General features: G+C 64.6%; 52 protein-coding genes and 1 pseudogene (1 of these 53 running past the window's edge). 16 read left to right on the forward strand and 37 right to left on the reverse strand.

Going from position 1 to position 57,374, the window contains the following annotated elements; translation table 11 throughout:
- From ACZYZ4_RS12305 to ACZYZ4_RS12315, 3 genes and pseudogenes are all read left to right on the forward strand, one after another.
- Window positions 1–125, forward strand: a pseudogene (locus ACZYZ4_RS12305) (lipoyl synthase); the annotation flags it as partial.
- Between the two features lie 86 nt (window positions 126–211).
- The gene (locus tag ACZYZ4_RS12310; RefSeq protein ID WP_463861227.1) at window positions 212–964 is read left to right on the forward strand and encodes a DUF4191 domain-containing protein; all 753 of its coding nucleotides are present in this window, start codon (window positions 212–214) and stop codon (window positions 962–964) included.
- Between the two features lie 100 nt (window positions 965–1,064).
- On the forward strand, window positions 1,065–1,421 hold the full coding sequence (locus ACZYZ4_RS12315; protein WP_463861229.1) for a DUF3817 domain-containing protein: 357 nt from the start codon (window positions 1,065–1,067) through the stop codon (window positions 1,419–1,421).
- A 52-nt stretch (window positions 1,422–1,473) separates the two neighbouring features.
- Here ACZYZ4_RS12315 and ACZYZ4_RS12320 read toward each other — a convergent pair whose 3' ends face one another.
- Entirely contained in the window at window positions 1,474–1,911 is a 438-nt protein-coding gene (locus ACZYZ4_RS12320; protein WP_463861231.1) for an RDD family protein, read from the reverse strand.
- Window positions 1,912–2,195: 284 nt separating this feature from the next.
- Between ACZYZ4_RS12320 and glnA (ACZYZ4_RS12325) the strand changes: the two genes are divergently transcribed.
- A complete protein-coding gene (gene glnA, locus ACZYZ4_RS12325; RefSeq protein WP_111906942.1) occupies window positions 2,196–3,620 on the forward strand; it encodes a type I glutamate--ammonia ligase in 1,425 nt (474 codons plus the stop codon).
- A gap of 268 nt (window positions 3,621–3,888) precedes the next feature.
- Here the strand turns inward: glnA (ACZYZ4_RS12325) and ACZYZ4_RS12330 are convergent, their stop codons facing one another.
- From ACZYZ4_RS12330 to glnA (ACZYZ4_RS12345), 4 genes are all read right to left on the reverse strand, one after another.
- Entirely contained in the window at window positions 3,889–4,347 is a 459-nt protein-coding gene (locus ACZYZ4_RS12330; protein ID WP_463861233.1) for a GNAT family N-acetyltransferase, read from the reverse strand.
- Window positions 4,348–4,415: 68 nt separating this feature from the next.
- Window positions 4,416–4,859, reverse strand: coding sequence for a VOC family protein (locus ACZYZ4_RS12335; RefSeq protein ID WP_463861235.1), 444 nt, complete (start codon window positions 4,857–4,859; stop codon window positions 4,416–4,418).
- 66 nt (window positions 4,860–4,925) lie between these two features.
- Entirely contained in the window at window positions 4,926–7,937 is a 3,012-nt protein-coding gene (locus tag ACZYZ4_RS12340; RefSeq protein ID WP_463861237.1) for a bifunctional [glutamine synthetase] adenylyltransferase/[glutamine synthetase]-adenylyl-L-tyrosine phosphorylase, read from the reverse strand.
- Between the two features lie 6 nt (window positions 7,938–7,943).
- Window positions 7,944–9,284: a type I glutamate--ammonia ligase gene (gene glnA, locus ACZYZ4_RS12345; RefSeq protein WP_463861239.1), complete on the reverse strand. Its 1,341-nt coding sequence runs from the start codon at window positions 9,282–9,284 to the stop codon at window positions 7,944–7,946.
- A 265-nt stretch (window positions 9,285–9,549) separates the two neighbouring features.
- Between glnA (ACZYZ4_RS12345) and panB the strand changes: the two genes are divergently transcribed.
- The gene (panB, locus tag ACZYZ4_RS12350; RefSeq protein WP_463861241.1) at window positions 9,550–10,455 is read left to right on the forward strand and encodes a 3-methyl-2-oxobutanoate hydroxymethyltransferase; all 906 of its coding nucleotides are present in this window, start codon (window positions 9,550–9,552) and stop codon (window positions 10,453–10,455) included.
- Between the two features lie 31 nt (window positions 10,456–10,486).
- Here the strand turns inward: panB and ACZYZ4_RS12355 are convergent, their stop codons facing one another.
- On the reverse strand, window positions 10,487–10,651 hold the full coding sequence (locus tag ACZYZ4_RS12355) for an SPOR domain-containing protein (RefSeq protein WP_354251919.1): 165 nt from the start codon (window positions 10,649–10,651) through the stop codon (window positions 10,487–10,489).
- 119 nt (window positions 10,652–10,770) lie between these two features.
- Between ACZYZ4_RS12355 and map the strand changes: the two genes are divergently transcribed.
- Window positions 10,771–11,649, forward strand: coding sequence for a type I methionyl aminopeptidase (gene map / locus ACZYZ4_RS12360; protein WP_463861243.1), 879 nt, complete (start codon window positions 10,771–10,773; stop codon window positions 11,647–11,649).
- 56 nt (window positions 11,650–11,705) lie between these two features.
- A complete protein-coding gene (ppgK, locus tag ACZYZ4_RS12365; RefSeq protein ID WP_463861245.1) occupies window positions 11,706–12,509 on the forward strand; it encodes a polyphosphate--glucose phosphotransferase in 804 nt (267 codons plus the stop codon).
- A gap of 77 nt (window positions 12,510–12,586) precedes the next feature.
- On the opposite strand, the gene nrdR is transcribed toward ppgK, so the two are convergent.
- The 3 genes from nrdR to ACZYZ4_RS12380 form a co-directional block, all read right to left on the reverse strand.
- On the reverse strand, window positions 12,587–13,093 hold the full coding sequence (gene nrdR, locus ACZYZ4_RS12370) for a transcriptional regulator NrdR (protein WP_463861247.1): 507 nt from the start codon (window positions 13,091–13,093) through the stop codon (window positions 12,587–12,589).
- A gap of 151 nt (window positions 13,094–13,244) precedes the next feature.
- Window positions 13,245–14,621, reverse strand: a complete 1,377-nt coding sequence (gene hisD / locus ACZYZ4_RS12375) for a histidinol dehydrogenase (RefSeq protein ID WP_463861249.1) — start codon at window positions 14,619–14,621, stop codon at window positions 13,245–13,247.
- 9 nt (window positions 14,622–14,630) lie between these two features.
- Entirely contained in the window at window positions 14,631–15,164 is a 534-nt protein-coding gene (locus ACZYZ4_RS12380; RefSeq protein ID WP_463861251.1) for a hypothetical protein, read from the reverse strand.
- Window positions 15,165–15,325: 161 nt separating this feature from the next.
- Here ACZYZ4_RS12380 and ACZYZ4_RS12385 point away from each other — a divergent pair, with 161 nt between their 5' ends.
- Window positions 15,326–15,823 carry a flavin reductase family protein gene (locus ACZYZ4_RS12385; RefSeq protein WP_463861253.1) on the forward strand — a complete coding sequence of 166 codons (498 nt, stop codon included), beginning with the start codon at window positions 15,326–15,328 and terminating at the stop codon, window positions 15,821–15,823.
- Window positions 15,824–15,833: 10 nt separating this feature from the next.
- Here the strand turns inward: ACZYZ4_RS12385 and dnaE are convergent, their stop codons facing one another.
- The 23 genes from dnaE to dinB all read right to left on the reverse strand — a co-directional run bounded on the left by dnaE (window position 15,834) and on the right by dinB (window position 42,828).
- Window positions 15,834–19,391: a DNA polymerase III subunit alpha gene (gene dnaE / locus ACZYZ4_RS12390; RefSeq protein WP_463861255.1), complete on the reverse strand. Its 3,558-nt coding sequence runs from the start codon at window positions 19,389–19,391 to the stop codon at window positions 15,834–15,836.
- Window positions 19,392–19,441: 50 nt separating this feature from the next.
- Entirely contained in the window at window positions 19,442–20,368 is a 927-nt protein-coding gene (locus ACZYZ4_RS12395) for an RluA family pseudouridine synthase (RefSeq protein WP_463861257.1), read from the reverse strand.
- Window positions 20,361–20,951: a signal peptidase II gene (lspA, locus tag ACZYZ4_RS12400; protein WP_463861259.1), complete on the reverse strand. Its 591-nt coding sequence runs from the start codon at window positions 20,949–20,951 to the stop codon at window positions 20,361–20,363. The genes ACZYZ4_RS12395 and lspA overlap by 8 nt, the downstream gene beginning before the upstream one ends.
- Before the next feature lie 90 nt (window positions 20,952–21,041).
- Window positions 21,042–21,737, reverse strand: coding sequence for a DivIVA domain-containing protein (locus tag ACZYZ4_RS12405; protein ID WP_463861260.1), 696 nt, complete (start codon window positions 21,735–21,737; stop codon window positions 21,042–21,044).
- 177 nt (window positions 21,738–21,914) lie between these two features.
- On the reverse strand, window positions 21,915–22,202 hold the full coding sequence (locus ACZYZ4_RS12410) for a YggT family protein (protein ID WP_463861262.1): 288 nt from the start codon (window positions 22,200–22,202) through the stop codon (window positions 21,915–21,917).
- Window positions 22,203–22,322: 120 nt separating this feature from the next.
- On the reverse strand, window positions 22,323–22,853 hold the full coding sequence (locus ACZYZ4_RS12415) for a cell division protein SepF (protein WP_056342219.1): 531 nt from the start codon (window positions 22,851–22,853) through the stop codon (window positions 22,323–22,325).
- Between the two features lie 88 nt (window positions 22,854–22,941).
- On the reverse strand, window positions 22,942–23,682 hold the full coding sequence (locus ACZYZ4_RS12420; protein WP_463861264.1) for a YggS family pyridoxal phosphate-dependent enzyme: 741 nt from the start codon (window positions 23,680–23,682) through the stop codon (window positions 22,942–22,944).
- Entirely contained in the window at window positions 23,675–24,364 is a 690-nt protein-coding gene (locus ACZYZ4_RS12425) for a purine nucleoside phosphorylase YfiH/LACC1 family protein (RefSeq protein ID WP_463861266.1), read from the reverse strand. The genes ACZYZ4_RS12420 and ACZYZ4_RS12425 overlap by 8 nt, the downstream gene beginning before the upstream one ends.
- 8 nt (window positions 24,365–24,372) lie before the next feature.
- Window positions 24,373–25,605 carry a cell division protein FtsZ gene (ftsZ, locus tag ACZYZ4_RS12430; RefSeq protein WP_463861268.1) on the reverse strand — a complete coding sequence of 411 codons (1,233 nt, stop codon included), beginning with the start codon at window positions 25,603–25,605 and terminating at the stop codon, window positions 24,373–24,375.
- A 187-nt stretch (window positions 25,606–25,792) separates the two neighbouring features.
- Entirely contained in the window at window positions 25,793–26,722 is a 930-nt protein-coding gene (locus ACZYZ4_RS12435) for a cell division protein FtsQ/DivIB (RefSeq protein WP_463861270.1), read from the reverse strand.
- Window positions 26,715–28,091 carry a UDP-N-acetylmuramate--L-alanine ligase gene (murC, locus tag ACZYZ4_RS12440; protein WP_463861272.1) on the reverse strand — a complete coding sequence of 459 codons (1,377 nt, stop codon included), beginning with the start codon at window positions 28,089–28,091 and terminating at the stop codon, window positions 26,715–26,717. Before murC ends, ACZYZ4_RS12435 begins: the two co-directional genes overlap by 8 nt.
- On the reverse strand, window positions 28,088–29,188 hold the full coding sequence (murG, locus tag ACZYZ4_RS12445) for an undecaprenyldiphospho-muramoylpentapeptide beta-N-acetylglucosaminyltransferase (protein ID WP_463861274.1): 1,101 nt from the start codon (window positions 29,186–29,188) through the stop codon (window positions 28,088–28,090). Before murG ends, murC begins: the two co-directional genes overlap by 4 nt.
- Window positions 29,185–30,567, reverse strand: coding sequence for a putative lipid II flippase FtsW (ftsW, locus tag ACZYZ4_RS12450; RefSeq protein ID WP_463861275.1), 1,383 nt, complete (start codon window positions 30,565–30,567; stop codon window positions 29,185–29,187). Before ftsW ends, murG begins: the two co-directional genes overlap by 4 nt.
- Window positions 30,568–30,569: 2 nt before the next feature.
- Complete coding sequence (gene murD / locus ACZYZ4_RS12455) at window positions 30,570–32,147, reverse strand: UDP-N-acetylmuramoyl-L-alanine--D-glutamate ligase (protein WP_463861277.1); 1,578 nt, start codon at window positions 32,145–32,147, stop codon at window positions 30,570–30,572.
- Window positions 32,129–33,238 carry a phospho-N-acetylmuramoyl-pentapeptide-transferase gene (mraY, locus tag ACZYZ4_RS12460; RefSeq protein WP_463861279.1) on the reverse strand — a complete coding sequence of 370 codons (1,110 nt, stop codon included), beginning with the start codon at window positions 33,236–33,238 and terminating at the stop codon, window positions 32,129–32,131. The genes murD and mraY overlap by 19 nt, the downstream gene beginning before the upstream one ends.
- The gene (locus ACZYZ4_RS12465) at window positions 33,235–34,701 is read right to left on the reverse strand and encodes a UDP-N-acetylmuramoyl-tripeptide--D-alanyl-D-alanine ligase (protein ID WP_463861281.1); all 1,467 of its coding nucleotides are present in this window, start codon (window positions 34,699–34,701) and stop codon (window positions 33,235–33,237) included. Before ACZYZ4_RS12465 ends, mraY begins: the two co-directional genes overlap by 4 nt.
- Before the next feature lie 6 nt (window positions 34,702–34,707).
- Window positions 34,708–36,345 (reverse strand): UDP-N-acetylmuramoyl-L-alanyl-D-glutamate--2,6-diaminopimelate ligase, encoded by a 1,638-nt coding sequence (locus ACZYZ4_RS12470; RefSeq protein WP_463861283.1) that lies wholly within the window; start codon window positions 36,343–36,345, stop codon window positions 34,708–34,710.
- An 89-nt stretch (window positions 36,346–36,434) separates the two neighbouring features.
- Window positions 36,435–38,237 carry a peptidoglycan D,D-transpeptidase FtsI family protein gene (locus ACZYZ4_RS12475; protein WP_463861285.1) on the reverse strand — a complete coding sequence of 601 codons (1,803 nt, stop codon included), beginning with the start codon at window positions 38,235–38,237 and terminating at the stop codon, window positions 36,435–36,437.
- A gap of 68 nt (window positions 38,238–38,305) precedes the next feature.
- Entirely contained in the window at window positions 38,306–38,977 is a 672-nt protein-coding gene (gene ftsL / locus ACZYZ4_RS12480; RefSeq protein WP_463861287.1) for a cell division protein FtsL, read from the reverse strand.
- Window positions 38,974–39,966 carry a 16S rRNA (cytosine(1402)-N(4))-methyltransferase RsmH gene (rsmH, locus tag ACZYZ4_RS12485; RefSeq protein WP_463861289.1) on the reverse strand — a complete coding sequence of 331 codons (993 nt, stop codon included), beginning with the start codon at window positions 39,964–39,966 and terminating at the stop codon, window positions 38,974–38,976. Before rsmH ends, ftsL begins: the two co-directional genes overlap by 4 nt.
- A gap of 169 nt (window positions 39,967–40,135) precedes the next feature.
- Window positions 40,136–40,564, reverse strand: a complete 429-nt coding sequence (mraZ, locus tag ACZYZ4_RS12490) for a division/cell wall cluster transcriptional repressor MraZ (protein ID WP_108599862.1) — start codon at window positions 40,562–40,564, stop codon at window positions 40,136–40,138.
- Window positions 40,565–41,031: 467 nt separating this feature from the next.
- Window positions 41,032–41,406 carry an SCO2097 family morphological protein gene (locus tag ACZYZ4_RS12495; protein WP_463861291.1) on the reverse strand — a complete coding sequence of 125 codons (375 nt, stop codon included), beginning with the start codon at window positions 41,404–41,406 and terminating at the stop codon, window positions 41,032–41,034.
- Window positions 41,407–41,670: 264 nt separating this feature from the next.
- Entirely contained in the window at window positions 41,671–42,828 is a 1,158-nt protein-coding gene (gene dinB, locus ACZYZ4_RS12500; RefSeq protein WP_463861376.1) for a DNA polymerase IV, read from the reverse strand.
- A gap of 149 nt (window positions 42,829–42,977) precedes the next feature.
- Here dinB and ACZYZ4_RS12505 point away from each other — a divergent pair, with 149 nt between their 5' ends.
- Entirely contained in the window at window positions 42,978–43,496 is a 519-nt protein-coding gene (locus ACZYZ4_RS12505; RefSeq protein ID WP_463861293.1) for a hypothetical protein, read from the forward strand.
- A complete protein-coding gene (locus tag ACZYZ4_RS12510; RefSeq protein WP_463861295.1) occupies window positions 43,493–44,587 on the forward strand; it encodes a polyprenyl synthetase family protein in 1,095 nt (364 codons plus the stop codon). Before ACZYZ4_RS12505 ends, ACZYZ4_RS12510 begins: the two co-directional genes overlap by 4 nt.
- A 61-nt stretch (window positions 44,588–44,648) precedes the next feature.
- Here ACZYZ4_RS12510 and ACZYZ4_RS12515 read toward each other — a convergent pair whose 3' ends face one another.
- Window positions 44,649–45,002 carry an Rv2175c family DNA-binding protein gene (locus tag ACZYZ4_RS12515; protein WP_058929391.1) on the reverse strand — a complete coding sequence of 118 codons (354 nt, stop codon included), beginning with the start codon at window positions 45,000–45,002 and terminating at the stop codon, window positions 44,649–44,651.
- Between the two features lie 240 nt (window positions 45,003–45,242).
- Between ACZYZ4_RS12515 and ACZYZ4_RS12520 the strand changes: the two genes are divergently transcribed.
- Entirely contained in the window at window positions 45,243–46,616 is a 1,374-nt protein-coding gene (locus ACZYZ4_RS12520; protein ID WP_463861298.1) for a lytic transglycosylase, read from the forward strand.
- A gap of 112 nt (window positions 46,617–46,728) precedes the next feature.
- Window positions 46,729–48,819 carry a Stk1 family PASTA domain-containing Ser/Thr kinase gene (gene pknB, locus ACZYZ4_RS12525; protein WP_463861300.1) on the forward strand — a complete coding sequence of 697 codons (2,091 nt, stop codon included), beginning with the start codon at window positions 46,729–46,731 and terminating at the stop codon, window positions 48,817–48,819.
- Window positions 48,820–48,871: 52 nt separating this feature from the next.
- Here pknB and ACZYZ4_RS12530 read toward each other — a convergent pair whose 3' ends face one another.
- Window positions 48,872–50,263: a class II 3-deoxy-7-phosphoheptulonate synthase gene (locus tag ACZYZ4_RS12530; protein WP_463861301.1), complete on the reverse strand. Its 1,392-nt coding sequence runs from the start codon at window positions 50,261–50,263 to the stop codon at window positions 48,872–48,874.
- Window positions 50,264–50,334: 71 nt separating this feature from the next.
- The gene (locus ACZYZ4_RS12535; RefSeq protein ID WP_463861303.1) at window positions 50,335–51,114 is read right to left on the reverse strand and encodes a lysophospholipid acyltransferase family protein; all 780 of its coding nucleotides are present in this window, start codon (window positions 51,112–51,114) and stop codon (window positions 50,335–50,337) included.
- 111 nt (window positions 51,115–51,225) lie between these two features.
- Here ACZYZ4_RS12535 and ACZYZ4_RS12540 point away from each other — a divergent pair, with 111 nt between their 5' ends.
- The 3 genes from ACZYZ4_RS12540 to ACZYZ4_RS12550 are packed head-to-tail and all read left to right on the forward strand — an operon-like array spanning window position 51,226 to window position 53,523.
- A complete protein-coding gene (locus tag ACZYZ4_RS12540) occupies window positions 51,226–52,047 on the forward strand; it encodes an alpha/beta hydrolase (protein ID WP_463861305.1) in 822 nt (273 codons plus the stop codon).
- Window positions 52,044–52,838, forward strand: coding sequence for an alpha/beta hydrolase (locus ACZYZ4_RS12545; protein ID WP_463861307.1), 795 nt, complete (start codon window positions 52,044–52,046; stop codon window positions 52,836–52,838). The genes ACZYZ4_RS12540 and ACZYZ4_RS12545 overlap by 4 nt, the downstream gene beginning before the upstream one ends.
- The gene (locus tag ACZYZ4_RS12550; RefSeq protein ID WP_463861308.1) at window positions 52,831–53,523 is read left to right on the forward strand and encodes a hypothetical protein; all 693 of its coding nucleotides are present in this window, start codon (window positions 52,831–52,833) and stop codon (window positions 53,521–53,523) included. The genes ACZYZ4_RS12545 and ACZYZ4_RS12550 overlap by 8 nt, the downstream gene beginning before the upstream one ends.
- A gap of 10 nt (window positions 53,524–53,533) precedes the next feature.
- Here ACZYZ4_RS12550 and ACZYZ4_RS12555 read toward each other — a convergent pair whose 3' ends face one another.
- On the reverse strand, window positions 53,534–54,622 hold the full coding sequence (locus ACZYZ4_RS12555; RefSeq protein WP_463861310.1) for an ROK family glucokinase: 1,089 nt from the start codon (window positions 54,620–54,622) through the stop codon (window positions 53,534–53,536).
- Between the two features lie 178 nt (window positions 54,623–54,800).
- On the opposite strand from ACZYZ4_RS12555, the gene ACZYZ4_RS12560 reads away from it, so the two are divergent.
- A complete protein-coding gene (locus ACZYZ4_RS12560) occupies window positions 54,801–56,609 on the forward strand; it encodes an AMP-dependent synthetase/ligase (RefSeq protein ID WP_463861312.1) in 1,809 nt (602 codons plus the stop codon).
- A gap of 81 nt (window positions 56,610–56,690) precedes the next feature.
- Here the strand turns inward: ACZYZ4_RS12560 and ACZYZ4_RS12565 are convergent, their stop codons facing one another.
- Window positions 56,691–57,374, reverse strand: partial view of a pyruvate carboxylase gene (locus ACZYZ4_RS12565; protein WP_463861314.1) — the 3' end only. The gene runs 2,718 nt beyond the window's last position; the window shows 684 of its 3,402 coding nt (coding positions 2,719–3,402); the start codon falls outside the window, past its right edge; its stop codon occupies window positions 56,691–56,693.

Consider the following 57,374-nt stretch of genomic DNA (forward strand, 5'->3'; position numbering starts at 1 on the left):
CCGGCCGGCTCTGGGCCACCGCGATGCGCAAGAAGGGCTGGGAAATCCCCGCCCAGCTCGCCCACATCGAGTCCTCCGGCAGCACCCGCCAGGAAGCCAGCTCACTGCTCGCCGCACGTTCCTGAGCCGTAGTTTGTTATCCCTGAGGGCCGGCACCGGACATTCTCCGGCGTCCGGCCCTCAGGCATAAATCACGTAGAATTGAGGAACTATGGCGAACTCCCCTGATTCCAGTAACAGCACTCCGGCGGCCTCCGACGCCCCGAAGCGTGGCCTCTTCTCCCGCAAGCCAAAAGAAGCAAAGGTCAAGAAGCCCAGCCGGCTCAAGCAGATCGGCGAAGTCTTTAACATGACCCGCCGCCATGATCCCATGGTCCCGTGGCTGATGCTGCTCGTGTTCTTGGGCGTTGTGGCTGTCAGCTTCCTGGTGGGGTATTGGCTGGAAAACTGGATCACCGGCCTGCTGATCGGTATTCCGCTGGGCCTCCTCGGCGCCACCCTTATCCTCTCCCGGCGTGCCGAACGCGCCGCATTCGCCCAGATCGAGAACCAGCCCGGAGCCTCAGGCGCGGCACTGGGCACGCTTAAGCGTGGCTGGATCACCGAGGACCAGCCGGTCGCCGTTAACCCACGCACGCAGGACGCCGTGTTCCGTGCCGTCGGCCGTCCCGGCGTCGTCCTCGTCAGCGAAGGCCCCACCTTCCGCGTCAAGCCGATGCTCGACGCGGAACGTAAGCGCCTTGCGCGTATCCTCCCCAACGTCACGGTGCACATGATCGAAAGCGGCCGCGGCGAGGGCCAGGTCCCCATCAGCCAGGTAGCCAAGAAGATGGGGAAGCTGAAGAACGAACTGACCAAGCTTGAGGTGAATGCGGTATCCAAACGCATTGCCTCGCTGGGCAACCGCCTTCCGATTCCCAAGGGAATCGACCCTTACAAAGCGCGTCCCAACCGCGGACGCTAAGACTCTTGAACCGCCCTGGTTCCGGCTTGGCCGGTACCAGGGCGGTTTTTGTCTGCCGGACGCCGCCAACCAGGCGGGCACATTGATTGGAAGTAGCTACATGACGATTCCCGTTAGAACACTTGTTATCCGGGCCTTCCGCGTCCTGGCGGTTGCCGAAGCCTTCAGCTGGGCTGCGCTCCTGGCGGGCATGTACTTCAAGTGGATCGCCAAGACCACCGAACTGGGTGTGGAGATCGCCGGCCCTATCCATGGTGCGCTGTTTGTGGGCTATGGCATCGCCGCCCTCGCCCTGTGGCGGCTCCAGCGGTGGCCCTTCGGCGTGGCCCTGTTCGCGGGACTGTCGGCGGTGTTCCCGTTCGCCGCGGTCGCGTTCGAGCGCTGGGCCGGAAAGCGCGGCTACCTGACGCCCCGTACAGCCGTACCTGCCGGGACAAAGGAAACGGCGGGAGTCTAGCCCCGCGCCGTCAGATGCCGGCATACCGCCGCCGCCAGGTTCCTGATTACTGCTAGCGCCGCACGAGGATGGTATTCATCGCCTTGTCGTGCAGTCCCCGCTGGTCCGGGTCGAAAATTACGGCGGGAATCACCAGGCACAGCAGCACTGACCTCACCACGGCAGCCAGCGGACCCGCGGGCCCGCCGCCCAGGCGCAGCACGTGGATCCCGGCCACGCGGTGGCCGATGCTGTAACCGAGGGTTCCCACGAGCAGCATCTGTTCCGCGGCGAAAATCCCCAACGTGGCCCAGGAGTCACCGCCAAAGGCAAAGTTGCTGATCAGCAGGGCAATCCCCCAGTCAAGGACGATGGCGAGGATGCGCCTGCCCGCTCTGGCGATTGAGCCTGAACCGGATTCGGGCAATCCCAGGCGCTCCCCCGGGTACTTTGAGATGCCGGACGTGTCCGGTCCGCTGAGCCAGGAGCCAATGTCATTGCGATCTACCACCGTCCAAGCTTACCGACTCACCGCCGACCACAGAGTGGAAACCGTTGGACCACACTCTGGACACCGGATAGCGTTACCTGACCAGGACAATTCTGTAACCTGATCAGGGCATTCTGTAACCTGCCCGAAACAATGTGGACACCGACGGGAAATGACGTGTCCATAGGCTGATAGCAGTTTCAAGCAATACCTCCCAAGCAGGGAAACTCGGTTTCCCTGCCCTTCGGATTGCGCTGGATCAGTTGGCTTGCCAGCCAGATATTACATATGCGTAAGGAGCATAGATGTTCAAGACTGCGGACGAAGTCCTCAAGTTCATCAAGGACGAAGATATTAAATTCGTCGATATCCGCTTCACCGATCTCCCGGGTGTGCAGCAGCACTTCAACGTGCCGGCAAAGAGCGTCGACGCGGACTTTTTTGTCAACGGCCAGCTCTTCGACGGATCCTCCATCCGCGGTTTCCAGGGCATCGCCGAATCCGACATGCAGCTGATCCCGGACGTCACCACCGCATTCCTGGACACCTTCCGCATGGAGAAGACGCTTGCGCTGAACTTCTCCATCGTGAACCCCCGCACCGGAGACCCTTACCACCGCGACCCCCGCGGCGTGGCCGAGAAGGCTGAGGCCTACCTCGCCTCCACGGGCATCGCCGACACCGCATTCTTCGCTCCGGAAGCCGAATTCTTCGTCTTTGACAACGTCCAGTACCAGTCCTCCCCCGAGGGCAGCTTCTACAAGATCGACTCCGAAGAAGCACACTGGAACACCGGCCGCGAAGAAGAAGGCGGAAACCTGGGTTACAAGACCCCCATCAAGGGCGGCTACTTCCCGGTTTCCCCCACCGACAAGCAGGCTGACCTCCGCGACGCCATGTGTATCGCCCTGGATGAGGCAGGCCTCGAGGTCGAGCGCAGCCACCACGAGGTAGGCTCTGCCGGCCAGGCTGAAATCAACTACAAGTTCACCACCCTGACCCATGCTGCAGACGACCTGCAGAAGTTCAAGTACGTCGTCAAGAACACGGCCGACGCTTGGGGCAAGTCCGTGACCTTCATGCCGAAGCCGGTCTTCGGCGACAACGGTTCGGGCATGCACTGCCACCAGTCGCTGTGGACCAACGGCGAGCCGTTGTTCTACGACGAAAAGGGCTACGCCGGCCTATCCGACATGGCCCGCTGGTACATCGGCGGCCTGCTGAAGCACTCCTCGGCCGTCCTCGCCTTCACCAACCCGACGGTGAACTCCTACCGCCGCCTGGTCAAGGGGTTCGAAGCTCCGGTCAACATGGTGTACTCGCAGGGCAACCGCTCCGCCGGTATCCGTATCCCCATCACGGGCTCCAACCCCAAGGCCAAGCGCATCGAGTTCCGCGCTCCGGACCCCTCGTCCAACCCGTACCTGGCCTTCGCTGCCCAGCTGATGGCCGGCATTGACGGCATCCGCAACCGCATCGAACCGCCGGCTCCGATCGACAAGGACCTCTACGAGCTGCCCGCAGAGGAAGCCAAGGACATTCCGAAGGCTCCGGGCTCGCTGGAAGAGGCACTGGAGGCCCTGAGGGAGGACAACGAGTTCCTGCAGGCCGGTGGCGTGTTCACCCAGGACCTGATCGACACCTGGATCGAGTACAAGTACGAGTACGAGATCCGCCCGCTGTCCCTGCGCCCGAACCCGTACGAGTTCGAGCTCTACTACGGCGTCTAGCCAGATCCGCGGCTGAACCCGTTCAGTCCGCCAAACAGTCCGCCCGGGCTGCCAGCATCAACGCTGCAGCCCGGGCGGACTTTTTTTGTCCCTAAGGTGGAGGCTGGCTCCAGACATGCTGAGACCGGGAGCCAGCCCCCTGACATGTGTTCCCCGAGACGAAGACTTTTCAAGCCTTCCCCCCAACAAGGTTTGAAGAACACCGCCAATCCACATGATCGGGCAATGTGGAGCCGGATGCAATGCCCGTCCGCCGTGTCTGGACGAATTACCCCGTGAAGCTCCGGTACATGGTCCGTTGCGGTCCGGAACTGCCGCCCAGGTATTGCCCCTGGTCCACAAAGCCGGCGGTCCTGTACGCGGACAACCCGGCCGGGTTGGTTTCGTTGACGGAAAGCACGACGCCGGCCTCGTCGGTTCCGCGCCTGGCGGTCAGTTTAGCGGCAGCCTCCACCGCGGACGTTGCCGCCAGCGGCCCGAGTCCCTGACCCTGGTGGCGCCTGTCGATCAGGAAACCGCGCAACAGCCAGGCAGAATCCTCGTCCGGCCAGCCGGCCAGGCGCGCGGCACCGGCCTGGAGGGTCAGCACCCCGACGGCGTAGCCCGCAGCCTCCACGACATAAGGGAACCGCGAATCCTCCTCCAGTCCCGCCAGGACCATGCGGAGCGGGTCGCCAACGAAGCTGCCTTGTCCCGGGCCCAGTTCAAGGTTGGCTACCTCGCCCAACTGGATGGCAAGGGCATCAGCATTGAGGTCATCCAGGGCGATGAGCCAAACAGAATCAACCCGGTTTTTCAGGTCGGCTGTCCGTCTGATCCGGCGGGAGCCCCGCCGTCGGCCGGTGGACCGGCAGGGTCCATCCAGAGGACCTCCCACAGGTGTCCGTCCGGGTCCTGGAAACTGTGGTTGTACATAAAGCCGTAATCCTGGACTTCCTGCGACGTCGTGCCCCCGGCGGTCAGCGCCTTGCGCACCGTTGCGTCCACGGCTTCCTTGCTCTCCACTGAAAAGGCCATGATGGCTTCGGTGGAACTGGTGGCGTCGGCCACGTCCCTGGAGGTGAACGTCTTGAAGAAACCCTCCACCAGGAGCATGACAAAGGCGTTGTCGTTGATGATCATGCAGGTCGCGTTTTCATCGGTGTAGTCCGGGTTGAACGAGAAACCCAGGGCGGTGAAGAAATCGACGGACCGCGTCAGGTCCTTAACGGGCAGGTTCACGTAAATTTGCGTTGCCATGGCCCCCAACCTAGCACCGCACCGCCGCGGCTGTCTGCAGGCTTCCGGGGAGGACCCAGACAGCCGCTAATGGCCGTAGAAGGCCTTCTCGAACACCGCCCGGGCACGCCGGCTGAGGCGGAGGTAGTCCTCTTCCAGGGCGGCCGCGTGGCCTGGTTCGTAGCCGCACCAGCGGGCCACCGCCTCCAGGTCCCCCCGTGCGGATGGCAGCAGGTCCGACGCCCTGCCGCTCCAGATGACGTTGGCGGACCGGATCCGGCTGGCGAGCCGCCACGCGCTGGCCAGCAGCTTCGCGTCAGGGACGGTGAGCAGGTCCAGTGAGGCCGCGGCTTCAAGGGCCTCCACCGTGGACGCTGTCCGCAGTTCCGGGTGCTTGGCCGCGTGCTGGAGCTGAAGTAGCTGTACCAGCCACTCGACGTCGCTCAGTCCCCCGCGGCCAAGCTTCAGGTGGCGTGCGGGGTCCGCGCCGCGCGGCAATCGCTCCGACTCCACCCGCGCCTTGACCCTGCGAACCTCCCGGACATCCTGCTCCGAAATCGACTCCGGGTACCTGATCGGGTCGATGAGGGCCAGGAACTCCTCGGCCAGGGCATCGTCGCCTGCCATGGGCCGGGCCCGCAGCAGCGCCTGCGCTTCCCAGATCAAGGACCATCGGCGGTAATATTCGGCGAACGAATCGAGGGAGCGGACCATGGCGCCGTTCTTGCCTTCGGGCCGAAGATCCGCGTCCATCTGCAGCACCCGCTCCGCCATGATGGCCGGTTTGAGTGGCTGGGTGAGCAGGCTGGACACCTTGGCGACAATCCGGGCCGCCTGGTCCTGCGCTTCCTCGTCGGCATAGCCCGGCAGGGCGCGGTGCACGAACATCACGTCGGCGTCGGAGCCGTAGCCGATCTCGCGGCCGCCCTGGCGGCCCATTGCCACCACCAGCATCGCGGTTTTCAGCGGTCCCTCAGCGGAGACGATGCCTTCGGCCACGCGCAGGGCGCCCAGCACCGCTGCCCGGTCGGTGTCCGCCAGCGCCGCGCCCACCTGGTCCTGGTTGAGCAGCCCGGCAGAATCCGCAATCGCGATCCTGAGGATCTCCCGGCGCCTGATCAGCCTGATCAGCCTGATGGCGTTTTCCGGGTCCGAGTGTCGCGACATTTTGGACGTGATCTCCTGCCATTGGGCTTCGAAGCCCAGTGGCACAAGGTCTTTATTGGTGCCCAGCCATGCCACCGATTCCGGCGACACCTCCAGCAGGTCAGCAATCAGCCGTGAATTGGAAAGTACGTGGCACAGACGTTCGGCCGCGGCTGTGGAATCGCGGAGCATGCCCAAGTACCAGTGGGTGGTGCCAAGGGCCTCACTGACGCGCCGGAACGCGAGCAGCCCGGCATCGGGGTCAACACCTTCGGCGAGCCAGTCCAGCAGGATGGGCAGCAGCTGGCGTTGCAGGGCTGCCCTCCGGCTGACACCGGCGGTGAGCGCCTCGATGTGCCGCATCGCGCCCTGCGGATCACGATAGCCCAACGCGGCCAGGCGACCCTGGGCGGCCTCCGGCGTCAGCCTGGCGTCTTCGCTGCTGAGTTTCGCCGCAGTGTTCAGCAGCGGGCGGTAGAAGATCCGTTCGTGCAGTTCGCGGACGGAGCGTTTGGTCTTCTGCCAGGTGGCCAGCAGCGAAGCCGGTGGCGGCCGATCATTGGAGAACGGGCCAAGCACTGCCTTTGCGAGGGCACGCAATGCCGCTTCGCTCACTGGCATCAGATGCGTCCGCCGGAGCTGGAACAACTGGATGCGGTGTTCCAGGAGGCGCAGGTATCGGTAGGCGTGATTGAACGCGGCAGCGTCAGACCGGCCGATATATCCCCCGGCTGACAGGGCCGCTATGGCTGCGGTCGTATCCCTGCATCGGAGCGTTTCGTCGGATTTTCCGTGTACCAGCTGGAGCAGTTGGACGGTGAACTCCACGTCTCGGAGGCCGCCGCGCCCAAGCTTGATCTGCCGCTGTTCCTCCGCTGCCGGGATATGTTCGGTGACCCGTCGGCGCATTGACTGCACGGATTCCACGAAACCTTCGCGGCCCGCGGAACTCCAGATCAATGGGGCCACGGCGTTTTCGTACCGCTCCCCCAGGTCCTTGTCGCCGGCAATGGTCCGGGCCTTGAGGAGCGCCTGGAATTCCCAGCTCTCGGCCCAGCGGGCGTAATAGCTTTCGTGGGAGGCCAGGGTACGGACCAGCGGGCCGGACTTGCCCTCCGGCCGGAGGTTGGCGTCCACTTCCCAGAGACCGGGTTCGCGTGCCACCGAGGAGATGGCCCGGGAGATACCGCTGGCCAGGGCTGTGCCGATGGTACTGGCACGGGCATCGTCCAGGTCGCCGGCATCGATCACGTAGATGACGTCGACGTCGGAAATGTAGTTCAGTTCCCGGGCTCCGCATTTGCCCATCCCTATGACCGCCAGGCCAAGGTCGGCTACCTCTTCGGCACTGAACTGCTCAGCAGCCTCGGCACGGGAAACTGCCAGTGCAGCTTCGATCGCGGCCCCTGCCAGGTCCGCGAGTTCAGCTCCGACTGCGGGCATAAAGTCCAGCGGGTCAGCGGCGCACATGTCCTTGACGGCCAGGTCCACCACCCCGCGGCGGTAGGCCGACCGCAGCGCGGCATAGGCGTCGGTTCCGGTCATTCCCGCCACGGGCCGGGCTGACCCGGGTTCTGCGCCGACAGATTTCAGGAGGACAGCGCGGAGCTGTTCCGGATCTGCCTGAAGTGGCTCGGGACTGGCCGTGACTTCGAAGGCATCGAGGTGTTCCGGGTGCCGGATGAGGAATTCGCCCAGCGCCTCGGAGGCCCCGAGCACCCGGTAGAGCGGCTCACTGGTCTCGGTATCGGCCGACGCCAGGTCCCGAAGGAGCGGGTGTTTTTCAATCAGCCGCACCAAAGACTGCAGCGCGGTGTCGGGGTTGGCGGCCATCTGCAGGCCGGCGAAAATCCTGTCCCGGTCCAGGCCGTCCAGTTCCGGGGCAGCCAGGAAGCGCTCACCCTTCTCCAGATCACTGAAGCCGGCTGAGATGAGGCGGCGGGCGAGGCTCACCGCCGCCTAAAGGATGCCGAGGTTGCGCTGCAGTTCGTAGGGCGTCACCTGGAGCCGGTAGTCCTGCCATTCGGCACGCTTGTTGCGCAGGAAGTGCTCGAAGACCTGCTCACCGAGGATCTGCGGCATCAGTTCGGAGTCCTCCATGGACCTGATGGCATCGTGAAGGCTGGCGGGCAGGGGGTCGTGGCCCATGGCACGGCGCTCGGCGGAGCTCAGTGACCAGACGTCGTCCTCGGCTGCGGCGGGCAGGTCGTAGCCTTCTTCGATCCCCTTCAGCCCGGCCCCCAGCAGGACGGCATAGGCTAGGTAGGGGTTCGCCGCAGAATCAATGCCACGGTATTCGATGCGGGCCGACTGGCCCTTGCCGGGCTTGTACAGCGGGACTCGGACCAGGGCCGAACGGTTGTTGTGGCCCCAGCTGAGGTAGCTCGGCGCTTCGCCGCCGCCCCAGAGCCTCTTGTAGGAGTTCACGAACTGGTTGGTCACAGCCGTGAACTCGGGGGCATGCTTCAGGATGCCGGCGATGAACTGGCGGGCCGTCTTGGAGAGCTGGAATTCGGCGCCCGCCTCATAGAAAGCGTTGGTGTCGCCCTCGAACAGCGAGAAGTGCGTGTGCATCCCGGAGCCGGGGTGGGCGGTGAATGGCTTGGGCATAAACGTGGCGTAAGTCCCCTGCTGGAGGGCCACTTCCTTGATCACCGTGCGGAACGTCATGATGTTGTCCGCCGTCTGCAGGGCGTCCGCATAGCGCAGGTCAATCTCGTTCTGGCCGGGACCGGCCTCATGGTGGCTGAACTCCACCGAAATACCCACGGACTCCAGCATGGTCACTGCCGTGCGGCGGAAGTCCTGCGCCACGCCGCCCGGGACATGGTCGAAGTAGCCGCCCTCGTCGACGGGTACCGGCGCACCGTCGGGTCCCGGCTGCTGGGATTTAAGGAGGTAGAACTCGATCTCCGGGTGCGTGTAGCAGGTAAACCCCATGTCCGCTGCCTTGGCCAGCGTGCGCTTGAGGACGTTGCGGGGATCCGCGGCCGACGGTTCGCCATCGGGAGTCAGGATGTCGCAGAACATGCGGGCCGTTTGCTCGGTCTCACCGCGCCAGGGCAAGATCTGGAACGTGGCCGGATCCGGCTGGGCCAGCATGTCGGCTTCAAAGACCCGCGCCAGGCCTTCGATGGCTGATCCGTCAAAACCGAGCCCTTCCTCAAAGGCACCTTCAACCTCGGCCGGGGCAAGTGCCACCGATTTGAGTGAACCTACGACGTCGGTGAACCACAGGCGTACGAACCGTACGTCGCGCTCCTCGATTGTGCGCAGGACAAACTCTTGCTGGCGGTCCATGATGGCCTCTTCTCCGGTCAATCGTTCATGCCCCGGGTCCGCGGAAGCGGCGGCCGGCAGCAGTTCACCATCACTTTACTAAGCAATCCGCTCCAATGCGGGAGACGGCACCGCACGTAACACAGCGTTAACACAGCAACCGTGGTCGGTACCGCAGTCCGGTGGCAAAAATTCCGCAGGGAAGGTCGCCTAATATGACGGGGATCACGGCCTGGCGGCCCGTCCGCGGTGGCTAGGACTACTACTGCCGCATTACGCTCTTGCCATGGCCTCAACCAATAGCTCGGAGTCAAGCGCGTCCGCTGAAGTACACGCACCCTACGGAAACGGACCTGCACCGGTGCAGCCGCCGTCGTCGGAAGTGAACGCGAAGCCAGCACCCAGGGTGCGCATCCACCACCTGCAGCAGGCCAAGAGGGACGGCAACCGCTTCGCCATGCTGACCGCCTACGAGCAGTACAGTGCGGAGATCTTCGACCAGGCCGGCATCGAGGTCCTCCTGGTAGGCGATTCGGCATCCAACAATGTGTTCGGCAACGAGACCAGCCTCCCGGTCACGGTGGATGAACTCCTGCCCCTCTGCCGCGCCGTGGCGCGGTCCGCCAAGCGCGCCCTGGTGGTGGCAGACCTGCCGTTCGGCAGTTATGAAGTTTCGGCGCAGCAGGGTGTGGAAACAGGCGTCCGGTTCCTCAAGGAAGGGCTGGCCCATGCTGTCAAGATCGAGGGCGGAAAATACTACGCGGAAACCGTCAGGGCCATGGTCCAGGCCGGCGTCCCGGTCATGGCCCATATCGGCTTCACCCCCCAGAGTGAACACGCGCTGGGCGGTTACCGGGTCCAGGGCCGCGGGGATGACGCGCAGCGCCTGATTGACGACGCCGTGGCGCTGGTTGAGGCGGGGGCGTTCGCCGTCCTGATGGAAATGGTTCCGGCGGACACGGCAGCCGCCGTTGACGCGGCGGTCAGCGTGCCGACGGTCGGGATCGGCGCGGGCAATGCCACCACGGGGCAAGTGCTGGTGTGGCAGGACATGGCCGGGTTCCGCGGCGGCAGGATGGCGAAGTTCGTCAAACAGTACGCTGACCTGCGCACTACGCTCAGTGACGCAGCGAAGGCGTACGGCGACGAGGTCCGTTCAGGCCAGTTCCCCGGCCCGGAACACTCCTTCTAGGCGGGTTCCGAGCAGACACCAAGCTTGCGGTTCAGTCGTCGTCGCCCTTTTCCCAGGCCTCGTTCCGGGCCCGGACCTTTTCGAGGGCATGTTCGGCCTCTTCCCGCGTTTTGTAGGGGCCGATCAGCTGGCTCCAGTCCGAGAGTGCGTCTTCTTCCACCTCGTGGGTGTTCACGTTGTACCAGTACTCAGTCATCGGTGCTCCTCGTTCCGGCTGACGGGGGCCGGCCGTGATCCACGTAACTTAAACGTGGACGCGGACAGCTTGGGGCTTCCAGTTACTTGGCCTAATGCGGGGCCTTATATGATCAATCTATGCCTTCCCTAGCCTCGACTGCACCCACCGGCACCCTTACCCGGGGAACCGTCAGCCCGCAGCTCCCCGTTCCAGCGTCCATCCCGCGCCCGGAATACGTGGGCAAGCCCGGCCCGGCCAAGTTCACCGGCTCCGAGATCAAATCCGCCGAAACGGTTGAGAAAATCCGGACCGCCAGCCGGATCGCCGCCCAGGCCATCGTTGAGGTGGGCAACCACATCACACCCGGCGTGACCACCGACCAGTTGGACAAAGTGGGTCACGAATTCCTGCTGGACCACAAGGCCTACCCGTCCACGCTTGGTTACCGCGGGTTCCCGAAGTCCCTGTGCTCGTCGCTGAATGAAGTAATCTGCCACGGCATTCCGGACAGCACCGTGGTGCAGGACGGCGACATCCTCAATATCGACATCACGGCTTTCATCAACGGAGTCCACGGCGACACGAACCACACCTTCCTGGTGGGCGACGTCGACGACGAATCGCGCCTGCTGGTGGAGCGCACCCGGGAATCCCTCAACCGTGCCATCAAAGCCGTGGCTCCCGGCCGGGAGATCAACGTGATCGGCCGCGCCATTCAGTCCTACGCCAAGCGTTTCGGCTACGGTGTGGTGCGGGACTTCACCGGCCACGGCGTCGGCGAAGCGTTCCATACGGGCCTGATCATCCCCCACTATGATGCAGCGCCGGCCTACAACACAGTCATCGAGGCTGGCATGGTGTTCACAATCGAACCCATGCTGACCCTCGGCACCGTCGAATGGGACATGTGGGAGGACGACTGGACAGTTGTCACCCGCGACCACAAGCGGACCGCCCAGTTTGAGCACACGCTGCTGGTGACAGAGTCCGGCGCCGAAATCCTTACGCTCCCCTGAAATTTTCCGGTCAGCCATCCGGCCGACCTGCCCGCCCTGCCACGAACGGAACAACATTGGCCAAGAAGGACGAGAAGTCGCACAAGAACGCCCCGCTGATCGGCATTGACATCGGCGGTACGGGGATTAAGGGCGGCATCGTCGACCTGAAAAAAGGCAAGCTCCTGGGTGAGCGGTTCCGCGTGCCTACGCCCCAGCCCGCCACCCCTGAGGCCGTAGCCGACGTCGTAGCGCAGGTGGTTGCCGAGCTTTCAAGCCGCCCGGAGGCACCGGCCGCGGACTCGCCCGTGGGCGTCACATTCCCCGGCATCATCCAGCATGGCGTGGTCCACTCGGCGGCCAACGTGGACAAGAGCTGGCTCAACACCGATATTGATGCATTGCTCACCGCACGGCTTGGCCGCCCGGTGGAGGTCATCAACGACGCCGACGCCGCCGGGCTGGCGGAGGCCCGTTATGGCGCGGGCAAGGGTGTGGACGGAACTGTCCTGGTGATCACCCTCGGCACCGGAATTGGCTCAGCATTCATCTTCGACGGCCGCCTCGTCCCCAACGCAGAACTGGGGCACCTGGAGATCGACGGCTTTGACGCCGAAAGCAAAGCCTCAGCCGTGGCCCGCGAACGGGACGGACTGAGCTGGGAGGAATACAGCGTGCTGCTGCAGCGCTACTTCGCCCACGTGGAATTCCTCTTCTCGCCCGAGCTGTTCATCGTGGGCGGTGGCATCTCCAAGCGCGCGAACGAGTATCTGCCGCACCTGAAACTGCGCACCCCGATCGTGCCGGCTGAACTCAAGAATGAGGCCGGGATCGTCGGTGCCGCCGTCGAAATTGCCGTGAAGCACAAGCTCACAAAATGACCGGTGGCTGACCGGCGCCGAAGGGCAGCCGGGGCCGGTGGTGGCGGCGGCTTCCCCTCCGCGGCCACCACCGGAGCTTACAGGGGGCTCTTTTCGGAGTTCTTGGCGGGCGCCGCCGCGCGTTGCGTGCCTTCTTCCACGGACTCGTGGCGGAGCAGTGCAATGGCGGTCTCGAAGTCCTCAAGGGATTCGAAGGCCTGGTACACGCTGGCAAAGCGAAGGTAGGCCACCTGGTCAAGCTTCTGCAGCGGACCAAGGATAATCAGGCCCACTTCATGGGCATCGATCTCGGCCGCGCCCGAGGCGCGGATCTGTTCCTCCACCTCTTGGGCAAGGAGCGCCAGGTCATCTTCGCTGACCGGTCGGCCCTGGCAGGCCTTACGCACGCCGTTGATGACCTTGCTGCGGCTGAAGGGTTCGCCCACCCCGGAGCGTTTGATCACCGAAAGGCTGGTAGTTTCCACGGTGGTGAACCTGCGGCCGCATTCCGGGCACTGCCGGCGGCGGCGGATGGCCGAGCCGTCATCGGCCATGCGGCTGTCCACAACGCGGGAGTCCGGATTGCGGCAAAATGGACAATACATGGTGTCCCCCTCCCTCGATGTCTTCTGGCGCCGATGTTTCCGGCCCGGCGGACCTCTCCGTGTCTCAGTTTACGACTACATGTTGCGGAATAACAATCCTGTAATTACCACATGTGGTGGTGCCTGCGGCATGCCCCGCAGACCTGCTGCGTCAGCGGGCCTCGTGGAAGCGTGCTGTGACAGCTTCTCCGTGCGCCGGCAGGTCCTCGGCACCGGACAGGCTCACGATGTGGCCGCTGACTTCCTGCAGCGCAGCCCGGCTGTAGTTGATGACCTGGATGGCACGCAGGAAGGTGGTGACGTTCAGTCCGGAGGAAAACGCCGCGGTCCCGCTGGTGGGCAAGACGTGGTTGGACCCGGCGCAGTAGTCGCCCAGGCTGACAGGACTGTAGTCCCCCACAAAGATCGCCCCGGCGTTCCGGATCCGTGCAGCTACCGCCGGCGCGTCCGCGGTCATGATTTCAAGGTGTTCAGCGGCGTAGGCGTCGCAGGCGGCGATGCCTTGTTCCAGGTCCTCCACCAGGACAACTCCCGACTGCGGGCCGGACAGCGCCTCACATACGCGCGCTGAGTGCTTGGTGCTGGCCGCCTGCCGGTCCAGTTCGGTGCGGACTGCCGCGGCCAGGTCCTCCGAGTCCGTGATGAGCACGGAAGCAGCCTGGGGGTCGTGCTCCGCCTGGCTGATCAGGTCTGCTGCCACGAGGTCAGGTTGCGCTGTTGAATCAGCCAGGATGGCGATTTCGGTGGTCCCCGCCTCGGAATCGATTCCCACCACACCCTTGACGAGGCGTTTCGCCGTAGCCACAAAAATGTTTCCCGGACCCGTGACTACATCAACGGGCTCCAGCGCCGGCCCGGCGTCATTTGCGGCCACGCCGTACGCGAAGGCAGCGATGGCCTGCGCACCGCCGATGGCGTAGACCTCCTCGATGCCGAGCAGGGCCGCTGCCGCGAGGATGGTGGGGTGCGGGAGGCCGCCGAAGTCCTTCTGCGGCGGCGATGCCAGGGCGATGGACTGCACTCCCGCAGCCAGCGCCGGGACAACATTCATGATGACCGACGACGGATAGACGGCGAGGCCGCCGGGGACGTACAACCCGACCCGCGATACCGGCACCCAGTTCTGGCTCACCAGCGCACCGTCGCCGAGTTCGACGTCGAGATCGCGCGGCCGCTGCCCGTCCGCGAAGCGCCGGGCCCGTCTGATGGATTCTTCCAGCGCGCCGCGCACCGCCGGATCCAGCTCCGCCAGCGCCCGGGCCAACGAGGCCGCCGGGACCCGCGGGTGGACCTGCTGGACTCCGTCGAAACGGAGTGCCAGGTCACTGAGGGCGGTGAAGCCGTCCGCGCGGACGGCTTTGATGATGTCCAGTACCTTTTGTTGCGCATCCGCCACGGTGTGCTGCCGGGCACGGGGAACAGCGGCGCGCAAACCGGCGAGGGTCAGGCCCCTGCCCCGAAGGTCGACCGTCCGGAAGCTGACATCGGCGGCAGGAGGGGTGGCGGGAAATTCAGGAGAAATGGTCACCGGTCCATTTTACGCGCCGGGTGCGTTGCCTTCGGCTACTGGCGTGCCCGCTCTCCCGGGCCCGCTCTTGAGCAGGCTCATCAGGCTCAGGACAAATACGGACGTGGCAGTCGCGGCCGGCCACAGGATAAGCACGGGCAGGGACCGGAGCGAGAACGCGACGCTGGCATTGACCGACGTATCTGCAGGCCCGCCCCACAGCTGGCCCGCAAGCACGCCAGTCAGCCACGCGATCAGGGCCCCGCCCAGTCCACCGGCCAGGCCCAGGAGAAAGGCCGCCTGCGCATTGCGGCCGCCCTTATCGGTCAGGAAGACGGCCACCAGGCACCCGGCGAAGACACACAGTCCAGCGAGCGTGAGGTCCCTGAGCAGCCATACCTCCGGATTAGTCCCATCCGCCAAGGCCGGGTTGCGGGTAATCAGGTTCATCCCGCCTGGGGCGAGCACCCACCACAGCAGGCCGACGGGAACACCACCGGCAGCAGCAGCGGCAAACCATTTCCACGGCAGCCGGGACGACCGGCGGCTGATGTGTTCTCTCATGAAACAAACCTTAACAAATGTCGGGTGTGGCCGATCAGATGACGTGGGCAGTCTTGACAGATGACGTGCTGGGTCAATCCATTGCTCCCTGTTCCGGCGGGGACTAATACCCTTAAGGAAGAGTCCATTTCAGCCTGCTTTTTCAGGGAGCCACGTTCAAGATGACAGACAAAACGCCGTTCGAGGGCACCTTCAAGGAAATGTTCCGGAGGCATGCGGCCGGGGTCGCCATCATCACCGTGAACTACCAGGGCGAGCCCTACGGCTTTACCGCCACGTCCGTGGCCTCGTTGTCGGCACAGCCGCCGCGGTTCACCTTCAACATGGCGCGCAGTTCAAGTTCCTGGGCGGCCGTGGCCAACGCCACCCACCTCGGCGTCCACATGCTGGGTCTGGAAAACCAGGCGCTGGCCGACCGTTTCGCGCGCACCAAGGACAGGTTCGGCGGGGACCACTGGGAACTTGGCCCGCACGATGTCCCGATCCTCAAAGACGTCGCAGGCTGGCTGATCGGCAAGATCCAGATGCGGCTCTCCTTCGAGAACAACGCCGTGGTGGTAGTCGAGGTTGTGGACGGCAAAGTGGGCGACGACGGTTCGCCGCTCCTGTACCACTCCGGCGGCTATGGCCAGCCGGTCCCGCTGGACTACGAGATCTAACTATCGGAACCTAGTTATCCAGGCAGGTTGGGCCCAGGAGCACCTTCAGGTCGCCGAACAATGACGGACTCGGGTTGACCCTGAGATGGACGGGCAGCCCCATGACTTCCGTCCGGGTGTCCCCCTGCAGGTGCAGCCTGACTTCCGAGTTCCCCCGATGGTTCCGAAGGACATCCCCAAGTTCCGTGACAACAGCCTCGGTGGCCTTGTGCGTAGGCATCAAAATGAGCACGGGGCCATTGGTTCCTTCACTGAGGTCCGGAACGGACAGTTCCATGCAGTTCAGCGTCACGGCACCGTCGTCCCGCCGCTGCAGGCGCCCCTTGACCACCACGATCAGGTCCTCGGCAAGGACCGACGCGATGGGGCCGTAGACCTGGCCGAAGAACATCACCTCCATCGAACCGCCGAGGTCTTCGATTTCGGCACGGGCATAGGCGTTGCCACTCGCCTTGGCGATCCTGCGGCTGAGCGAGGTGATCATTCCGGAGATGGTGATGATGGCGCCGTCCTGCGGCCCGTCTTCGCCGATGATCGAAGTGATGGACTGGTCCGCGTGCTGGCTGAGGAGTCCTTCCAGGCCCTGCAGCGGGTGGTCTGAAACATACAGGCCGAGCATGTCGCGCTCAAACGAGAGCTTGTCCTTCTTCTCCCATTCCGGCAGGTCGGGAATCTCAATGCTCAGCGACGCTTCGGATTCTGCCTCCTCGAAACCGGCGAAGAGATCGAACTGGCCGATCGCTTCGTTTCGCTTGAGGGTGATGACGGAGTCGATGGCCTCTTCATGGATCATCGCCAGCGCGCGCCGGTGGTGGTTGAGGGAATCGAAGGCTCCGGCCTTGATCAGGGATTCAATGGTCCGCTTGTTGCAGACCACAGCAGGGACCTTCATGAGGTAGTCCTTGAAGGACGTGTAGGCGCCTTCCTTTTCGCGCGCGGCCACCATCGCTTCGACGGCGTTGACGCCCACGTTGCGGATGGCGCCCATGCCGAAGCGGATGTCGGTGCCTACCGGGGTGAAGTTCAGCGCGGATTCGTTCACATCCGGCGGCAGCACTGTGATACCCATGCGTCGGCATTCGTTGAGATAAATTGCCGATTTGTCCTTGTCATCGCCGACCGACGTCAGCAGGGCAGCCATGTACTCCGGCGCAAAGTGCGCCTTCAGGTATGCGGTCCAGTAGGAGATCACACCATACGCGGCGGAGTGGGCCTTGTTGAAGGCGTAGTCGGAGAACGGCAGCAGGATGTCCCACAGAGTCTTCACGGCGGCCATGGAATAGCCGTTGTCCTGCATGCCCTGGGAGAAACCTGCGAACTGCTTGTCCAGCTCGGATTTCTTCTTTTTACCCATGGCGCGCCGCAGGATGTCTGCCTGCCCTAGGGAATAGCCGGCGAGTTTCTGGGCCACGGCCATCACCTGCTCCTGATAAACGATCAGGCCGTAGGTCCCGCCGAGGATTTCAGCAAGAGGTTCCTTGAGTTCGGGGTGGATCGGAATGACTTCCTGGATCCCGTTTTTGCGCAGCGCATAGTCGGTGTGCGCGTTGGCGCCCATCGGACCGGGCCGGTAGAGCGCGAGCACGGCGGAGATGTCTTCGAAGTTGTCAGGCTTCATCAGCTTCAGCAGGGAGCGCATGGGCCCGCCATCAAGTTGGAACACGCCCAGGGTGTCGCCCCGGGCCAGCAGTTCATACGAGGCCACGTCATCAAGGGCCAGGCTGTCCAGGTCCAGGTCCAGTCCACGGTTGAGCTTGATGTTCTCCAGGGCGTCGGAAATGATCGTCAGGTTCCGCAGGCCGAGGAAGTCCATCTTGATCAGGCCCAGGCCCTCGCACGTGGGGTAGTCAAACTGCGTGATCACCTGGCCGTCCTGGATGCGCCGCATGACCGGGATGACGTCGATGATGGGGTCCGAGGACATGATGACGCCGGCGGCGTGCACGCCCCACTGGCGTTTCAGCCCTTCGATGCCAAGCGCCGTCTCGAAGACCTTGGCGGCCTCGGGATCAGTAGCGATCAGCTGGCGGAAGTCACCGGCCTCGCTGTAGCGCTTCGAGTCCTTGTTCTGGATGTCCGCGAGCGGAATGTCCTTGGCCATCACAGCCGGCGGGAGTGCCTTGGTCAGCTGCTCCCCCATGCTGAACGGGTAACCCAGCACACGGGAGGAGTCCTTTAGCGCCTGCTTCGTCTTGATGGTGCCGTACGTGACAATCATGGCCACGCGCTCGTCGCCGTATTTCCGGGTCACATAGTCGATGACCTCAGACCGGCGCCGGTCATCGAAGTCAACGTCGAAGTCAGGCATGGACACACGGTCCGGGTTGAGGAACCGTTCAAAGATCAGGCCGTGCAGGAGCGGATCAAGGTCCGTGATGCGCATGGCGTACGCCACCATGGAGCCGGCTCCGGAGCCACGGCCCGGACCGACGCGGATGCCGTTTTTCTTTGCCCAGTTGATGAAGTCGGCCACCACCAGGAAGTATCCCGGGAACCCCATGGAGGTGATGACTTCGAGCTCGTAGTCTGCCTGGGTGCGGACTTTGTCCGGGACACCGCCCGGGTACCGGTATTCCAGTCCGGTGGCAACTTCCTTGACCAGCCAGGATGTCTCGTCCTCGCCCGGCGGGCAGGGGAACCGCGGCATGTAGTTTGCGCCGGTGTTGAACGAGACATCGCAGCGCTCGGCGATCAGCAGTGTGTTGTCGCAAGCATCCGGGTGGTCCCTGAACAGCTCCCGCATCTCCTGCGGGGACTTGAGGTAGTAGCCGCTGCCCGAGAACGCGAAGCGGGAGCCGCCGTTGTCGTACGATGGCTCCAGCAGTGTGGAACCTGACTGGATGGCAAGCAGGGCCTCGTGTGCCTTGGCGTCGTGTTCGTGCGTATAGTGCAGGTCGTTGGTGGCCACCAGTGGCAGGTTCAGATCCTTGGCCAGCCGCAGCAGGTCCCCCGTGACCCGGCGTTCGATGTCCAGGCCATGGTCCATCAGTTCGCAGAAATAGTTCTCCGCACCGAAAATGTCACGGAATTCCGAGGCGGCTTCCATGGCCTCGCGGTACTGGCCCAGCCGCAGGCGGGTCTGCACTTCGCCCGAAGGGCAGCCGGTGGTGGCGATCAGGCCTTCGGAGTATGTGTTAAGGAGCTCACGGTCCAAACGCGGCCACTTGCCGAAGACTGCGTCCAGCGAGCCAATGGACGAGGCCCGGAAGAGGTTGCGCATGCCGACGTTATTATAGCTCAACAGCGTCATGTGGGTGTAGGAGCCACCGCCGGAGATGTCGTCCTTGCGCTGGTGTTCCTCGCCCCAGCGGACACGGCTTTTGTCCGTCCGCGCGGTGCCGGGGGTGACGTAGGCTTCGACGCCGATAATCGGCTTGATCCCCTGGTCCGTGGCGCGCTTCCAGAAATCGAAAGCCCCGAACAGGTACCCGTGGTCGGTGGTGGCCAGGGCCGGCATCCCGAGGCGTTCAGTCTCGTTGAAGAGCTCGCCCAGGCGGGCTGCGCCGTCCAACATGGAGTATTCGGTGTGGTTATGGAGATGGACGAACGAGGCATTGCTGGAAGTCACCGCACCATTCTAAGCGCTGGCGGACCGCCAACGGCCCAGCGACCCAGCCGCTACGCCTCCCCGGACGCCAGGACTTCCAGGGCAAAGGCCAGGTCCTGCGGGTATTCGCTGGTAACCGTCACGCGCTCCCCCGTTGCCGGGTGGTCGAAGCCGAGCTGCCGGGCATGGAGCCATTGCCGGGTCAGGCCCAGGGTGGCGGCGAGCCGAGGATCCGCCCCGTAGGTAAGATCTCCCGCGCACGGGTGGCGCAACGCTGAAAAGTGGACACGGATCTGGTGAGTGCGCCCTGTCTCAAGGTGCACCTCCACCAGAGTGGCCTTGCCAAACGCCTCCAGCACCTCGTAGTGCGTGATCGACGGCCGGCCGTCTTCGATCACGGCAAAGCGCCAGTCGTGTCCGGGGTGGCGCCCGATTGGTGCGTCGATGGTGCCTTCCAGGGGGTCGGGGAGCCCCTGGACCACCGCGTGGTACACCTTCTCCACAGTGCGCTCCTTAAATGCCCTCTTCAAGGCCGTATAGGCGCGCTCCGTTTTGGCCACCACCATCACCCCGGACGTGCCGACGTCGAGCCGGTGCACGATACCCACACGTTCAGGCGAGCCCGACGTCGAGATGCGGAATCCCGCTCCGGCGAGACCGCCGACTACGGTGGGCCCTACCCAGCCGGGGGAAGGATGCGCGGCAACGCCCACCGGCTTGTCCACAACGACAAATTCGTCGTCGTCCAGCAGGATTTTCAGGCCTTCCACAACTTCCTCCACCACTTCGAGCGGGTCCCGTCGTTCAGGCACCGTCACTTCCAGGACATCGCCGGCGACCAGCCGCGCGGACTTACCGAGTTTCCTGCCGCGGCTCACCACGTTGCCTTCGGCAATGAGGGTTGCGGCCATTGAACGGGAAATCCCCATCAGCTTGGCGAGCCCTGCGTCCGCCCGCGTTCCGCCGAATGCGTCGGCGACTACCACCCGCTCAGACATCGTCCGTGTCTTTCGGCTGGGCCGCCTCTTTCCGTGGCGCCGCGACGTGCCGTGAGCCATCAAGGGCGATCCCCCGCAACGTCAGGATGCAGATGATGACCACTGCTGAGACCACCGCGGAATCGGCGATGTTGAAGATCGCAAAATTGGGCAGTTGGATGAAATCAACTACGTGCCCCATCCCGAATGAGGGCTCCCGGAAAAGCCTGTCCGTGAGGTTGCCCAGGGCCCCGCCCAGGAGAAGACCCAGTGCCAGCGACCACCAGGCTGAGCCCACCTTGCGCACTTGGAACAGGATGGCGATGGAGACACCGGCCATGATGATGGAGAACACCCACGTGACATTTTCCCCGATCGAGAATGCGGCGCCGGAATTGCGGATGAAGTACCAGTGCAAGAGCGGCGGCAGCACCGGGATGCGTTCACCCTCCGCCATCGATGACGTCACCCATAGTTTTGTCAACTGGTCCAGGACGTACGCAATGACCGCGAAACCGGCGAAGAGCGAGAGCAGGAGTGCCCGCCGGGGGCGGGCCGATGAAGGAGAGGTGTTTGCGGCGTCAGCAGCGAGGTGGTCAGTCATGATGCTTTCATTTGTAAACCGATGTTAATCCCAAAAGCCGGTGGCCGAGGAATCCTCAGCCACCGGCTCTCAGAATACGTGCTTGAAGGACTAGTTCGCTTCGACCTCAGGCGCCGCCACGGAACCGCGGGCGTCAAGGTCGCGCAGCTGGCCTTCGATGTAGGCCTTCAGGCGTGAGCGGTAATCGCGTTCGAAGCCGCGGAGCTGCTCTACCTTGCGTTCCAGGACGGAGCGCTGCTGCTCGAGGGCACCGAGGATCTTGCGCGACTTCTCCTGGGCATCGTTGACCAGGCTGCTGGCCTCGATCTGGGCCTCGGCGATGATCTTGTCCTTCTGGGACTGACCGTCGGCGACGTGACGGTCGTGCATCTGCTGCGCCATGGCGAGCAGTCCGGCAGCGGATTCGGCCGAAACCGTGCTTCCAGCGGATGCGGCGGGCGCAGCAGCCGGAACGGCCGCAACACGTGCTACCGGCTCGGCTTCCTTCTTCTTGGCGGCGTCGGGGGCTTTCGCCTCGACCTCGGCCTTCGCCGGAGACTCAACCTTGTCAGCCTTGACGGGCGAGGGAACCTTCTCGACCACCGGGGCGGACGCAGCGGAGCTGGCCGGCACGCCGGAACCTGATTCTGCAAGCTTCTTGCGGAGCTCGTCGTTCTCCTGGTTCAGGCGCCTGAGTTCCACAACGATCTCGTCCAGGAAGTCATCAACTTCATCCTGGTCGTAGCCTTCGCGGAACTTGGTCGGCTGAAAGCGCTTGTTGACAACGTCTTCTGGCGTCAAAGCCATCTGGTCACCTCATTGGTCTAGTTAGTCAGTAGGCCTTCCGGCCGTCAAAACTACGGTACCTAAATTTTGTCTGGTTCCTCTAATTCAACACTGGGTGTCAAACCGGAGATTTCTTCGCGTCGCAGAGGGAGTTCCAATTCCAGGAACTTCGCCTGCGCCGCTAGGTCTTGTCGAAGATTACGCGAAACCCCTGGTGACCGCCATCGCGATGCTGACGGCGATGAACAGCACCAGAAACCCGAGGTCCAGGGTCACCCCTCCGAGCCTCAACGGCGGGATCAGCCTCCGGAGCCCCTTGAGCAGCGGATCGGTGATCGAGTACACCGTGTGGGCCACTACGAGGGCGACACCACGCGGACGCCATTCCCTGGCAAACATCTGGACCCAGTCAAAGACCAGCCGGATGATCAGCGCCACGAAGAACAGCAAAAGGGCGATATAGACAAGTCCGAAAACAATTCCCATGACTTAACTCATATCTCCATGTCCATTCCGGATACCGCGGTGCCCTGCCAATGTTTCTTGTCTATTTCAGCACAGATGCCAGACAGGTGTACCTGTCTGGCATCTGGAATAAGCTCAGGGCTAACTTTGATTGAAGAAGCTGGCCTGGGTTTCGCTGACCTTCTTGTCATCGCCAATGACCTCAATGTACGACGGCGACAGCAGGAAAACCTTGTTGGTGACCCGTTCGATGCTGCCCCGGAGCCCGAAAACCAGGCCGGCCGAGAAGTCGACGAGACGCTTGGCGTCCGCTTCGCCCATGTCGGTCACGTTCATGATGACGGGGATGCCGTCCCGGAAACTCTCACCGATGAGCTTGGCGTCGTTGTAGGACCGCGGGTGGATCGTCGTGATCTGCCGAAGCCCGGACGGTTCTTCGCGGCTCGAGGCCGCACGCTTGATGGGGGTCACTGGTGCGCGGTATTCCTCTTCGGGGGCGTGTGATGACTCGCGGCTGACATCGCGGACGGGTGCCGGTGCACGGCGTTCCTCGCGGTCAACTTCCATCGAATCGTCCTCGTCCTTACGTGTTGTGGTGTGCTCGGACTCGTAGTGTTCATCGCCGTCGGCGAGCCCAAGATAGATCATTGTCTTGCGCAGAGCGCCGGCCATGGTCGACTCCTAATCGTGTCCGTAGGCGGGCCGCCCAATGACTTGACAGCCTTGAATCCCCCGCCACTCACTTCCTATGGGTTCGACGCTACCCCACGGCGGGACGCGATCCGAGAATATCGGAACCGATTCGCAGGTGTGTCGCTCCGAAACGGATGGCCGCTTCCAGGTCCTGGCTCATGCCCGCCGAGATGGCCATTGCGCCGGGATGCTCCGCTACCAAGGCCGCCGAAATGGCTGCCAGCTTTTCGAACGCAGCCTCCGGACTGGTGCCCAACGGGGCGACAGCCATAACGCCCGCCAGTTCCAGTCCTGCGGCAGCCGCCAGCCGCTCGGCCAGGGGCGGTATCTCCGCCGGAGCTGCGCCGCCGCGGTGGGCGCCGGCGTCGTCGTCGAGGCTGACCTGGATGAAGCACTCCAGGGCTCCCCGGCCTGTCCGCTCCTGTTCCGCCGCGATGGCGCGCTCGAGGCCATCCACCAGGGCCACCCGGTCCACGGAATGGATGGCCTGTGCGTACTTGGCCACGGATTTCGCTTTTTTGCTCTGCAGCTGCCCGACGAAGTGCCAGTTGAGTCCGAGGCCTGCCAGTTCGGCCGCCTTCGAGGAGGCTTCCTGATCCCGGTTCTCGCCGACGTCGCGGACGCCCAGCGCGGCCAGGCGCCTGATGTCCGTGGCCGGATGGAACTTGGTGACCACAATCAGCGTGGGCAGTTCCCCCGCCCGGCCTGAGTTTTCGACAGCGGCTTCAATGCGCCGATGGACGCCGGCGAGACGCTCCGCCAGCTCAGCCATCCGCGCCGGGTTGTCCTCCACCATGCCCTCATTCATGTGACCACACCAGTCCGGCAAAGCGGCCAGTCGTGTTGGATCTGCGGTAAGAGAAAAGCTCTTCCTTCTCGAGCGTGCATGGACCCGCATATTCTACGACGACGCCGGCAGCTTCAAGTTGGCTCTTCGCCCCCGCCGGGAGATCCAGCGCCGGCGTGCCCCAGGACGTGGCAGCCCACGTCGCCGGCACCTGCGCTGCCACTTGGGCGCGCAGGTCGGCGGGCACTTCATAGCAACGCCCGCAGATTGACGGGCCCAGCCAGGCGCGGATGCCTGTGGCCCCAGCCGAGCGCATCCGCTCCACTGCCGCCGGGAGAATGCCGTTTGCTATCCCCGGCCGGCCTGCGTGCACGGCAGCGAGGACCGGACCGCCCGGTCCCTGCCCCACGAGCACCGCCGGGATGCAGTCGGCCACCATCACCGCGAGCGGCAGTCCCCCCGACACCATGGCATCGGCGGTCGGCGCTGGCGTGGCCGGCTCCATCATTTCCACGGCAGTGCCGTGGACCTGCTCCATGAACCGGAGGGAACCACGGGCCATGCCGGCCGCGTCCTCCAACGCCTCGCGGCGCTGGAGAACGTCAACGGCGTTGTCCCCTACGTGCAGGGCGAGATTGCCGGCCTGGGTGTCTGTGAACGCCACACTCACACCAGGACACACTTCGGCCCGCCAATAGAACAACCCGGGCCCTACTTCAGGAAGTCGGGGACATCCAGGTCATCGGCGCGGTTCCCCGAGAGGTCCGGCTCCACAACTGAGGGCAGGTCGACGTCGAAACCTGAATCGGCGGGGACCGCCGACGGGCGCTGCTGGCCCCAGTTACTCAGGCCCGACGCACCGACGCCGGCGTGGACGGGCTGGACGTTGTGCTGGTGGTTCCCGCCGGAAGTGGGGGCCTGAGCCGGCGCGGGCGCCGCGGCGGGCCGCTGCGGTGCAACCTGCGGCTGCGACTGGTCCATGGAGGGAGAGGTGGCCTTGACGTCGTCGAAACCGGCGGCGATGACCGTGACACGGGCCTCGTCACCGAGTGCGTCGTCGATCACGGCACCGAAGATGATGTTGGCTTCGGGGTGGGCCACTTCCTGGACCAGGCGGGCAGCTTCATTGATTTCGAACAGGCCGAGATCTGAACCGCCCTGGATGGAGAGCAGGACACCATGGGCGCCGTCGATGGAGGCTTCCAGCAGCGGTGACGCAATCGCGAGCTCAGCAGCCTTCACCGCACGGTCTTCACCGCGGGCGGAGCCGATGCCCATCAGCGCGGAGCCCGCGCCCTGCATCACGGACTTGACGTCCGCGAAGTCGAGGTTGATCAGGCCGGGGGTGGTGATGAGGTCCGTGATGCCCTGGACACCGGACAGCAGGACCTGGTCAGCGGAACGGAAAGCGTCCAGGACGGAGACGTTGCGGTCGCTGATGGACAGAAGCCTGTCATTCGGGATGACGATCAGCGTGTCCACTTCGTCACGGAGGGCGTCGATGCCCGCCTCGGCGGAGCCAGCGCGGCGGCGGCCCTCGAAGGTGAACGGGCGGGTCACAACGCCGATGGTCAGGGCGCCGAGGGAGCGGGCGATGCGGGCAACGACGGGCGCACCGCCGGTACCGGTGCCGCCGCCTTCGCCTGCGGTGACGAAGACCATGTCTGCGCCGCGGATGACCTCTTCGATCTCCTCGGCGTGGTCTTCGGCAGCCTGCCTGCCAACCTCAGGATTCGCCCCGGCTCCCAGGCCGCGGGTCAGCTCACGCCCGATATCGAGCTTGACGTCTGCATCGCTCATCAACAATGCCTGCGCATCGGTGTTGACAGCAATGAATTCGACGCCGCGAAGACCGACCTCGATCATGCGGTTGACTGCGTTCACGCCACCGCCGCCGATGCCGACGACCTTGATGACGGCCAAGTAATTCTGCGGAGCTGCCACGTTACGTGTCCCTTGTTCGTGTCCTATTGCGAAAACTGGTGGAGTCGGGCTTGAAACTTCGAACCTTAACCCTCGAGTTGAAGGTTATAGTTATGTCAAGTAACTCATGTTGGAACGCTATTTCCTATGGTTCGGACATTCAATAACCGGAGCCGCGTGTCGCGGGAATACCGGGTAAATAAAGCGTTCAGCGTGTCACCGGATGCCGGGGCGCGCTCACATCGTACACACGGACGGGGTTCTTCGGGTCCGCGGGAACCTTCAGCAGGGCTTCAAGCACCTTCGCCTTGAGCTCCTTCTCCCCCGCGTTCCCCCAAATGATGGTCTGACCATCCACCAATTTGAGCTCCACGGCGTCCACAGACTGGGCGGACGCGTTGGACAGCTTCGACAGCACGTCCAGCGGGAGCGCACCGAGGACCGCGGCGGTGGCCTGGAAGAGATCCTTGCCGATGGCTCCGGCGCCGCCGTCGATCACGGGCAGGGCAACCGCGGCCGGGTCCGCAGGGCTGGCCAGCACCACACCGTCCACATCCACCAACTCGTACTGCTCCCCCTGCTTGACCAGGGCCACGGGAACCCGCTCCAGCACCTGGACCACTAACCCGGACGGCGGCCGTGCCTGGGTTGAGACGGACTTGATCTGGACGAGGGGTGCCAGGAGGCGGCTGACCTCCTCATCGCTGATCTGGGGCAGGGGTTTGCCCTTCAGGGGCTCCAGTGCGGCCTGGACCTGTTCCGTGGTGACAAGCCGGGTCCCAGAGACCGATACGGTGCCAACGGCGAGGACCGGCGAAAAGATTGCGGCGGCCAGCAGCGCACAGACCAGAGCCAGGACAGTACCGAGGGCCACCTGAAAGTTCCGTTTGCGGCGTTTTCCGGGCGGCTCCGGGAAGGCCAGCACATTGTCAGTGCCTGCCGGTGCCTTGTTAGTGCCCGCTGGTGCCTTGTCCGCTGACCGCTTGCGGTCGGCGTCCTTAGCTTTTTTTCGGCCGGGCAAAGAAGGGGTGTCCGCTTCCGGGGCGCTTTTGGAGGCCGAGATGACCTCCGGTTCCGCCGGCGCGGGTGGCTGCCGCCTGCCCGGTGAGGCGTAGGTGGGCCGGCGCGGACTACCCACCGAGAGCCTGCACGATCTGCGGTCCGAAGGCCGTGACATCCCCTGCCCCGACGGTCAGGATGATATCGCCCGGCCCGGCCGCGTCCGTAAGGGCAGCAACCGCCCCGCCCGATTCCACCAGGCGTCCGCCGGGAGCGAGGTGTTCGGCGATGAGCTGGCTGCTGACCCCTGGGATGGGATCTTCGCGCGCGGGGTAAATGTCCAGGACCAGTGCGGTGTCTGCAAGATTCAGCGCCTCTGCGAACTCTTTGGCAAACTCCCTGGTGCGGGAGAACAGGTGCGGCTGGAACAGGACATGGACGCGGTGCCCTCCCGCCACGGATCGCGCAGCCGTGAGTGCGGCCCGGACCTCGGTGGGGTGGTGGGCGTAGTCGTCATAGACGCGCACGCCACGCGCCTCGCCTTTCAGTTCAAAGCGCCGGGAAGCGCCCGAGAAGTGCGCCAGGGCACGCGCGGCAGCTTCGGCGTCGACCCCCAGCTCCAGCGCGACGGCGACGGCGGCGGCGGCGTTCAGCGCGTTGTGCCGGCCCGGGACCTGCAGCTCCAGGGCGAACCGTCCGGCGGGTGAGGAGACCGCCACGTCCCCCGGGCCGCCGTCGTGCAGCACCAGGTCCGACGCGTCCGAGGTGCCGTACAGCACCACCCGGGTGTTGCCCCGCACGAGCGTGCGCTCTGCGAGGGCTGCGGCGCCGGCGTCGTCAGCGCAGGCAATCAGGACGCCGTCGGCCGGAAGCAGCGCCGTAAAGCGGTCGAAGGACTCGTAGACGGCCTCGGCGGTGCCGTAGTGGTCCAGGTGATCGGGTTCGACATTGGTGACCACGGCAATCCTGGGCCGGTAGTTCAGGAAGGACCCGTCGGATTCGTCCGCTTCGGCCACAAAGACCCCGGACGTGCCGTGGGCGGCATTGACGCCGAGCGCAGGCACGTTGGCACCGATGGCAAACGACGGATCCATCCCGGCGCCCTGGAGCAGGACGGTGATCATGGATGTGGTGGTGGACTTGCCGTGGGTCCCTGCCACGGTCACCACGACGTCACCCGCCATGGTGGCCGCCAGTGCCTCCGAGCGGTGCAGCACTGGCAGTCCGGCCGCTCGTGCGGCCACCAGTTCGGGGTTGTCCGCACGGATCGCCGAGCCGGCCACCACGGTCTGGGCGTCGCCCAGGTTGGGTGCGGCGTATCCCACGGCGATCCTCGCGCCAGCGGTAGCCAGCTCCGCCATCACCGAAAGGTCCTTGGCGTCCGATCCGCTGACGGCGACGCCGCGGGCCACCATGATGCGGGCCACGGCGGACATTCCCACCCCGCCGATGCCGATGAAATGGACGCGGCCCAGGGACTCCTGGCTGCGGATGCTTGCGGGGGTCATGCGGATACCGCTTCCAGGACAAGATCAGCCATGCGCTGATCGGCGTTTCTGATGCCAAGGCGGCGCGAGCTGGCGGCCATGGTGGCCAGACGGCCGGGGTCGGTGACAAGGGGGATGAGCTGGCTCGCCACCCACTGTGCGGTGAAGTCCTTATCCGGGACCAGGAGTGCTCCGCCGGCGTTCACGAGCCCCGCCGCGTTGAGCGCCTGCTCGCCGTTGCCGATAGGCAGCGGGACAAACACTGCCGGCACTCCCACGGCGGCCACTTCGCAGACCGTGGCTGCGCCGGACCGCGCGAGGAGCACGTCCGCCGCTGCGTACACCCGTTCCATTCCATCCACGTACTCCACCTGCCGGTAGCCCGGCGCGGCGAGGGGGCCGCCGTCGGGCCCCAAAACCGTCTTGCCGCGGCCGGTGAGGTGGAGCGTCTGGATTCCCGCCGCGCCAAGGTCCTGGACGGCGGCGGCCACCGCGCGGTTGATGCTCTGGGCCCCGGAGGAGCCGCCGGTCACAATCAGCGTGGGCGTGGTGGGATCCAGGCCCAGGGCTTCGCGGGCGGCGGCACGCGCAGCGTCCCGGTCCAGGCTGGAGATTTCCGTCCGCATGGGCATGCCGACATGGCGGGCGTGACGCAGGCGCGTGGTATCGAAGGCGGTGGCCACGTGACGGGTCAGGAACGATCCCACCCGGTTGGCCAGCCCCGGCCTGGTATTGGCCTCGTGGATGACGATAGGGATTCCCCGGCGCCGGGCGGCGAGGTACAGCGGTGTGCAGACGTAGCCCCCGACGCCCACCAGGACGTCGGCCGAGGCTTCGTCAAGGATGCGTCCGGACTGCCTGACCGCCCCGGCCAGCCGTCCGGGAAGCCTGAGCAGGTCAACGGAAGGTTTCCGCGGAAACGGCACCCGGTCGATGGTGGCCAGTTCCAGGCCGGCGGCGGGCACCAGCCGGGTTTCCATGCCGACGGGTGTGCCCACGGCGAGCAGCCTGGCACTTGGCGCGGCGGCACGCAGGGCGGCCGCGATGGCCAGCAGGGGGCTGATGTGGCCGGCGGTTCCGCCGCCCGCCAGGACAATGGACAGGTTCTGGGAAGTCATCTGGTGCTACGTACGCTTTCTTGCGGTTGTTTTGGGGCCGGCGGTTTGCGGCTGGCGGTGTTGCGGCCAGCAGGTTTGCGGCCTGCGGCTCCCCCGGCCTTCCTGGCGCCGAATTTGAGCAATTTCTTCGGCCGGAGGGCAGGCGCCATCTGTTCGCGGGCGAGCGACAGCACCACACCCACGGCGCAGAGCGACATCAGCAGTGCCGAACCGCCGTAGGAAATGAACGGGAGCGGCACGCCGATCACAGGCATCAGCCCTGTAACCACGGCCATGTTGACCGTGGCCTGCCCCAGCAGCCACACCATGATGGTGCCGGCCAGCACCCGGTGGAACATATCCTCCTGTGCCACCACTACGCGGTAGATTGCGGCGCCGAGGATGGCAAAAAGGACAAGTACGACGACGGTGCCCACCAGGCCGAGTTCCTCGCCGATGATGGCGAAAATGAAGTCGTTATGGGCTTCAGGGATCCAGCTGTACTTCTGCCGGCTTTGCCCGAGTCCGACGCCGAACCAGCCCCCGGAGGCAAGCCCGTAGAGCCCGTTGGTGGCCTGGTAGTTGGCGTCACTGCCGTCTGCACAGGACTGGCCTGTCCACCACGAGGTGATGCGGCACATGCGGTTTGAGCTGGAGATGGCCATGATGGCGGTGCCGGCTGCTGCCGCCAGTGCGGCGAACCCGAACAGGTACAGCGGTACCCCGGCGAAGAAGAGGGCGGCAGCAGTGATCATCATGATAATCATGGCCGTGCCCAGGTCATTGCCCAACAGGACCAGGCCGATTACTCCGCCCGCCAGCGGCACGGCCGGGATCAGCACGTGGGGCCAGCGCCGCAGCAGCTTCCCTTTCCTGGCCAGGACAGTAGCCATCCACAGCGCAAGCGTCAGCTTGGACGCCTCGGACGGCTGGAACGTGATGCCGCCCAGGTCGATCCAGTTCTTGTTGCCGTTGACTTCGTCACCGATCAGCTGCACCAGGACCAGGAGGACAAGGGCCCCGCCCAGCCCCGGCCAGGCCAGGCGCTTCAGCCAGACCACGTTGATGCGCGAGAGGACAAACATGGTGAAGATGCCGATGGCGGCGAACATTCCCTGCTTCAGGGCGTCGCCGTAGGGTGATTTTCCGGCAGCGATGGATTCGACGCTCGAGGCCGACAGCACCATCATGATGCCGATGGCGGTCAGGGCCAGCGTGGAACCAAGGATCAGGTAATACGTTGAGCCGTTCTTGGAGGTGCCGGTTCCTTCCAGCGTGGACCAGAAGGCCTGGTATAGGCCCCGGATCCGGTCCGGCAGGGTGATGGTGGACTTTACGGGCGAAGCGGGTTTCCCGGCGCGCGGCCTGGAGGCCGGCGACCGGGTGGGCGTGCTGACCATTGTTACTCCTCGCCGGTCTGGGCCTGCCCTTCCACCAGCTCGCGGACAGCTTCAATAAAGGCGTCGCCGCGGTGAGCATAGGAAGAGAACTGATCCATGGAAGCAGCTGCCGGGGCCATCAGCACGGTGTCGCCTGATGTCGCCAGCTGCGCCGCTGACGCAACGGCCCGGGACATCACGGCCGCACCGGAATCCGGCGAGCTGCCCGTGGTGGCTCCGCCCGTTACGGCAGTCTGCATATTTTCAGTGTCGCCCGCTGGCGTCGTGATCACGGGGACATCCGGTGCGTGTCGCTGCAAGGCGTCCGCCAGCGCGATGGTGTCCGTACCGATGAGGACCACGGCCTTGAGCCGGGCAGCGTGGTCCCGGACCAGGTGGTCGTAGCTGACGCCCTTGGACAGGCCGCCCGCGATCCAGATGACGTTCTCAAACGTGGCCAGTGACGCTGCTGCTGCGTGCGGGTTGGTGGCCTTGGAATCGTTGACCCAGAGCACGCCGTTCTCCTTGGCGACCGGCTGGATGCGATGGTTGCCGGGCACGTAGTCCTGAATTCCCTGGCGCACCGCCTTCGCATCCACACCGTGGGCCCGGACCAGGGCAGCCGCCGCAAGGGCGTTGGCCAACATGTGCCGGGGCGCAAACTGCCCCAGGTCGGTCATCGAGGCAAGCTCGGCGGCGCTGTCCTTGCGTTCCTCGATAAACGCACGGTCAACCAGCAGGCCCTCCACCACGCCGAGCATGCTGATGGCCGGGGTGAGCGTGGTGAAGCCGACGGCACGGCAGCCCTCCACGACGTCGGCGTCTTCAACCATCCGTTCGGTCTCGATCTGTTCCGCGTTGAAGATGCAGGCCCTCTGGGTCCGCGCGTAGACCTTTGCTTTGTCCGCGAGGTAGGAATTGTAGGAACCATGCCAGTCAACGTGGTCCTCAGCCACGTTCAGGCAGACGCTGGCCACCGGCGACAGCGATTCAGCCCAGTGCAGCTGGAAGCTGGAAAGTTCAACCGCGAAGACGTCGTACTCCACGGGGTCGCGGAGGGCGTCCAGGATGGGGGTGCCCACGTTGCCGACCGCGATGGCCTTAAGTCCGGCGGCCTGCAGCATCGACGCGGTCAGGCCCACCGTGGTGGTCTTGCCGTTGGTGCCGGTGATGGTCAGCCAGTCAGCGGTTTTGTGCCCGGCCCGGACGCGCAGGCGCCAGGCAAGCTCGACGTCGCCCCAGACCGGAATGTGGGCGCGTGCAGCGGCGGCCAGGAGCGCCTGGTCTGGACGCCAACCCGGGGAGGTCACAATGAGTTCGGGGAAGCTGCCATCGATCTTGGGGATCCTATTGACGGCTTCCTCGCCCAGGAGCACGTCCACGGCGCCGACGATCTTCAGGGTGTCGGCCTGTGCCTTGGCTGTCTCGCTGGTGGCGGCGTCAACCACCACCACCCGGGCACCGAGTTCGATGAGGGTATCTGCCGCGGCGAACCCGGACACTCCGATGCCGGTGACTGCAACGCGCAGCCCCGCCCAATCAGAGTCCCAACTGACCAGGTTTTGCAGGCGGGCAGAAACAGTCACAGGAGCACAACCCATTCAGCGTAGAAGACACCCAGGCCCACGGCCACGAAGAGCCCGCCCAGGATCCAGAACCGGACCACCACGGTGACTTCTGCCCAGCCCTTGAGTTCGAAATGGTGCTGCAGCGGCGCCATCATGAAGACGCGTTTACCGCCGGTGGCCTTGAAGTAGCCCACCTGGATGATCACGGACAGGGTAATCAGGACGAACAGGCCGCCGATGATTCCCAGCAGCAGTTCCGTGCGTGACAGTATGGCGAAGCCGGCGATCGCGCCGCCGATGGCAAGCGACCCGGTGTCACCCATAAAAATCTTGGCCGGGGAGGTGTTCCACCACAGGAACCCCACCAGGGCGGCGCTCATGATGGCCGCCAGGAGCGCCAGGTCCAGGGGGTCCCGGACCGAGTAGCAGCCGCTGCCGGTCTCGCGCGGTGACCCGCAGGCCTGGTTGTTCTGCCAGATGCCCATCAGCGTGTAGGCACCGAACACCATGACCGATGCACCTGCAGCCAGCCCGTCCAGTCCGTCCGTGAGATTCACGCCGTTGGTCGCGGCCGTGACGATCAGGTTGGACCAGAGAACAAAGAGGATCGCTCCCACCACCGTGCCGGCGAAGGCCATATCCAGCCAGGGCACGTCGCGCACCAGGGAGATCTTCGTGGACGCGGGGGTGACGCCGTCCGCATTGGGAAAGTTCAGGGCCAGGATGGCGAAGGCGATGCCCACGGCAGCCTGGAGGATGAGCTTGGCCTTCGCGTCAAGGCCAAGGCTCCGCTGGCGGGAGATCTTGATGAAATCGTCCAGGAAGCCCACCAGCGCCATGCCGACCATAAGGAAGAGCAGGATCAGGGCCGAGGCGGAGGGGCCTGCCGAATCCGGGTTCATCATCAACATAATCAGGTGGGTCAGTCCGTAGCTGAGCAGCACCGCGCCCACCACCACGGTGCCGCCCATGGTGGGCGTACCGCGTTTGGTGTGGTGCGAGGTGGGCCCGTCATCACGGATAAATTGTCCGTAGCTCTTGCGCACAAGCAAGCGGATAAACAGCGGCGTTCCCACCAAGGCAAACAGCAGGGCAAGTCCTGCGCCGATCAGTAGTGCAATCACAGCAGCTCGCTCCCTTCATCGGCGGGTTCCGTGGATTGTGGGGGTAATGCTATCCGATCGCCCAGGTGCCGCAGTCCAACGCTGTTGGACGACTTGAAAAGCACCAGGTCGCCGGGCTCAAGCTCGGCGTTCAGGAGAGCAAAGGCGTCCTCGGCGGTTTCGGCAAATACGCATTCGTCGCCCCAGGAACCCTCCTGGACAGCGGAAACGTAAAGTGCGCGGGCTTCGCGGCCGACGACGACCAGCCGGGAAATGTTCAGGCGGACCACCTGAGTGCCCACAACAGTGTGTTCACGGATTGAATCCGATCCCAGTTCCAGCATGGCGCCCAGGACAGCCCAGGTGCGCCGTCCGCGGCCCAGGTCGGCCAGGGTGCGCAGGGCCGCCCGCATCGACTCCGGGTTGGCATTGTAGGCGTCGTTGATGACGGTCACGCCGTCAGCACGTTCGGTGCGTTCCATCCGCCAACGGCTTGCTGCTGACTGTGTGCTCAGCGATGCGGCGATATCCTTTCCGGGCACTCCGGCCGCGTGCGCGGCAGCTGCTGCGGCGAGGAGGTTGCCGGTGTGGTGGGCGCCGATGAGGCGGCTGCTGACGTGCAGGCCTGTTTCGCCGCCGGGCAGGACGAGCTCGAATTCCGGGTTGCCCTCAGCGTTTGTGTCCGGATTCACGGCCCGAACAGTCGCATCAGGGCGTCCTTCGGCCGAGAAGCCCAGCACGGTGGCGCCGGTGCGGCTGCGCATGGCAGCCACGCGGTCGTCGTCGAGGTTGATGACGGCAGTGCCGCCGGCGGCGAGGGCTTCCAGCAGCTCGCCCTTGGCCAGGGCAATGTTTTCCACACCGCCGAACTCCCCGGCGTGGGCAGTGCCGATGCCGAGGACTACGCCGATGTCAGGCTTCACCATGTCGGCCAGGTAGCGGATGTGCCCGATGCCGGTGGCGCCCATCTCGATCACCAGGTACCGCGTTTGGGTGTCGGCGCGGAAGACAGTGAGCGGCACGCCCACCTCTCCGTTGTAGGACCCCTGCGGGGCAACGGTGGCGTCCTGCCGGGTGAGGATGCCGGCGAGGAGGTCCTTGGTGGTGGTCTTCCCGGCGGAACCGGTGATTCCGATGACGGTTAGGGCATCGCCTGCAGCTGACCGGGCCAGACGGATCCGACGGAGCGCTTCGGCGGCCAGCGCTCCCATGGCCAGCACGGCATCCTCGACCAGGACAGCCGGATAGCTAACGCCGTCCGGCCCCGTCACGGGGCGCTCAGCGAGAACCAGTACCGCGCCGCGGCTGAAGGCCGCAGCAACGAAGTCGTGGCCATCGGCGTGCTCGCCAGGTTTCGCCACGTACAACGACCCGGCGGCGGCCTCTCGCGAATCAGTGACCACCGAAAGGGGCGTGATCCCCGGGTCGGCGTCCAGGCGGCCGTGTGTGATATCGGCGATTTCCGCCGCAGTAAGTGCAATCATCTCGGTCTAGGACTCTATCCGGTCGTCTCGGAGAACGGTGAATCCCCTGGCTGTCAAGGCGTTCCGCAGTTCCACGCGATCGTCCAGTGCAAGATTGACGCCCTTGACTTCCTGCCAGACCTCATGGCCGCGGCCGGCTACCAGGATGGTGTCGCCCGGACCGGCCAGTTCAACGGCCCGTTGGATGGCGGCGTCGCGGGGATACACCTCCTCGATGACACACCCCGGCGATTCCTGTTCGCGCGCTGACCGTGCGCCCACCAGGACATCTGCCCTGATGGCCGCAGGGTCCTCATCGTGGGGGTCGTCGTCCGTGACGATGACGATGTCGGCGAGCTTGGCGGCGACGGCTCCCATGGCCGGCCGCTTGCCTTGGTCGCGCTGTCCGGTGGCTCCGAAAACCACGATCACCCGGGAGCCGGGCAGCGGAGACCTGACCGCTTCCAGTGCGCGTGCGAGGGCATCAGTGTTGTGGGCGAAGTCCACTACAGCCGCCGGTTCTTCGGAGACGAGCTGCATGCGTCCCGGTACAGCCACGGTGAAGGGGTCATGGTGGTCCATGGCGGCCTGTACCGTTGCGGTGTCCACTCCGCTGGCCAAGACCATAACCGTGGCCAGCGCCGCGTTGGCGACATTGAAAGTGCCCGGTAGACCGGTGTGGACGTTGAGGTTGACACCGTCGGGGCCCTGCAGACTGAAGTCGGTTCCCAGCCCACGCGTTGCGGTAGCCGTGACGGTCCAGTCCGCGGCTCCGCCGGGGGTCATCGAGAGGGTGGTGACCGGGATCCGTGCCGTGGCGGCAAGCCTGCGGCCCCATTCGTCGTCGACCGTCACTACAGCCCTGCGGGCACGGCCCGGCGTGAAGAGTTCCGCCTTCGTGGCGAAGTAGTCCTCCATGGTGCCGTGCAGGTCCAGATGGTCCTGCGTCAGGTTCGTGAACCCGGCAACGTCGAAGAGCACACCGTCAACCCGCTGGAAGGACACGGCGTGGGAGGAGACTTCCATGGACGCGGCGTCCAGTCCGCGTTCCCGCATGAGGGCGAGCAGGCCGTGGAGATCCGGTGACTCAGGGGTGGTCAGTAGGCTGGGAACCGGCTCCCCACCGGCCAGGATTTCGATGGTTCCGATCAGGCCGGTCTGCTGTCCGAGAGCCCGGAGCAGGGCGTTGATGAAGTATGTGGTGGTGGTCTTGCCGTTGGTTCCCGTCACACCATACAAGCGCGGCGTCCGCCCGGCTGAGGGCTGGCTTTGGTAGATCATGGCGGACAGCGGCCCCACCACGTTGCGCGGCCCGTCCACCACCAGGACGGGGACGGCGGGGTCTGCAGACGACGCGAGAAGGCGTGCACCGGCGTCGTCGGTCAGGACTGCCACCGCTCCCCTGCCGACCGCCTGCGACACGAAGTCAGCGCCATGGCGGGAAGCCCCCGGCAACGCCACATACAGGTCGCCCTGCTCCACGGTTCGCGAATTCAGTGAAATCCCCGTGACGCTGACGGCAGCGGAAGCACCCGGGACCTGCAGACCGATCGCGTCGCCGATCGCGTCCAGGCGGACCGCAGCAACTGCCGTAGGCCTGAACCGCGCGGGAGCTGGTTCCCCTGCCGGCCCCGCGTTGCTGGCTGATGCGTTCTGCTCTGACAAGGGAATCTCCGATGGTGGTACTAGTGGATCATGCCCGCGGGCGACTGCTTCCGCTGCGGGCGAAAAGGGAACTGCTGCCTGGCTTGAAGCTACTTGGTGTACTGCGGCAGCCTGGCCGGTTCGCCCGTGGACGGCTGGACGTTGTAGGTGCGCAGTGCCTGGCTCATAACCGAGCGGAACACGGGCCCCTGCGTAATGCCGTAGATATTACCCTTGGGACGCTGCAGTACCACCTCAACAATAAACCGGGGATCATCCATCGGTGCCATCCCCACAATGGAAGCGGTGTAGCCGCAGAACCCTGACTTCCCGTCGTCGCACGGCGATTCAGAGGTTCCGGTTTTTGCCCCCACCCGGTATCCGTCGATCGCGGCGTCCTTGATCTGGCCTTCGGTCACCGCGCTTTCCAGGATGTCCTGGACCTGCTGCGCAGTGCCGTCCGACACCACCTGCCGGGAGGGCTGCGGGGCGACCTTCTCCTCTGTTCCGTCAGGTGAAATGTAAGCATCAATCAGGCGCGGCTGGAGCATCACTCCGTTGTTGGCGATCGTCTGGAAGGCGCGGACCGTCTGCAGGGTGGACTGCGACACACCCTGGCCGAACAGCACCGTGTATTCCTGGCGGCCGTCCCACTGGTCCGGCGGTGTGAGAATGCCGGAGGCCGTAGCCGGCAAACCGATGTCCGGGGCTTCGCCGATGCCGAACTTCTTGAGCCAGTCGTACCGTTGTTCCTTGGTCAGCCGTGAGCCGGCCGCAACGGTGCCAGTATTCATGGACCAACCCAGGATGCCGGCGAGTGTGCGCTCTTCGGTTCCATGGGTAAAGGCGTCTGTGAAGGTCTGGCCGTTTACGGTGTACGTAGGTCCGAGAGTGAAAGTATCCAGGGGGCTGGATTTTCCTTCTTCAATCAGGGCCGCTGCCGTGATCATCTTCTGTACCGAGCCGGGCTCATACGCTGCAGTCACGGAGCGCACGCCACGGTCCTTCGCCGCTACCCGGCCAGGATCATTCGGATCCGGGGCGTTAGTGTCCGCCATCGCGACAATGTCACCGGTCTTGGCGTCCACCACGGTGATGATCCCCCACTCGGCGCCCTGTTTGTCCGACTGGCTCTCAATGGCCTGCTGGGCGAAATACTGGAGATCGGAATTGAGCGTGAGCTTGACGTCCTTGCCGTCCTCCGGCGGTGTCAGCTCATCCACGCCGACAGGAATCCGGAGACCGTCAGCGCCGATCTCGAAGAGCCGCTTGCCGTCCTTCCCGCGCAGAAGCCCATCCTGTGTCTGCTCGATGCCCGCCTGGCCGGTGTTGCCGTCCTGGAGGAAGCCGATAATGCCGCCGGCCACGGACCCGTTGGGGTACACGCGTTTGCTGACACCCACTGTGTCGACGCCAGGAATGCTGAGATCCGAGACCCTGAGCTCAACGTCCGGCTTCAGGTCCTTCGCCACGATGTAATACCCTTGTTCGCCGGTGACTGCCTCGCGGACGGCGTCGAGGTCCATGCCCAGGGCAGCAGCAAGTTCACGCAGGCCCTGCTCCCGGGGCACCTCTACCACCTTGTCCTTGCCATCCACGTTGTCAAAGCGTGGGAATGTTTCGGTCTTGGTGTTGACTCTCTGGTCCACCACAACGTTGTAGCGGATCACACTGTTGGCCAGGACCGTCCCGTTCGCGTCCAGGATGCTGCCGCGTTCGGCGGGGAGGGCAGTCTCGCGCATCCGGTATTCGAGCGCAGCGGCGGCCATCCCGCCAACGTCGAGCCCTTGGACGAAAAAGAGCTTGCCGCCAACCACTAACAGCAGCGTCAGCATAATGCCCAGGCCGAGGCGCAGCCGCTTGGTGGCGTTAGGGGCCTTGCCGATTTTTACCTTGCCGGTCCTCTGCGCCACCGTGATTTCCTTGCTGCTCGCCTTGTTGCCTGTTTGTGCCGGAATGGCTGTCCTTCAGCGGCTACCGGTTAGAGCCCGGGCACTTTCTGTTCGGGTGCCGGAACCGAACCGCCGTGGAGCTCCATGGCAGGTACCCGTGGTGCGGGGGCTTGAGCTGGCGGTGCTGCCGAGGCAGCGGCAGGTGCCGTTGCCGGGGCCGGTTCCTCGGTAGCCGGTTTACGGTTCGTCATCGGCTCCCGCATCGTTGCCGGGGGAACCACTGTGAGCACTCCCTCGACGGCGGGAGCTGGGATAATCGATCCGGCGGCGCCACCCTTCATAGCCGGAGTTGCCTTGCCCGTGACGGCTAGGGTGGAGAGGTCGATCTGGCCCTTGACTGTGGAGGCTACCATTCCCAAGTCTGATGCCTTGGCGGCCAGGTTCTGGGGAGCCTCGAAGTTTTGGACCTGCTGTGTCAGGTCCTGGTTCTGCTTCGTCAGCGTGCTCTGCTTGCCCCTCAGCTCCACCAGCTGGTACTGGGAGGTGGAGACTGAGATGTTCAGGACCAGCACGGCGACGAGCGCAACGGCGAGCAGGGCGAAACACATGACCACAAACGGTGCGCGGCGCTTCCTGGGGGCGGAACGCACCACAGACAGGGGTGTGCGTTCCCTTCGACCGGCGCCAGAGGGAAGCGTACTGGTCGCCGGGGCGCTGCTGCCGGAAACGATCGGAAAGTTCTTGACGGCGGCAGTGCTCATGCTTCTCTCCTGGCTCTGATACGTTCCACGGCCCGCAGCCTTGCAGAGGCTGCGCGCGGATTTTCTGCAATCTCGACGGCGGTGGGTACCTCGGTGCCCTTGGTCAGGGTTTTTAGGAAGGCCTTGTGTTGTTCAAGTTCCACCGGGAATCCGAGCGGCGCGGAGGATTTGGAGCCAGCCTGGAAGACTGATTTGACGATTTTGTCCTCGAGGGAGTGGTAGGACATCACCACGATGCGTCCGCCCAGGGCCGTTGCTGCCACGGCTGCCGGAACAGCGCGCTCCAGTACGTCGAGTTCCTCATTCACTTCGATGCGCAATGCCTGGAACGTCCGCTTAGCAGGGTGGCCGCCCGATTTGGCGGCTGCCGCCGGTACCACGGAGCGGATCTCTTCCACGAGTTCCCCCGTGGTGGCGAAAGGCTTGACAGCCCTCGCCGCGACAATTCTGTTGGCGATCCGGCCAGCGAACTTCTCCTCGCCCCACTTCCGGATGATCCTGACGAGATCCTCTTCGCTGTAGTTGTTGACCACATCTGCCGCAGTCTGCCCGCGGCTGGTGTCCATCCGCATGTCCAGCGGCGCGTCAAATGAGTAGGCGAAGCCACGCTCACGCTCGTCCAGCTGGAGGGATGACACGCCCAGGTCCATCAGAATGCCATGAACCTGCGCTACACCCAGGTCTTCGAGGACATCGGCGATTTCGTCGTAGACGGCGTGGACCAGGTCCGTCCGGGAAGCGAAGGGAGTCAGCCGTTCCCCGGCGAGGGCCAGGGCTTCCTCGTCACGGTCGATGCCGATCAGGTGCAGATCAGGGTAGCGCTCCAGCATGGCTTCGGAGTGGCCGCCCATGCCGAGGGTCGCATCAATGGCGGTAGGGGTTTCGCCTCGGAGGCGGGCAGCTTCAAAGCCGGGGGCCAACAGATTGATGCACCGGTCCTTGAGGACCGGCACATGGCGTTCGGAAGTTGGCTTCGGGTCATCGTTCATGCCTTCGTCCTTTCCTGCCGTGGGTGTTGGTGTGCTGCTTCTTGAGCCAGATCCCCATCCGCGCCTATCATCCTGCCGGCCTGGCTCCGGGGAAGTGAGCCAGGTTGACTGTCCGATGGGCGGCTGGAGATCTCGTCCAAGAAGCGGTTCCGACGGGCCGTTCAGGTGATCACAGAATCCCCGGAATGGCATCGTCGGTTTCGGAGAAGGCGGTTTCCTTCTCCGCGAGGTACTCGTTCCAGGCCTGGGCATCCCAGATCTCGGCGCGGGTTCCTGCGCCAATGACGGCCAGTTCCCTGCCGAGGCCTGCGTACTCCCGGAGCGCGGCCGGAATGGTTACGCGCCCCTGCTTGTCAGGTACCTCGTCCGAGGCTCCAGAGAGAAAGACGCGAATGTAGTCCCGGGCCTGCTTGGAGGAGATGGGCGCCTCCCGCATTTGCTCGTGGACACGTGCAAATTCCTGCTCACTGAAGACGTAGATGCAACGTTCCTGTCCCCTGGTGAGAACAAGTCCGCTGGCGAGCTCCTCACGGAACTTCGCGGGGAGGATAATTCGGCCCTTTTCGTCCAGACGTGGCGAGTGTGTGCCCAGAAACACTGGCCCACCGCCTGTCTGCCGTCAGGAACTGCACATCCCCTGTGTTGCAACTACCCTCTTATGTCCTCCACATTACTCCACTTTCCACCACAGTCAACGCGAATCAGGCCAATAATCCCCCCTTTCAGGCCTTCTCCCCCAAATGGCACGGGAGCAGGGGGTGGATGGAAGTGGAGGGTCCCGTCGCCGTTCGGCTCGAATCATAAGTGCCCGACGGCGGTGCCACGCGCCGTCGCGCTCTCATCTGACGCAGGCGGCGTATCCGCGGGCGCCGGGCGCCCCAACCAGGTGGCAGTAAGTGTCGGCTTGAGCTCAAACCGACACCTACTGCTACCTACCCATGGGTTAAACGCAGAAGACCCGCCGTGGCGGGTCTTCTGCTGCGGTCGTCCTGACCGAGGGGAGCGAATGGACGTGAAGGGCAGTGCGGGGCCTACGGCCGTGGAACCGGCCTTACAGGCGCTGCCTTAGGGTTCGTCGCGGCGACGCTCGTCCCAGCGCTCTTCCAAGCTGGACATAAATGAACTCCTGGGCTTCCCGGACTTACCTGTGCCAGGTGCGGAGCGCTGCTTGCCGCCGGTAGCGTTGCGCATTGTGGCGAAGTACACACCGCCGCCCATAACCACAAAGCCTAGGACACCAACGAAGATGTTCTGGACTGTAACGCCGACCAAGAGCAGGGCGATCCCCGCGAGGGTGCACAGCACACCAATCACGAGGTGACGGGTGGACCACGTTCGCCCAGGATCCGAACCCATGGAATTCGCGAATTTCGGATCGTCTTCGTGCAGCTGCTTCTCCAGCTGCTCCAGCAGCTTCTGTTCGTGCTCCGAGAGCGGCATCACGACCTCCTTAAGTAGGCCAACGTCCGGGCTGGTCCCATCCCGTACTACTGCTCCGATAACGACCGGCATGCCCTGGAGGTTCCCGCCCCGCCGACGATGGCGGAAAGCGAACACCGGCATGCGGGCCTTTGGAACTGCAGCATATCCAAGAAGTCCGGCAATAACTGAAAACTATGTACATATAAGGATAGTTTGTCGGGGGCCGTTCTGAAAGACGGCCATCACCTCCCTGAACCAGGCACGCCAGGTGCCGGCGCCCTGCTAAGACCCGTTTCCGGAATCCAGCAGACTGGCGGGGAGGACGGATTTATTCCCGAACTTTCGGCTGACCTCGTCCAGTGCCTGTTCTGCTGCCCGCCAGTTGTCATCCCGGCGGTCAAGGCTCAGCTGGAGGGACGTGTGGGCGGTGTCTTCGAGCTGCTCGGCCCGGATGCCAACAAGCCGCACTGTCATGGGTCGGCTACCCAATGATTCCAAGAGCTGGATGGCCACGGCATAAATCAGTTGGGCGCTGTCCACGGGGGTGTGGACAGTGCGGCTCCTGGTGATGGTGGAAAAATCGGCATAGCGGAGTTTCAATGCCACCGTTCTTGCCACCATCCCCGAACTCCGCAGCCGTCCCGCCGTCCGGTGGGAAAGCCGCAGCAGCTCCCGTGCGATCAGGGCGTCGTCGCCGGTATCCACGGCGAAGGTCTCTTCAGCCCCGATGCTCTTCTCAAGCCTCACGGGGGTCACCGGCCGCGGATCGAACCCCCACGACAGACGATAAACGTGCTCACCGGTGGCACCCAGCATTTTCTTAAGGGAGGACACCGGCGTGGCAGCCACGTCCGCCACGGTCCTGATGCCCATCCGGGCTAGAACGTCCGTGGTCTTGGCGCCTATCCCCCACAAAGCCCCGACGGGCAGACTGTGGAGATAGGGCACGGTCTCGTCGGGTCCAATCAGCAACAGCCCGTCAGGTTTGCAACGCGTGGAAGCAATTTTGGCTACGAACTTACTGGCTGCTATGCCCACGGAGGCTGTAATGCCCAATTTGGCAGCCACCCGGCGTCGGATCAGTTCACCTATGTCGCGCGGGGGTCCCAACCGGCGGATGGCGCCGCCGACGTCAAGGAAGGCTTCGTCGACACTCAGCGGCTCCACCAGATCGGTGATGGATTCGAAGATTTCCATCAGCTGGGCGGAAACCTCGTAGTACAGCTTGTGGCGCGGTTCAATGATGACTGCTTTGGGGCACATCCTGGCTGCGACCACCATGGGCATGGCGGACTTCACTCCGAAGGCACGGGCTTCATACGACGCCGAGAGGACCACTGAGCGGTCCACAGGAAATCCGACGATCACTGGTTTGCCACGGAGTTCCGGACGGGTACGAAGCTCCACGGAGACGAAGAATGCATCCATGTCCACGTGCATGATGCAGTTACGCCGGAGCTCACGAAGACCCGCTTCGGTGTACTGGTTGTTCCGCTCAGGCCCCACACCGGCAATTGTATCGGTTGGTACTGACTAAACTGGAGGCTGAATCCGGCATCAACACCAGGAGGACAGTCCCTTTGACCGTCATGAGAAGTCTTAAGCCAACAGGATTAGCGGCACTGGCCGCGGGCGCAATGCTGGCCCTCGCTGCCTGTAGCCCCGCAGAGCCCGTAGCGACATCATCCTCCTCAGTTACATCCTCACCAGCATCGGGCAGCGTCAGCATTACCGCCTCTGCCAGCCCGACTGCGTCGCCGGGAACTTCCGCCACTGTTGGGACAATCGTGGCAGGGTTCCCGGAAACGCTGCTCCCCCTGATGCCCGGCGCCACGGTGATTTCGAGCAGCTTTGACAAGACGTCAACGCCCGCCACGGCGGCACTCGTGGCCAGCACCAACGCCCCGACTGCCGCCGTCGTGGATTTCTACACAAAGCACCTGGAGGCGCAGGAATTCAAAGCCGTCCCCGGCGACGCTGTGGGCGCCGTTGCTTCCAAGGACTTCGTCCGGAACGACTCCGAGACGGTCAACATCGCCGCCGTCGAAGCGGCCGGTGTCTCCACGTTCACCATCGGCGCCAACGTGGCTGCTGAGTCAGCCAAGTGAGCGTTTCGGAGCAGTTGAGGATTGAGCAGACTGCGTTCGTTGCCGCTGTTGCCGGTGAGCTGACAGACTTCCTCACCACGCGGCAATCGCTCATGGCTGCCATTTCATCCGATATCGATCCCATCATGGGTTCCATTTCCAACCTGGTGACCGGCGGTAAAAGGCTCCGCGCCCTTATGTGTTACTGGGGGTGGCGCGGCGCAGGCGGCGAGCCGGCGGCAAAAGAAATCGTGACGGCGGGATCGGCCCTGGAGCTTTTCCAGGCAGCTGCCCTGATCCATGACGACATCATTGACCGCTCGGACACGCGGCGCGGCGGGCCCAGCGTGCATCGCCGCTTCAGCCAGCTGCACCACGCGCAAGGCTGGGCGCTGGACAGCGAGCGGTTTGGGCATGCAGCCGCGATTCTCACCGGGGATCTATGCCTCTCCTTCAGCGAGGAGGCCTTCACGGACATCGGCGAACAGGCGGCTGCGGGCAGCCGGGCACGGCTGATCTTCAACCTCATGCGTGCCGAGGTTATGGCGGGGCAGTATCTTGACATCCTGGAGGAAGTGGCCGGTCCTGTCCGGGACCGTGCCGGAGCGGTGACAAGGGCACAGTCCATCATCAGGTTCAAGTCCGCCAAATACTCCACTGAGCACCCGCTGGCGCTTGGCGGCGCCTTGGCGGGCGCTCCGGACGACTTGCTCCGGGGCTACTCGGCCTTCGCGCTGCCGCTGGGCGAGGCGTTCCAACTGCGGGACGACGTCCTGGGCGTCTTTGGGGACCCGGTCACTACGGGTAAGCCGGCAGGAGACGATCTCCGCGAAGGTAAGCGGACCGTACTCATCGCCCTCGCGCTGGGCCAGGCATCAACCGCAGAATCGGCATTTATCGACGCGAAGCTGGGCAGCCCTGACCTGGGTGACGACGACGTGGCCGAGATCCGCCGGATCATCGAAGAGTCGGGGGCACTTCAGGCGACGGAAGTGCTGATCAACGAATTCGGTGCCGCGGCGTATGACGCGCTGGAACAGCTGCCGCTGGACGAACTGCCCAAAACCGCCCTGCGGAAGCTGGCGGAAGTCACGGTCAGCCGCGCGTCCTGACATTGGCGCTGGTCTTTGCCACATCCGCGGGCCCGGCGTTGTCCGGGCCCTTTAGTTCTGCTTACCAGGCCAGGGTCTGGGCCCGGCGCCTAATTTCCGTCTTGCGGCCTTCCCGCAAGGCATCAATCGGCCGGCCGCGGAGCGACTCGTCGGGGGTAAACAGCCAGACGATCAGGTCCTCGTCGGAATAGCCGGCGTCCGCCAGGACCACAATGGTCCCCTTGAGGCTGTCGACAACCTGGCCGTCCAGGATAAACGCGGCTGGAACTGAGCGTATCCGCCGTTCCCCGACCCGTAGGGCCGCCAACGCGCGTTCATCAATAAGGCCGTGGACTCTCGTAATCGAAACGTCCAACAACTGCGCGACATCCGGCAGGGGCAGCCACTCGCCCACAAGGCTTTCTACGTTACTCACGGATCAAGGTTGCCACGGCCGGAGCCCTGCCGCCTAGTCGGCATCGGCCGCCATTGCCGTGAATCACGCGACACTCCACAAAACTCTTTATCCCGCGTGGGGCGGAATTCTTGTGCTACGCGAAAATTCGTGAGAGATTCACATGGATCACATTTGTAACAGCAATAACTTAAGTAACACTAGTATCAATAGTCACAAAGCATCTCCCGCCCCCGGCAGTTGAAGAAGAGGAATCCTTCCATGACGACGTCCCGCTCGCCAAAGCAGCCCCCCAGGCAGAGCCTGCCCATGATTGCTGTCACCACAGCGGCGCTTCCTGCGGTTGTTTTGTCGTCGTTGGCACTCGCCCAGCCTGCTGCCGCAGAGGCACCTTCCCGTGCAATCCCGGCAACCCTTGCCGCCGCGATGGAAGCCCAGGCAGCCGAAGCGAAGGCTGTCCTGATCCCGGCGGCCTCTGTCTCCTCCACTATTCCGGCTGCCTTCCAGCCCATGCAGCCGGCGGCGCCAGCGGAGTACGCCATCGCCCGGGGGGACACGATCAGCGGAATCGCCGGCAAATTCGGACTCGATACGTACGAAATCCTCAAGCTCAATAACCTCCAGCCGAACACCATCATTTACCCCGGCCAGAAGATCAAGCTGTCGGGCACGGGTTCCGCCCCCGCCCCAGCCCCGGCGCAGGCTGCCCCCGCCGCGGCCGCTCCGGCCAATGCCGGAAGCAGCTACACGGTAAAGGCCGGCGATACGCTCGGCGCCATCGCGGTCCGGCACAACGTCAGCCTGTCGGATGTTTTCAGTTGGAACGGCCTGAACATGCGCTCCATCATCTACCCGGGCCAGAAGATCAACGTCGGCGCGGGTGCTCCCGCAGCTCCGGCCGTCCAGCCGGCGTCCGCTCCCGCAGCGCCGGCTCCCGCTCCCGCTCCCGGCGGTTCATACACGATTAAGGCCGGGGACACCCTGTCAGCGATCGCCTCCAGGCACGGCGTGAAGCTCTCGAACATCCTGGCGGCAAACCAGCTGAGTATGACTACTGTCATCTACCCCGGCAACAAGCTGGTCATTCCTGGCGCCTCCATTCAGCCCGCGTCCTCCACCCCGGCCGCCCCGGCGGCCCCTGCCGCGCCGCTGGTACCGAGCTCCTTCCTGGGCTTTACCTACCCCGCGGCCGTTGTGAGCTCTGCCAACGGGAACAAGGCCTTGCTGAACGCCTCTCCCGTACCGTCCCGGGCTGAAATGCGCGCAATTGTGGCCGACACGGCCCGCCAAATGGGAGTGGAACCCTCCCTGGCCCTAGCCTTCGCGCATCAGGAGTCGGGCTTTGACCAGCGTGCGGTGTCGCCAGCCAACGCGATCGGTACCATGCAGGTCATCCCGTCCTCCGGGCAGTGGGCCTCAGACCTCGTAGGGCGGCAGTTGAACCTGCTGGACCCCTACGACAACGCAACGGCCGGCGCGGCGATCATCAAGCGGCTTATCGCCACCAGCAAGGACCTGGACACAGCAATTGCGGGGTACTACCAAGGCCAGTACTCTGTCAGCAAATACGGCATGTACGACGACACCAAGGCCTACGTAGCTGCCATCAAGGCGCACCGGAAGAACTTCGGCTAATCCAAGCGCAACAGTGCCCCGGGGCTTGCTGAACCAGGCCTAAGGGATAACGATAAGGGTCCGGACCGCACGTCGGTTCGGACCCTTTTCCATGCGGGATTAGTATCGTAGGGTGCAGGAACAAGTGTCAGACCGTCTCGTTGGAACGCTGGTGGACAACCGCTACGCCGTCCGCTCCAAACTCGCGCGCGGCGGCATGTCCACCGTATATCTGGCAACGGACCTCCGGCTGGAGCGCGATGTTGCCCTCAAGGTCCTCCACCCCCATCTCGCCACCGACGAGACGTTCCTGGACCGGCTGGGGCGCGAGGCGAAGGCCGCCGCGAAGCTGTCCCACGCCCACGTTGTGGGAGTCCTGGACCAGGGCAACGACGGCCAGACGGCCTATCTGGTGATGGAACACATCAAGGGCCACACCCTCCGGGACGTCATCAGATCCAAAGGTGCACTGCCTCCCCGCCTGGCACTTGCCCTGCTTGATCCGGTAGTGCAGGGCCTCGGCGCGGCCCACGCCGCGGGGCTGATCCACCGGGATGTGAAACCGGAGAACGTCCTTATCGCCGACGACGGCCGTATCAAGATCGGCGACTTCGGGCTTGCCCGCGCGGTAACGACGTCCACAAGTACCGGGACACTGATCGGTACCGTGGGTTACCTCTCCCCCGAGCTTGTGCTGGGAAAACAGGCTGACACCCGGAGTGATATCTATTCCGTGGGCATCATGCTCTACGAGATGTTGACCGGCCAGCAGCCGTACGACGGCGAGGTCCCCATCCAGGTTGCGTACAAGCACGTGAATGAAACGGTCGGTCCGCCGTCGGCCTTAGTGCCTGGCCTCGCCGCCGAGGTGGATGAACTCGTCCAGTGGTGCACAGCAAACGATCCCGAGAACCGTCCGGTAGACGGCAACGCCCTGCTGCAGGAACTGCGCCACATCCGGACCAACCTCACGGACGCCGAACTGGACCTGAGGCCGCCTGCCGCGGCCCCGGCAGGGCAGCAGAACCCCACCGAGATCATCGCCCGCACCAACAATCCCACCGCCGTGATGTCGTCCTTCTCCCGCCCGCAGCCACAGCACCCTCCGCGCGCTCCGCATGCCCTGTATCCGCCCGACGCCGACTACCGGCCAGGGGAACAGTACCGGCCGGAAGCGCCGTACAGACCGGAAACGCAGTACAGGCTAGATGATCAGGACGCCGTCCCGGCTGCGGTCCCCCTCAGCAAACGCGCCCGGCGCAAGCTCGACAGGGAGGACGAGAAGGCAAGGTCCCGGGCTGCGGCGACCCCGGTCCGGAGCCTGCGCGAGGGCAACCCGCGGCGCCGCGGCGTCCTCTGGGTGGTGGTCCTGGTCATCATCGCGTTGATTGCCACAGGAGCCGGCTGGTTCTTCGGCATGGGTCCCGGGTCGCCCGGCACCATTCCGGCGGTCGCCAACAAGTCAGTGGCCCAGGCCCAGCAGTTGCTGAGCGAGGCGGGGTTCCAGTCACGTACCAACGATGTCTTCGACGACGACGTTCCCTCCGGACTCGTGGTGGGCTCCGACCCAACTGCCGGCACCGAGACCAGGAAGTTCCAGCCGGTGTCCCTGTTTGTTTCCAAGGGCCCGCAACTCTTTGAACTCCCGAAACTGACCGGCGGGACGCTGGACGACGCGAAAAACGCACTGAACCGGGCCGACATGGCGCTGGGTACCGTCACTGAACAATTTGATGACGCCGTTGCCGCCGGCGTTGTGCTCTCCCAGGATCCGGCCGCCGCGGCTCCCGCGCGTCGCGGCACACCGGTGAATCTTCTGGTCTCCAAGGGGCCGCAGCCGATCCCCGTTCCGTCAGTCGTCGGACTGAAGGAGGACGCCGCCGTCGACGCCATTGAGGCGGCCGGCCTCAAGGCTGAGGTGGCGCCGCAAGAGGTGAACGACAGGAACGTGCCCAAGGGCGCGGTTGCCGCGCAGTCGCCCGCGACCGGCACCCTGACAAAGGGCGGCACGGTGACGCTGACCATTTCCGACGGACCCAAGCTCGTGGAAGTCCCCAGCTTCATCGGTAAGCAAGCCAAAGAAGCCGAAGAAGCTCTGCGCGCGCTGGGCTTCGAGGTACGGGTGAACAATATCCTCGGCGGCTTCTTCGGCACGGTACGGGATCAGGACCCGGTGAAGAAGAAAGTGCCTGAAGGCTCCGTCGTGACCCTCACGGTGGTGTAGCCGGCCGCCAGCCCGCTGCACCACCGCGGAGGATGGACTCCCCGCCAAGCGGTCAGTGCTTGGCCAGTGCTCCGGCCACCAGGAACGCCATTTCGAGGGACTGCATGTGGTTCAGTCGCGGATCGCAGACCGACTCGTACTTGTCGAGGAAGGCTTCCTGGTCTACCGGATCGGCACCGCCCAGGCATTCGGCGACGTCGTCACCGGTCATCTCCACGTGGAGTCCACCGGGAACCGTGCCCAGGGCATGGTGGACTTCGAAGAATCCGCGCACTTCGTCAATGACGTCGTCGAAGTTGCGGGTCTTGTAGCCGTTGGGCGAGGTGACGGTGTTGCCGTGCATCGGATCGGTGACCCAGAGTACCTTGGCGCCGGAGGCAGTCACCTTCTCCACAATGGCCGGAAGCTTCTCGCGGATGTTGCCCGCGCCCATGCGCGTGATGAATGTCAGCCTGCCCGGCTCCCGCTCGGGGTCCAGCTTGTCGATAAGGCGCAGGGCGTCGTCGCCCGTCGTCGACGGGCCCAGCTTCACGCCAATGGGGTTCCGGACGCGTGAGAGGAAGTTAACGTGCGCGTGGTCAAGTTCGCGCGTACGCTCCCCGATCCACAGGAAATGCGCTGAGGTGTCATACGGGAATCCGGTCCGCGAATCGATGCGGGTCAGTGCGCGCTCGTAGTCCAGCAGCAGGGCCTCGTGGCTGGCGAAGAATTCCACCCGCTTGAGTGCCTCGAAATCAGCGCCGCAGGACGCCATGAACTTGATGGCGCGGTCGATGTCACGGGCCAGCGACTCGTAACGGGCGTGCGCCGGGTTTTCGGTGAAGCCCTTGTTCCAGTGGTGCACCAGGCGCAGATCGGCAAAGCCGCCCTGCGTGAAGGCCCTGATGAGGTTCAGCGTGGAGGCGGACGTGTGGTATGCCTTGAGCATCCGGGCGGCGTCATGGCCACGGGACTCGGGGGTGAACTCATAGCCGTTGACGATGTCGCCGCGGTACGCCGGCAGGGTCACGCCGTCGCGGGTCTCGTCATTGGAGGAGCGGGGCTTGGCAAACTGGCCGGCCATCCGGCCCATCTTGATGACCGGCATCGCTGCACCGTAGGTGAGCACCACTGCCATCTGGAGGATGGTCTTGACCCGTGCGCTGATCTTATCCGCCGTTGCGGCTTCGAAGGTCTCAGCGCAGTCGCCACCCTGAAGCAGGAAAGCTCTGCCCTCCGCTGCAGCCGCCAGCCGTTCACGGAGAATGTCCACCTCGCCGGCGAAAACCAGCGGCGGGAGCACGGAAAGTTCCCCGACAGATGCGTCGAAAACGTCCTTGTCCTGCCAGCTGGGCTGCTGGGAAACGGGAAGATCACGCCAATCATCAAGGCCAGGATAATTGGCTGCTCCGCTCTGGGCGGTGCTGGACAGCGAAAAGGCAGGTTTTGCAGATAGCTCAGTCACTATCTAAGACTAATGTGCGTGGCTGGCTTCAGGACACCTGACCGTCACGCGTAGCGAGAGCGGCGTCACAGTCAGCCGGCTGCCGGGTCCTTGCCCTCGATATCAGTGCCCTCAGCACCGCCGTCTGTTTCGGCGCGTTTCGCGGAGGCACCGCCAGCCTCGGTTGCCGCTGCTCCCGCAAGGCGGAGCTTCACCACGGCAGCGTACTCGTCCACGTACTCCTGGCCGGAGAGCCGCATCAGCTCGAACATGATCTCGTCGGTGACCTTGCGCTGCACCAGCCGGTCTTCCGCCTGGTCTGCGTACTGGCTGAAATCCAGCGGAGCACCGAAAATCATGCCGATCCGCCGGATACTCGGCATCCGTTTGCCGATGGGCTGAACCTTGTCCGTGCCGATCATTGCCACGGGAATCACGGGCACACCAGCCTTCAGGGCCAGCCTGGCGACGCCCACCTTTCCCCGGTACAGGCGTGCGTCGGGGCTGCGGGTCCCTTCAGGGTAGATGCCCAGCAGTCCACCGCCGGTCAGGACATCCATGCCGGCGTTGAGCGATACGGCCGACGCCGCGCCGCCGGACCTGTCCATGGGCAGCTGGTTGGTGAGCCTGAAGAACAGGGCCGTCAGCCTGCCTTTGATGCCTGTGCCGGTGAAGTACTCGGACTTGGCCAGGAAAACAACCGGCCTGCGAACCAACAGCGGCATAAAGATGGAGTCGGAGAAAGACAGGTGGTTCGAGGCGATAATGGCCGCCCCCTGCGCCGGAACATTGTCCAGGCCCTTGACCCAGGGGCGGAAAAGAAGCCGCAACACCGGCCCCAGGAAGATTCTCTTCATGACCCAATAGAACACGTGACGAACCTCTCCGGAAGCCGGCCGGCCGGCCCTTCGTCGGGCCGGGCGGGCACTCCAGTGCAACCCTACTCTAGTGAGATTTGTCCCGAACAATGACACGATGGTGTTATGACAGAAAGCAGCATCGCGCCCCGGCCTGCCGCTTTCAGCTACCCCGGACACGGACCCAATGCCACCACCGGGATTGCCATCTGCCATGGCTTCACGGGTAGCCCGCTCAGCGTCATGCCCTGGGCAGCGGAGCTCGCCGCCCAGGGGTTCGCGGTGTCGGTTCCGCTCCTGCCCGGCCACGGGACGGATTGGCGGCAACTCGCGCGCTCAAACTGGCGTGACTGGTACGGGACTTTCGAATCGGCGTACCTGGAGCTGAACGCCCGGACGGAGCAGTGTTTTGTGGCCGGCCTCTCGATGGGCGGCGCCATCGCGTTGCTGACGGCCGCCAGGCATCCAGTAGCTGGCGTCTCTTTGGTGAATCCCGGCCTCAGCTTCTATGACCGCCGCATGCGTGTCATCGGAGTGCTCAAGTATTTCCAGCGCACGACGTTGCCCATCCAGGAGGAACAGCCCACGGCGGGAGTCACCAATGACGGCGACTACTCGCGGACTCCGTTGGCCGCCGTACACGAGCTCAAGAAGCTTTTCGGCACAGCCACCCGCGGGCTGCACCAGGTCACCGCCCCGGTGCAGGTCTTCAAGTCCCAATCGGACGTCGTGGTGCCGGCCACCTCACTCCTGACGTTGCGGCAGCGCTTGGGCCCACGGCTGGTGGAAGTTGTGGACCTGCACAACAGCGGTCATGTGGCCACCCTGGATGTTGATGCGCCCGAGATTTTTGCCCGTTCCAGCGCATTCTTCCTTGCCCATACACCCAGCCCTGAACCGTCAGCCCGAACCGCGGCCACACCACACACCACCTCGGAGACTTCATGACCGGCCTACCGGACCACAGCCCTTTCAGCAGTCCCGTCAACGGCGACGGAGCCCGGATCGGAGTGGTCCTCTCACACGGATTCACGGGCAGTCCGCACGGGCTGCGCGCGTGGGCCCAGTCGCTCGCCGACGCCGGCTTCGCCGTACGCATGCCGCTGCTGCCCGGGCACGGCACCAGCTGGCAGGACCTTGCGCGCACGCGCTGGTCGCAGTGGCACAGCGCCCTGGACGACGCATACCTGGATCTGGACTCCCACTGCGACCACGTCTTCGTCGCCGGGCTGAGCATGGGCGGTGCCCTGGCCCTGAGAATTGCCGCCACCAGGCCCGTAGCCGGGGTGATCGTGGTGAACCCCGGCCTCGTCATCGACGATCCCCGCGCGCCCTTGGCCGGCATCCTGAAACTGATCCTGAAGAGCACCCCGGCCATTGCCAACGACATCCTCAAGCCTGGGATGGACGAGGGCGCCTACCCGCGAACGCCCGTGGCCGCGGCCCATGAGCTGAACAAGATGTTCAAGAACACCATCCGGTTACTCCCCCGCATCACCGCGCCCGTACGCGTCTTCCGGTCCACCGTGGACCATGTGGTCTCGGACACGAGTCTGGCAGCGCTGCGCCGCGGCCTGACCAACGCACCGTTGACACTGACCACACTCGAGAACAGCTACCACGTGGCAACACTTGATAACGACGCCGAGGAGATCTTCCGAGGGTCCGCCGACTTCATCCGGGCGGTGGTTGCCGGCACGGCAGCAGTCCAGGTCCAGGAGGGTACCGCCCATGAATAGGCCCGACTCCGGCTCACCGGACCAGAGCGCAAACCAGGACGATGCCGTGTGGCTGGACCTGGTGGCCCGGCTCGAAGAAAAGCCCGGAGCCCATACCGGCACAACGGACCCGGGCAGTGCCACCTCCCCCGGTCCGGACGCCCCGGGCCAGGACGCCGCTGGCGAGGACGTCACGGGCAGCAACCTGCAAGGTCCTGGCGCCAAAACTCCTGATCCCGCGGGCCCGGACGCCATGGCCGGGTCCGGCAGGTCGGCGACGTTCCGCGACTTTGATCCGCTGGGTCTGGCGGGAACAGCCCCCACCGAACTGTCCGCAGCCGAACGGCAGGCCGCGACGCCGGGCACCGTCGACGGCGGGCAGGCCGACGCCGACGAGGGGACCGGCGGTTACGGCCAGGGCGGTGCCGCCGCCTTCGGCCCGCGTGACTATGCCGTGGAGGACGACGCCGGGGACTTCGTTCCCGAAGAGCCGCCAAGCCTTGCCGGGACGGATCCCCTGACCATGCTTGCCTGGCTCGGCGCAATTGGTGCGCCCGTCGCCTTGCTTCTGGCCGTTATGTTCTGGCGGTCAGCGCCGCTGTTGGCGATAGTGGGCATGGTGGCAGCGTTCATCCTTGCCGTGGTTTACCTGATCATGAAGCTGCCCCAGGAAAAAGACGAGAACGACGACGGCGCCCGCGTCTGAGGTGCGTCCGTCACCGCATGCGGCTGCTGACGCGGGACAGATCGGCCGCCCCGATGAGCCCCGCGTTTGGTCCGAGCGCTGCCAGCTCGATGCCGGCCGCCGGACGGAAGCCCCGGCCGGTAAGGTTCCGGGCGAACGCCTTGCGGGCGGGCTCCACCAGCAGGTCCCCTGCCGAACATAGTCCCCCGCCTATCACAAACAGCCCCGGATCCAAAGATGCCGCCAGGTTCGCCAATCCCAGGCCCAGCCATTCGCCCACTTCATCCAGGAGTTCGCGGCAGGCCGCGTCACCGGCGAGTGCCAGTTCGGTAACAATCGCCCCGGTGATCTGCTCCGCGTCACCGCCGACGGTGGCCAGCAGTTCCTGGGCAACCGGGGAATTGGCGCGCGCCAGAATCCTCGCTTCCCGGCCCAGGGCGTTGCCCGAGGCGTACTGCTCCCAGCAGCCCCGGTTGCCGCACTCGCAACGCTGCCCGCCGGGCATGATGATCTGGTGGCCGAATTCACCGGCTACACCAAACCGGCCGCGCTCCACCCGCCCGTCCATCACCATGGCACCGCCGATGCCGGTACCGAGGGTGATACACACCAGTCTGTCCTCGCCCTGCCCCGCACCAAAGCGCCATTCCGCCCAGGCCGCGGCGTCGGCGTCGTTCGTCAGCAGCACAGGCCGGCGCAGCAGGCGCTGCAGGTTTTCCCGCAACGGCTCGTTGCGCCAGGCGAGGTGCGGACTGAAAAGCACGGTTCCGCCGTCCAGATCCATCCAACCGGCCGCACCGATGCCTACTGACCAAACCCTGTGGCCGGCTCCGAGTTCGTCCACGAGCTCTACAATGACCTGCTCTACCGCTCGCGGGTCGCTGCCGGGGGTGGACCGCCGGGCCTCGCTCAGGATCCTTCCGTCGGCGTCCACCACGCCGGCGGCGACCTTTGTGCCGCCGATATCGATGCCGATTGCCAGCCCCTTGCGCCCGAGCCGCAGGTGCTCGCGGAACGTTTCCACCTGCCTGGGCCGGGCCCGCAAGGCCAGCGGCCGCCGCCGCCAGGGGGCCGGACGTCGGAGCGGAGCGGCTTGCTCGCCGGGGGGCGTTACGTACATAGTGCTTCATTCTAGGGCGCGCCGGGCGGGCAGCGCCGGAGACCGGGCCCATGGCCTCCCCACTCCTCTTTGACTCATATGTTACTGGCCAGTAGGTTTGTTTCTGCACGGCCAAGTTGCAGGCGTATTAGTCTTTAGGCATACCCTGTGCGGGTCTATGGATATCAAAGGAGCTATAGTGCGCGAATTCAGTGTTCCGCCCCTGGTTGTTGTCCCACCGGAAACCAACATCACCGATCTTGTGCTTCGGCAGGCAGCCAAGCCCAGCAACCCGGTGCTCTTCTCGCGGCTGGACTCCGCAGGCGCCTGGCGGGACGTCTCCGCCACAGACTTCCTGGCGGACGTCTCAGCCCTTGCGAAAGGACTGATGGCCAGCGGCGTGGGAGCCGGCGACCGGGTGGGCATTATGTCCCGCACACGCTACGAGTGGGCCCTCATCGACTTCGCCATCTGGTTCGCCGGCGCCGTCTCAGTGCCCATCTACGAGACCTCATCGCCGTCGCAGGTTGCCTGGAACCTCGGCGATTCCGGGGCGGTGGCCGCGTTCGGCGAAGCCGCACACCACGAGGACATCATCCGGCAGGCTGCCACCTCGGAAGGCCTCACCGCCCTCCAGCATGTCTGGCAGCTCGAAGGCGGCGGACTGGACGCCGTCCGTGAGGCCGGACGGGACGTCAGCGACGCCGACCTTGAGGCCCGCCGCAGTTCAGCAAACCTCAGCGACATCGCCACGATCATCTACACCTCCGGCACCACGGGCAGGCCCAAGGGCTGCGAGCTGACGCACGGAAACTTTGTTGAACTCTCCGAGAACGCCCTCGGGATCATCGGCGAGATCGTCCATGAGCACGCCAAGACCATTATGTTCTTGCCCTTGGCACACGTTTTTGCGCGCTTTATCTCCGTCCTGGCGATGGCCGCCGGAACCACCGTCGCCCACACGCCGGACATCAAGAATCTCCTCGCGGACCTGCAGAGCTACGAACCCACCTTCATCCTCGCCGTTCCCCGCGTGTTCGAAAAGGTGTACAACTCGGCCCTGACCAAAGCGGAGGACGGCGGCAAGGGAGCGATCTTCCACAAGGCCGCTGACACCGCCATCGCCTTCTCCAAGGCACGGCAGGAAGGACATGTGGGCCTGGGCCTGAAGCTACGGCACGCCCTCTTCGACAAGCTGGTGTACAGCAAACTGCGGGCTGCCATGGGCGGCCACGTTGCCCACGCAGTATCGGGTGGCGGCCCGCTGGGAGAACGCCTGGGCCACTTCTTCCAGGGCATCGGCCTGCAGGTTCTTGAGGGCTACGGACTCACCGAGACCACCGCGCCCATCTCGGTGAACACCCCGGCCCTGATCAAGATCGGGTCCGTAGGCAAACCCCTGCCCGGAAACTCCGTCAAGATAGCCGACGACGGCGAGATCCTCGCCAAGGGCGTCTGCGTGATGCGCGGCTACTACAAGCGCGAGGACCTCATGGCGGACACGTTTGCCGACGGCTGGTTCCGGACCGGTGACATCGGCAGGCTTGATGAGAGCGGCTTCGTGTGGATCACGGGCCGCAAGAAGGAAATCATCGTCACTGCCGGCGGCAAGAATGTCATCCCGGCCCTGCTCGAGGACCAGATCCGGGCCGATGCCCTGGTCTCCCAGGTCCTGGTGGTGGGCGACAACAGGCCTTTCATCGGCGCCCTGGTGACCCTTGACCAGGAGGCGCTCCCGGGCTGGCTGCAGCGCCACGGGCTGCCAGCCACGACCTCGATGGAGGAGGCCGTGGACAATCCCGTTGTCAAAGCGGCCGTGCAGGATCTCATCACGCGTGCGAACGCCTCGGTGTCGCAGGCGGAGGCCATCAAGTCATTCCGGATGGTCGCTTCCGACTTCACGGAAGCGTCCGGCCACCTGACACCGTCCATGAAGGTGAAGCGGGCCCAGGTGATGAAGGACTTCGAGACAGTCATCGAGGAAATGTACGGCGCGCCGCGCGGCTAAGCGGCAACCCAAAACGAAGGGCCCTCCCGGCGGAAGTAGACTTCCAAGCCGGGAGGGCCCTTCCTTTTATGTCTGGACTGCTTAGCCCTGCTCTACGACCAGGAGGAGATCCCCGCCCTGGACCTGCTCCACCGCTGAAATGGCGAGCCGCGAAACCTTGCCTGCCACCGGCGTCGTAATGGAGGCCTCCATCTTCATCGCTTCGATGGTGGCCACCGTGTCACCAGCGTTGACCGTGTCGCCGGCCGTGACGGTCACGGTGACGGCCCCGGCGAACGGCGCGGCAACGTGGCCGGGCTGGGCCAGGTCTGCCTTCTCGGCGGCCTTGACGTTGCTCACCACGGAGCGGTCACGGACCACAACGGGGCGGGACTGGCCGTTCAGGGTGCACATCACCGTGCGCATGCCCTTTTCATCGGGCTCGGAAACGGCCTCCAGCGAGGCGATCAGGCGTACACCCTTCTCCAGCTGGATCTCGTGCTCCGCACCACGCTGAAGGCCGTAAAGGTAATCGCGGGTGTCGAGGACAGAAATGTTGCCGTACATCTCCACGCTCTTGAGGTATTCCTTGGTGGGACCCTCGAAGAGCAGGCGGTTCAGCGTGCTCTGGCGGGTCTTGGAATCACCCTTGAGCGCGGCGCTGTCCTCGGGGCTGAGGTCAACGTCGCGGACCTTGATGCTGCGGCCCTGGAGCGCATTGGTGCGGAAGGGTTCCGGCCATCCTCCGGGCGGGTCGCCGAGTTCGCCGGACAGGAACCCAATGAC

The organism is Pseudarthrobacter adonitolis (assembly GCF_055412845.1).

What these genes read in the sequence shown, in the direction of transcription:
- dinB (WP_463861376.1), bottom strand. Translation starts at nt 42,828, where the DNA reads ATGCACGTGGACATGGATGCATTCTTCGTCTCCGTGGAGCTTCGTACC.
- rsmH (WP_463861289.1), bottom strand. Translation starts at nt 39,966, where the DNA reads ATGAACGATGACCCGAAGCCAACTTCCGAACGCCATGTGCCGGTCCTC.
- ACZYZ4_RS12555 (WP_463861310.1), bottom strand. Translation starts at nt 54,622, where the DNA reads ATGTACGTAACGCCCCCCGGCGAGCAAGCCGCTCCGCTCCGACGTCCG.
- glnA (WP_111906942.1), top strand. Translation starts at nt 2,196, where the DNA reads ATGTTCAAGACTGCGGACGAAGTCCTCAAGTTCATCAAGGACGAAGAT.
- ACZYZ4_RS12505 (WP_463861293.1), top strand. Translation starts at nt 42,978, where the DNA reads ATGAGAAGTCTTAAGCCAACAGGATTAGCGGCACTGGCCGCGGGCGCA.
- ACZYZ4_RS12405 (WP_463861260.1), bottom strand. Translation starts at nt 21,737, where the DNA reads ATGGCTTTGACGCCAGAAGACGTTGTCAACAAGCGCTTTCAGCCGACC.
- ACZYZ4_RS12545 (WP_463861307.1), top strand. Translation starts at nt 52,044, where the DNA reads ATGACCGGCCTACCGGACCACAGCCCTTTCAGCAGTCCCGTCAACGGC.
- ACZYZ4_RS12335 (WP_463861235.1), bottom strand. Translation starts at nt 4,859, where the DNA reads ATGGCAACGCAAATTTACGTGAACCTGCCCGTTAAGGACCTGACGCGG.
- ACZYZ4_RS12410 (WP_463861262.1), bottom strand. Translation starts at nt 22,202, where the DNA reads ATGGGAATTGTTTTCGGACTTGTCTATATCGCCCTTTTGCTGTTCTTC.
- nrdR (WP_463861247.1), bottom strand. Translation starts at nt 13,093, where the DNA reads ATGTATTGTCCATTTTGCCGCAATCCGGACTCCCGCGTTGTGGACAGC.
- lspA (WP_463861259.1), bottom strand. Translation starts at nt 20,951, where the DNA reads ATGACTGACCACCTCGCTGCTGACGCCGCAAACACCTCTCCTTCATCG.
- map (WP_463861243.1), top strand. Translation starts at nt 10,771, where the DNA reads ATGCCTTCCCTAGCCTCGACTGCACCCACCGGCACCCTTACCCGGGGA.
- murD (WP_463861277.1), bottom strand. Translation starts at nt 32,147, where the DNA reads ATGGGTTGTGCTCCTGTGACTGTTTCTGCCCGCCTGCAAAACCTGGTC.
- ACZYZ4_RS12395 (WP_463861257.1), bottom strand. Translation starts at nt 20,368, where the DNA reads ATGTCTGAGCGGGTGGTAGTCGCCGACGCATTCGGCGGAACGCGGGCG.
- ACZYZ4_RS12415 (WP_056342219.1), bottom strand. Translation starts at nt 22,853, where the DNA reads ATGGCCGGCGCTCTGCGCAAGACAATGATCTATCTTGGGCTCGCCGAC.
- murG (WP_463861274.1), bottom strand. Translation starts at nt 29,188, where the DNA reads ATGACTTCCCAGAACCTGTCCATTGTCCTGGCGGGCGGCGGAACCGCC.
- ACZYZ4_RS12465 (WP_463861281.1), bottom strand. Translation starts at nt 34,701, where the DNA reads ATGATTGCACTTACTGCGGCGGAAATCGCCGATATCACACACGGCCGC.
- murC (WP_463861272.1), bottom strand. Translation starts at nt 28,091, where the DNA reads ATGACCCCCGCAAGCATCCGCAGCCAGGAGTCCCTGGGCCGCGTCCAT.
- ACZYZ4_RS12310 (WP_463861227.1), top strand. Translation starts at nt 212, where the DNA reads ATGGCGAACTCCCCTGATTCCAGTAACAGCACTCCGGCGGCCTCCGAC.
- ACZYZ4_RS12520 (WP_463861298.1), top strand. Translation starts at nt 45,243, where the DNA reads ATGACGACGTCCCGCTCGCCAAAGCAGCCCCCCAGGCAGAGCCTGCCC.
- ACZYZ4_RS12550 (WP_463861308.1), top strand. Translation starts at nt 52,831, where the DNA reads ATGAATAGGCCCGACTCCGGCTCACCGGACCAGAGCGCAAACCAGGAC.
- ACZYZ4_RS12315 (WP_463861229.1), top strand. Translation starts at nt 1,065, where the DNA reads ATGACGATTCCCGTTAGAACACTTGTTATCCGGGCCTTCCGCGTCCTG.
- ACZYZ4_RS12380 (WP_463861251.1), bottom strand. Translation starts at nt 15,164, where the DNA reads ATGAGAGAACACATCAGCCGCCGGTCGTCCCGGCTGCCGTGGAAATGG.
- ACZYZ4_RS12540 (WP_463861305.1), top strand. Translation starts at nt 51,226, where the DNA reads ATGACAGAAAGCAGCATCGCGCCCCGGCCTGCCGCTTTCAGCTACCCC.
- ftsL (WP_463861287.1), bottom strand. Translation starts at nt 38,977, where the DNA reads ATGAGCACTGCCGCCGTCAAGAACTTTCCGATCGTTTCCGGCAGCAGC.
- glnA (WP_463861239.1), bottom strand. Translation starts at nt 9,284, where the DNA reads ATGGACCGCCAGCAAGAGTTTGTCCTGCGCACAATCGAGGAGCGCGAC.
- ACZYZ4_RS12355 (WP_354251919.1), bottom strand. Translation starts at nt 10,651, where the DNA reads ATGACTGAGTACTGGTACAACGTGAACACCCACGAGGTGGAAGAAGAC.
- panB (WP_463861241.1), top strand. Translation starts at nt 9,550, where the DNA reads ATGGCCTCAACCAATAGCTCGGAGTCAAGCGCGTCCGCTGAAGTACAC.
- ACZYZ4_RS12385 (WP_463861253.1), top strand. Translation starts at nt 15,326, where the DNA reads ATGACAGACAAAACGCCGTTCGAGGGCACCTTCAAGGAAATGTTCCGG.
- ACZYZ4_RS12420 (WP_463861264.1), bottom strand. Translation starts at nt 23,682, where the DNA reads ATGAATGAGGGCATGGTGGAGGACAACCCGGCGCGGATGGCTGAGCTG.
- ftsW (WP_463861275.1), bottom strand. Translation starts at nt 30,567, where the DNA reads ATGGTCAGCACGCCCACCCGGTCGCCGGCCTCCAGGCCGCGCGCCGGG.
- ACZYZ4_RS12495 (WP_463861291.1), bottom strand. Translation starts at nt 41,406, where the DNA reads ATGCCGCTCTCGGAGCACGAACAGAAGCTGCTGGAGCAGCTGGAGAAG.